Annotated in this window: 46 protein-coding genes (2 of these 46 cut by a window edge); 21 read left to right on the top strand and 25 right to left on the bottom strand. The window is 48.5% G+C overall.

The features are described from left to right. A protein-coding gene (locus GWG06_RS04435) for an MFS transporter (RefSeq protein ID WP_160711583.1) crosses the window boundary here: on the bottom strand, positions 1-287 show its beginning. It extends 1,105 nt beyond the left edge of the window; only the first 287 of its 1,392 coding nucleotides appear in the window; it begins with the start codon at positions 285-287; the stop codon falls past the left edge of the window. A gap of 124 nt (positions 288-411) precedes the next feature. On the opposite strand from GWG06_RS04435, the gene GWG06_RS04430 reads away from it, so the two are divergent. The 6 genes from GWG06_RS04430 (at position 412) to GWG06_RS04405 (ending at position 4,794) form a co-directional block, all read left to right on the top strand. Continuing rightward, entirely contained in the window at positions 412-906 is a 495-nt protein-coding gene (locus GWG06_RS04430) for an Lrp/AsnC family transcriptional regulator (RefSeq protein WP_160711581.1), read from the top strand. A 35-nt stretch (positions 907-941) separates the two neighbouring features. Continuing rightward, positions 942-1,532, top strand: a complete 591-nt coding sequence (locus GWG06_RS04425) for a hypothetical protein (RefSeq protein ID WP_160711579.1) — start codon at positions 942-944, stop codon at positions 1,530-1,532. 184 nt (positions 1,533-1,716) lie between these two features. Next, positions 1,717-2,301 (top strand): porin family protein, encoded by a 585-nt coding sequence (locus GWG06_RS04420; protein WP_160711577.1) that lies wholly within the window; start codon positions 1,717-1,719, stop codon positions 2,299-2,301. 94 nt (positions 2,302-2,395) lie between these two features. Next, the gene (locus GWG06_RS04415; RefSeq protein WP_160711575.1) at positions 2,396-3,253 is read left to right on the top strand and encodes a helix-turn-helix domain-containing protein; all 858 of its coding nucleotides are present in this window, start codon (positions 2,396-2,398) and stop codon (positions 3,251-3,253) included. Positions 3,254-3,316: 63 nt separating this feature from the next. Continuing rightward, entirely contained in the window at positions 3,317-3,718 is a 402-nt protein-coding gene (locus GWG06_RS04410; RefSeq protein WP_160711573.1) for an ester cyclase, read from the top strand. 38 nt (positions 3,719-3,756) lie between these two features. After that, complete coding sequence (locus GWG06_RS04405) at positions 3,757-4,794, top strand: S66 peptidase family protein (RefSeq protein WP_127035131.1); 1,038 nt, start codon at positions 3,757-3,759, stop codon at positions 4,792-4,794. Here the strand turns inward: GWG06_RS04405 and GWG06_RS04400 are convergent, their stop codons facing one another. Then, positions 4,795-6,117: an NCS2 family permease gene (locus tag GWG06_RS04400; RefSeq protein WP_160711571.1), complete on the bottom strand. Its 1,323-nt coding sequence runs from the start codon at positions 6,115-6,117 to the stop codon at positions 4,795-4,797. 51 nt (positions 6,118-6,168) lie between these two features. On the opposite strand from GWG06_RS04400, the gene GWG06_RS04395 reads away from it, so the two are divergent. From GWG06_RS04395 to GWG06_RS04385, 3 genes are all read left to right on the top strand, one after another. Beyond that, a complete protein-coding gene (locus GWG06_RS04395) occupies positions 6,169-8,634 on the top strand; it encodes a ligase-associated DNA damage response DEXH box helicase (protein ID WP_160711569.1) in 2,466 nt (821 codons plus the stop codon). A 155-nt stretch (positions 8,635-8,789) separates the two neighbouring features. After that, positions 8,790-9,434 carry a ligase-associated DNA damage response endonuclease PdeM gene (gene pdeM, locus GWG06_RS04390; RefSeq protein WP_158631331.1) on the top strand — a complete coding sequence of 215 codons (645 nt, stop codon included), beginning with the start codon at positions 8,790-8,792 and terminating at the stop codon, positions 9,432-9,434. A 3-nt stretch (positions 9,435-9,437) separates the two neighbouring features. Beyond that, positions 9,438-10,343 (top strand): histone deacetylase family protein, encoded by a 906-nt coding sequence (locus GWG06_RS04385; protein ID WP_160711567.1) that lies wholly within the window; start codon positions 9,438-9,440, stop codon positions 10,341-10,343. A gap of 136 nt (positions 10,344-10,479) precedes the next feature. Here GWG06_RS04385 and GWG06_RS04380 read toward each other — a convergent pair whose 3' ends face one another. Then, entirely contained in the window at positions 10,480-11,082 is a 603-nt protein-coding gene (locus GWG06_RS04380) for an ABC transporter ATP-binding protein (protein WP_235938139.1), read from the bottom strand. Between the two features lie 149 nt (positions 11,083-11,231). Between GWG06_RS04380 and GWG06_RS04375 the strand changes: the two genes are divergently transcribed. Next, complete coding sequence (locus GWG06_RS04375; RefSeq protein ID WP_012794455.1) at positions 11,232-11,453, top strand: DUF2795 domain-containing protein; 222 nt, start codon at positions 11,232-11,234, stop codon at positions 11,451-11,453. A gap of 200 nt (positions 11,454-11,653) precedes the next feature. Here the strand turns inward: GWG06_RS04375 and GWG06_RS04370 are convergent, their stop codons facing one another. From GWG06_RS04370 to GWG06_RS04350, 5 genes are all read right to left on the bottom strand, one after another. After that, complete coding sequence (locus tag GWG06_RS04370; RefSeq protein WP_160711565.1) at positions 11,654-12,466, bottom strand: enoyl-ACP reductase FabI; 813 nt, start codon at positions 12,464-12,466, stop codon at positions 11,654-11,656. 54 nt (positions 12,467-12,520) lie between these two features. Next, positions 12,521-14,170, bottom strand: a complete 1,650-nt coding sequence (gene recN, locus GWG06_RS04365; RefSeq protein WP_160711563.1) for a DNA repair protein RecN — start codon at positions 14,168-14,170, stop codon at positions 12,521-12,523. 30 nt (positions 14,171-14,200) lie between these two features. Further along, positions 14,201-15,688 (bottom strand): tetratricopeptide repeat protein, encoded by a 1,488-nt coding sequence (locus GWG06_RS04360; protein ID WP_160711561.1) that lies wholly within the window; start codon positions 15,686-15,688, stop codon positions 14,201-14,203. Between the two features lie 282 nt (positions 15,689-15,970). Continuing rightward, on the bottom strand, positions 15,971-16,723 hold the full coding sequence (locus GWG06_RS04355; protein WP_127035113.1) for a zinc ribbon domain-containing protein: 753 nt from the start codon (positions 16,721-16,723) through the stop codon (positions 15,971-15,973). A gap of 3 nt (positions 16,724-16,726) precedes the next feature. After that, positions 16,727-17,821: a Nif3-like dinuclear metal center hexameric protein gene (locus tag GWG06_RS04350; RefSeq protein ID WP_160711559.1), complete on the bottom strand. Its 1,095-nt coding sequence runs from the start codon at positions 17,819-17,821 to the stop codon at positions 16,727-16,729. 57 nt (positions 17,822-17,878) lie between these two features. Between GWG06_RS04350 and GWG06_RS04345 the strand changes: the two genes are divergently transcribed. Continuing rightward, positions 17,879-19,381 (top strand): carboxypeptidase M32, encoded by a 1,503-nt coding sequence (locus GWG06_RS04345; RefSeq protein ID WP_160711557.1) that lies wholly within the window; start codon positions 17,879-17,881, stop codon positions 19,379-19,381. A gap of 131 nt (positions 19,382-19,512) precedes the next feature. Here GWG06_RS04345 and GWG06_RS04340 read toward each other — a convergent pair whose 3' ends face one another. Beyond that, a complete protein-coding gene (locus GWG06_RS04340) occupies positions 19,513-20,190 on the bottom strand; it encodes a rhodanese-like domain-containing protein (RefSeq protein ID WP_160711555.1) in 678 nt (225 codons plus the stop codon). A 5-nt stretch (positions 20,191-20,195) separates the two neighbouring features. Continuing rightward, the gene (locus GWG06_RS04335) at positions 20,196-20,777 is read right to left on the bottom strand and encodes a methyltransferase domain-containing protein (RefSeq protein WP_160711553.1); all 582 of its coding nucleotides are present in this window, start codon (positions 20,775-20,777) and stop codon (positions 20,196-20,198) included. Between the two features lie 126 nt (positions 20,778-20,903). Between GWG06_RS04335 and GWG06_RS04330 the strand changes: the two genes are divergently transcribed. The 4 genes from GWG06_RS04330 to GWG06_RS04315 all read left to right on the top strand — a co-directional run bounded on the left by GWG06_RS04330 (position 20,904) and on the right by GWG06_RS04315 (position 30,319). Next, entirely contained in the window at positions 20,904-25,796 is a 4,893-nt protein-coding gene (locus GWG06_RS04330) for a PKD domain-containing protein (RefSeq protein WP_160711551.1), read from the top strand. An 87-nt stretch (positions 25,797-25,883) separates the two neighbouring features. Beyond that, positions 25,884-28,727 (top strand): PKD domain-containing protein, encoded by a 2,844-nt coding sequence (locus GWG06_RS04325; protein WP_160711549.1) that lies wholly within the window; start codon positions 25,884-25,886, stop codon positions 28,725-28,727. Positions 28,728-28,745: 18 nt separating this feature from the next. Continuing rightward, positions 28,746-29,777 carry a PorP/SprF family type IX secretion system membrane protein gene (locus GWG06_RS04320; RefSeq protein WP_127035099.1) on the top strand — a complete coding sequence of 344 codons (1,032 nt, stop codon included), beginning with the start codon at positions 28,746-28,748 and terminating at the stop codon, positions 29,775-29,777. A 188-nt stretch (positions 29,778-29,965) separates the two neighbouring features. Further along, on the top strand, positions 29,966-30,319 hold the full coding sequence (locus GWG06_RS04315) for a T9SS type A sorting domain-containing protein (RefSeq protein ID WP_127035097.1): 354 nt from the start codon (positions 29,966-29,968) through the stop codon (positions 30,317-30,319). A 43-nt stretch (positions 30,320-30,362) separates the two neighbouring features. On the opposite strand, the gene GWG06_RS04310 is transcribed toward GWG06_RS04315, so the two are convergent. Beyond that, a complete protein-coding gene (locus GWG06_RS04310) occupies positions 30,363-31,535 on the bottom strand; it encodes a class I SAM-dependent rRNA methyltransferase (protein WP_127035095.1) in 1,173 nt (390 codons plus the stop codon). A gap of 427 nt (positions 31,536-31,962) precedes the next feature. On the opposite strand from GWG06_RS04310, the gene GWG06_RS04305 reads away from it, so the two are divergent. From GWG06_RS04305 to GWG06_RS04295, 3 genes are all read left to right on the top strand, one after another. Further along, a complete protein-coding gene (locus GWG06_RS04305; protein WP_235938138.1) occupies positions 31,963-32,487 on the top strand; it encodes a nucleotide exchange factor GrpE in 525 nt (174 codons plus the stop codon). Positions 32,488-32,599: 112 nt separating this feature from the next. Beyond that, positions 32,600-33,766, top strand: coding sequence for a molecular chaperone DnaJ (gene dnaJ / locus GWG06_RS04300; protein ID WP_127044608.1), 1,167 nt, complete (start codon positions 32,600-32,602; stop codon positions 33,764-33,766). Positions 33,767-33,892: 126 nt separating this feature from the next. Continuing rightward, positions 33,893-34,834 carry a class I SAM-dependent methyltransferase gene (locus tag GWG06_RS04295; RefSeq protein ID WP_235938136.1) on the top strand — a complete coding sequence of 314 codons (942 nt, stop codon included), beginning with the start codon at positions 33,893-33,895 and terminating at the stop codon, positions 34,832-34,834. A 3-nt stretch (positions 34,835-34,837) separates the two neighbouring features. On the opposite strand, the gene GWG06_RS04290 is transcribed toward GWG06_RS04295, so the two are convergent. From GWG06_RS04290 to tgt, 14 genes are all read right to left on the bottom strand, one after another. Further along, the gene (locus tag GWG06_RS04290; protein WP_160711547.1) at positions 34,838-36,583 is read right to left on the bottom strand and encodes a YfbK domain-containing protein; all 1,746 of its coding nucleotides are present in this window, start codon (positions 36,581-36,583) and stop codon (positions 34,838-34,840) included. 193 nt (positions 36,584-36,776) lie between these two features. After that, positions 36,777-37,313, bottom strand: coding sequence for a hypoxanthine phosphoribosyltransferase (hpt, locus tag GWG06_RS04285; protein WP_127044023.1), 537 nt, complete (start codon positions 37,311-37,313; stop codon positions 36,777-36,779). Positions 37,314-37,362: 49 nt separating this feature from the next. Continuing rightward, on the bottom strand, positions 37,363-38,829 hold the full coding sequence (locus tag GWG06_RS04280) for a glucosaminidase domain-containing protein (RefSeq protein WP_160711545.1): 1,467 nt from the start codon (positions 38,827-38,829) through the stop codon (positions 37,363-37,365). A gap of 38 nt (positions 38,830-38,867) precedes the next feature. Beyond that, positions 38,868-39,509, bottom strand: a complete 642-nt coding sequence (locus GWG06_RS04275; RefSeq protein ID WP_127044025.1) for an O-methyltransferase — start codon at positions 39,507-39,509, stop codon at positions 38,868-38,870. 172 nt (positions 39,510-39,681) lie between these two features. Then, the gene (locus GWG06_RS04270; protein ID WP_127044026.1) at positions 39,682-40,380 is read right to left on the bottom strand and encodes an LOG family protein; all 699 of its coding nucleotides are present in this window, start codon (positions 40,378-40,380) and stop codon (positions 39,682-39,684) included. A gap of 509 nt (positions 40,381-40,889) precedes the next feature. Continuing rightward, the gene (locus GWG06_RS04265; RefSeq protein WP_160711543.1) at positions 40,890-42,020 is read right to left on the bottom strand and encodes a TIGR03364 family FAD-dependent oxidoreductase; all 1,131 of its coding nucleotides are present in this window, start codon (positions 42,018-42,020) and stop codon (positions 40,890-40,892) included. Between the two features lie 18 nt (positions 42,021-42,038). Then, entirely contained in the window at positions 42,039-42,716 is a 678-nt protein-coding gene (locus GWG06_RS04260) for a phosphonatase-like hydrolase (RefSeq protein WP_160711541.1), read from the bottom strand. Between the two features lie 219 nt (positions 42,717-42,935). After that, on the bottom strand, positions 42,936-43,514 hold the full coding sequence (locus tag GWG06_RS04255; RefSeq protein WP_127042361.1) for a hypothetical protein: 579 nt from the start codon (positions 43,512-43,514) through the stop codon (positions 42,936-42,938). 100 nt (positions 43,515-43,614) lie between these two features. After that, complete coding sequence (locus tag GWG06_RS04250; protein WP_160711539.1) at positions 43,615-44,640, bottom strand: PorP/SprF family type IX secretion system membrane protein; 1,026 nt, start codon at positions 44,638-44,640, stop codon at positions 43,615-43,617. A gap of 6 nt (positions 44,641-44,646) precedes the next feature. Next, a complete protein-coding gene (locus GWG06_RS04245; protein ID WP_160711537.1) occupies positions 44,647-48,321 on the bottom strand; it encodes a DUF7948 domain-containing protein in 3,675 nt (1,224 codons plus the stop codon). Between the two features lie 161 nt (positions 48,322-48,482). Further along, positions 48,483-50,576 (bottom strand): ATP-dependent DNA helicase RecG, encoded by a 2,094-nt coding sequence (gene recG / locus GWG06_RS04240; protein WP_202182957.1) that lies wholly within the window; start codon positions 50,574-50,576, stop codon positions 48,483-48,485. A gap of 199 nt (positions 50,577-50,775) precedes the next feature. Then, the gene (locus GWG06_RS04235) at positions 50,776-52,101 is read right to left on the bottom strand and encodes a citrate (Si)-synthase, eukaryotic (protein ID WP_127042369.1); all 1,326 of its coding nucleotides are present in this window, start codon (positions 52,099-52,101) and stop codon (positions 50,776-50,778) included. A gap of 434 nt (positions 52,102-52,535) precedes the next feature. Next, the gene (locus GWG06_RS04230; RefSeq protein WP_127042371.1) at positions 52,536-53,615 is read right to left on the bottom strand and encodes an LptF/LptG family permease; all 1,080 of its coding nucleotides are present in this window, start codon (positions 53,613-53,615) and stop codon (positions 52,536-52,538) included. Positions 53,616-53,769: 154 nt separating this feature from the next. After that, positions 53,770-54,900 (bottom strand): tRNA guanosine(34) transglycosylase Tgt, encoded by a 1,131-nt coding sequence (gene tgt, locus GWG06_RS04225; RefSeq protein ID WP_160711535.1) that lies wholly within the window; start codon positions 54,898-54,900, stop codon positions 53,770-53,772. A gap of 464 nt (positions 54,901-55,364) precedes the next feature. Between tgt and GWG06_RS04220 the strand changes: the two genes are divergently transcribed. From GWG06_RS04220 to GWG06_RS04210, 3 genes are all read left to right on the top strand, one after another. Continuing rightward, complete coding sequence (locus GWG06_RS04220; RefSeq protein ID WP_235938134.1) at positions 55,365-56,429, top strand: glycosyltransferase; 1,065 nt, start codon at positions 55,365-55,367, stop codon at positions 56,427-56,429. Between the two features lie 26 nt (positions 56,430-56,455). Then, entirely contained in the window at positions 56,456-57,085 is a 630-nt protein-coding gene (gene rsmG, locus GWG06_RS04215) for a 16S rRNA (guanine(527)-N(7))-methyltransferase RsmG (RefSeq protein WP_160711533.1), read from the top strand. A 124-nt stretch (positions 57,086-57,209) separates the two neighbouring features. After that, positions 57,210-57,671, top strand: partial view of an RNA polymerase sigma factor gene (locus GWG06_RS04210; protein ID WP_160711531.1) — the 5' portion only. Its footprint extends 96 nt past the window's final position; the window shows 462 of its 558 coding nt (coding positions 1-462); its start codon is at positions 57,210-57,212; the stop codon falls past the right edge of the window.

Raw genomic sequence — 57,671 nt, 5'->3', positions numbered from 1 at the left:
AGCCAGCCGAAGGAAAGGGAAAATCCCGCACAAAGGGAAGACAATAAAAAGAGTGCAGCTCCCGTCATAAATATTTTCTTCCTGCCGGCAGTGTCGGACAAACGGCCGCCCAGCAGCACAAATCCCGCATACATCAGTACATACACCGTCTGCACCCATTGAATAGCGTCAGGCCCGAAATGAAAGTATTGCTCCATGGCCGGTAATGCCATGTTCAGCACGGATACATCCAATGCCTCAAAAAAAATGGCCAGACAAGCCACCGTCAGTATAATTCTATGCCGCATCAGTTGATATTTCTACGCCACAAACCTATAAATTTAGTACGTTTGCTATACAGTTCTGATAATTTTGGAACAAATGATAATTATATTTCTACAAATCAGAACAAAATTCTAAAATCATATTCAAATGAACAGCAAAAAAGAAAATACGCCGGAACTGCAAATATCCCTGGACGAAAAAGATATGGGCATTTTAAAGCTGTTGCAGAAAGATGCCAAGATGACTATCCGGGATATGGCCCGGCAGCTGAACCTCAGCACCACTCCCGTTTATGAACGCATCCGGAAAATGGAACAGGCAGGCGTCATCAAACAATATGCTGCCATCGTTGACCCGAAAAAAATTGACAAGGGACTCACCGTACTGTGCTATATCACCCTCAAGGAACACAACAAAAAATACGGACGGAAATTTATACAGGAAATCATTTCCTTCACGGAAGTAACTGAATGCCTGAACATCTCAGGTGAATTTGATTTCATGATTAAGGTACAGGTAAAAGATATGGATGAATACCGCGAATTTTATGTGAATAAACTCGGTGAACTGGATAATTTAAGTCATACACAGAGTATTTTTGTTATCTCTGTTATTAAAGCAACACATCAGGTTGTATATTAGTGCCGTATACTTATCTCTAAACCTATTAAATATCTATGTTCCGACTTTACCTGTGGTGTCTGGTATGTTCTGTATCAGTGGCTTTGTCAGCTGTAGCACAACCTAAAAGGTTTTCGCATGCGATAGGTGTTGGATTGTATAATTCACCTGCACATTTTGCCGGCGGCCTGGTATATGCTCCCCGTTTCCATGCCATCCGGTTTTCAGCGCGCGCTGCATTATCGCTGGGCACACAACTCGGACTGGGAGCGAGTTTTCACAACAACTACAACAGCGGCGGTGGCACACCCACCAGCATTTTCATGATGGACATGCCTTTACTGGTAACTTATAACTATGGCCATGCCGCTATGATGAACTCTTCTGCAGGCTGGGGCTTTTTTACAGGAGCCGGCTATGCTTTCCATCATGCCAACCGGAATACTAATGCAGAAGAGGAAGAAGAAACCGACACCAGGATACTGATATCAGGAGCGGTACTGACAGCCGGGTGCAGGTTTGCCATCGCCGGCGCATCGCTGGGGCTGCATATCTCCTGGCTTTTCAATAACAATCATTACAATACGGACATCCCCGGAATAGCCAGTGCCGGACTCTCCTGCAACATCATTCCACGCAGAAAGTAATTATAACGTTATCGCATACACGAATACCCTTCATTCATATCAACTTATCAATGACGTTAAAGAAAATTAAAAACAAGAATGTAAAGATTTCTTTAACACTTAGGCGGTTACTTTTACAACCGTAATGCATTACCATAATTATCTGTAGAAACATCATCTTTCAACTCTAATACACTGCACAATAATGAAGAAAATTCTATTGGCACTGCTGCTGGCTATCGCAGCGGTAACGGGAACTTTTGCTCAGAAAAGCGTACAATTCGGTGTAAAAGCCGGTGCTAACGTTTCCACCTTTAAGGAATATGGCGCTAAAATGAGACCGGGCTTCTATGCCGGCGGATACGCTGATTTCCGCATCAATAAAAGCCTGCACCTGCAACCGGAATTGTTGTATTCCACCTATGGTCAGACCAGATCTATTCCCTACGCTTTCTACAACAACACGAAGGTGCAATCACATTTTGTACACCTGCCTGTAATGATAAAATACTATCCGGTTGCCAGGTTATACCTGGAAGCTGGTCCCCAGTTCGGTTATAACTTCACCACTACCGTAAAGGATGAACCAACAGGTAAACGTAACCTCACACCTGCGGATAAATTCCATCTTGGCGTAAACGTTGGCGTAGGTTACTATCTCGGCAATGGCTTTAGCGCCACGCTGCGGCATACCTGGGGCATTGTTCCTTCCCGCGGATTTTATACCGGTGGCAGTATGAACAATGTGGTGCAGGCTGGTATCAGCTATTCCTTTTCCTCTCCTAAATAAGCACCGGCTTACATCCATTGCCATTCTATCAGCCAGCCACCGTGGAATAGTTCTATGGTGGCTGCGTTGTTAAATAATATATTAATTTTGGCTCATGCTACTGAAATTCCCAAAAGACCAGGACGATCAGCAAATCCTTAAAGCAGGCGCCACTCACTTTGCCATGCTGAAACAACGCAACCGGGTCAGCAATCGTACCGTATTTCTGAAAGAAAATACCCTCATCTTCGTTATTCACGGATATAAGCTGCTGCACTTTGATGACACTACCGTAAAAGTAGAAGCCGGCTCCCTGCTGATGCTGAAACGCGGATTTTATGTAATGTCAGATAATGTGCCCGATGGCCTGCAATTCAGAAGCCTGCTGTTGTATTTTTCAGATGAACAACTGCGCCGATTTCTGCATAAATCCGGCTATACCGAACCCGCGCAGGCGGCAGCCGGCCATCACCTGACAGTACCGCTTACGCCGCTGCTCGAAAGTTTCCGTAATCAATACACGGATTACTTTGCGCATATGCAGCAGCTGCCACCTGAAGTGCTGGCACTGAAATTATACGAACTGTTTCTGCTGCTCACAGCCACTCCGCAAAAGCAACAGGTACTGGCCTTTCTGCAGAGTATTGTACGGGCGCAGCCGGCAGATATCGCCTATATAGTCAGGGCCCATTTATTCCAACCGCTCTCTCTCGCTGAACTGGCCAAACTTTCCGGCCGCAGCCTCGCCTCTTTTAAACGTGATTTCCAGCAGTTGTTTCAGACATCTCCCAAAAAATGGATCAACGAACAACGGCTCGCCCACGCACATACCTTACTCCGCACCACTCCTGCACAGGTGGCTGAAATAGCAATGGAATGCGGCTTTGAGAACGTACCACATTTCATACACATCTTCAGACAACGTTACGGCATAACCCCCAACTCGATCCGGACCAAAAACGCAATTATCTGAGCCAATTCCGTTACCACCTCCCCTGCTGCCGGATGTACCTTTGCTGTTATAAAACATTTTATTATGCAGACAGTAGAGGAATTAAACAAATCAGTGGTACGCAGATTCAATGAAGCATTTATCATTAACGGCGATCTGCAGGCCTTTGAAGAAATAGTAGCACCGGATTTCATCAATGCCACCGCTCCTCCGGGATGGCCGGCTGACAAGGAAAGCACCAGAGATTTTATTCTCCTGGGCCTTCGCAAAGCCTTTGCGGATCTTACCCTGGAGATATTTGACATGGTGGCGGAAGACGATAAGGTATTCACACATAAGGCATTTACCGGCATACATGTAGAAGAGCTGCTGGGCGTTGCTCCCACCGGTAAAAAAACAACGCTGCGCATTATGGATCTCATCCAGCTGAAAGACGGGCAATACGTAAAACACTGGTCTGTCCGTGAGCTGAAAACTACCGTATAACCTCCCGATGTTTGCTGAATTATGCTTACTTTACGTATATGAACCGCAAACATTTTTTATCATCCCTCGTTACCGCCGGTGTAGGTATGCACTCCCTGAAAACGCTTGCCGCTATTGGCACTCCGGCTGACGTTACTCCCAGGAAGCCTGCAGTTCCTCCCTATCTGAAACCGGGCGATATTATCGGCATAACCTGCCCAGCAGGATATATCAGGAGAGAAGAGATCCAGGCGGCGGTGCGTATTATGGAAAGCTGGGGATTTAATATTCGTATAGGCAAGACCGTTGGCGCGCGTGACTATTCTTTCGGCGGTACCGATGCGGAGCGGCTGCAGGACCTGCAGGCGATGATGAATGATAAAAGTATCAAAGCGGTTATGTGCGGGCGGGGTGGTTATGGCACCGCGCGTATCATTGACCAGCTGGACTTTTCCAGGTTCCGGGAAAACCCGAAATGGATTATTGGCTTCAGTGATATTACAGCTTTACATTGTCATATCTCCCGTCATCTGGGAATAGCATCCCTGCATTCCAAAATGTGCAACAGCTTCCCGGATGATTTCAGCAAATCAGATCCGGTAGTACAGGATACGATTATGTCTATCTACCAGGCGCTGACCGGCAAAAGAATGCACTACAGCGCCTCACCTGACAGCAGTAACCGTAAAGGCGCCGCCAGAGGTATACTCACCGGGGGGAACCTCTCTGTTATACAAAGCCTTTCCGGTACGGATTCTGAAATCGATACCAACGGTAAAATCCTGTTTCTGGAAGAAGTAGGGGAATACCTGTATAGCCTTGACCGTATGCTGGGAACACTGCAGCGTTCCCACAAGCTGGATAACCTCGCCGGGCTTATCATCGGCGGGTTTAACAGAATCAAACCGGATGATCCCGGAGAAGAATTCGGAAGAACGGTATATGATATGGTCCGTGAAAGAGTAAAGGACTTTAGCTACCCGGTATGCTTTAATTTCCCGGTAGGGCACCAGCGGAATAACTATGCCCTCAAATGCGGCGTGATGCATTCCTTCAGCGTAACAGAGGAAGGCGTTACGCTGAAGGAAGAACAGTAATTATTTTACCAGGAAGGTAACGATAAACAATCCTGCCAGCAGATACATCACCGGGCTGATCTGTTTATATTGCCCGGTCAGTACTTTCAGTAATACATAGGATAACATGCCGAATACAATACCCTCAGCAATGCTGTATGTATAAGGCATCATAACAATTGCCAGAAACGCCGGGATGGCTTCTGTCACATCATTGAAATCTATCTTTGTTACCGCGCCCATCATCAGCATGCCTACTATTATCAACGCCGGTGCGGTAGCAGCCTGCGGGATCATGGCGAATATCGGTGCAAAGAAGAGTGACAGTAAAAACATGATGGCTACCGTGAAGGCTGTCAGTCCTGTTTTACCCCCCGCTGCAATACCGCTGGCACTTTCCACGTATGCCGTCACTACGCTGGTACCTAACAGGCCGGCGGCGGTAGTGCCTACTGCATCCGCCATCAGCGCCTGTTTGGCACGGGGCAGCTTACCGCTTTCGTCCATCAGTCCGGCTTTGTTTATCAGTCCTATCAGCGTACCTACGGTATCAAACAGGTTTACCATCAGCAGGGTGAATAATATCACCACCATGTCCAGTGTGAATATTTTGTCGAATTCCAGCTTGAAGGCAATGGGTGCGAGCGAAGGCGGCAGACTTATTAAATGTCCTTCCGGCAGATGTGTGATACCCAGCGGGATACCCACTACGGTAGCTGCCAGGATGCCTATCAGCAGGGCTGCGTTCACTTTACGGTACATCAGTACGGCGCTGACAATCAGTCCTATCAAAGCAATGAGCGGTCCTATGCTGGTGACGTTCCCCATTTTGAGAATAACGCCGTCCAGCTTACCTTCTCCCACATGCCGCATCCCTGTTTCGATAATACCGGCGTTAGCCATACCTATGAGCGCTATCAGCAGGCCGATACCCACGGAGATAGCATGTTTCAGGTTCTCCGGGATGCTGTCAATAATTGCTTCCCGTATCCGGAACAGGGATAGAAAAATAAAGATAATCCCTTCCAGGAAAACGGCCGTCAGCGCAAACTGCCAGCTATAGCCCATCGCAGACACGATCGTATACGCGAAGAATGCGTTCAGGCCCATACCTGGTGCAACTCCGATGGGCAGCCTGGCATATAAGGCCATCACCAGCGTGCCGATGGCGGCAGCCAGCGCAGTAGCGGTAATCAGTGCATGAAAGTCCATACCGGTTTTGGACAGGATACTGGGATTTACCGCCAGGATATATGCCATCGTTGAAAACGTTGTCAGTCCTGCCAGTACCTCCTTTTTTACAGTAGTGTTGTGTTCGGGAAGCCGGAAAAATTTTGCGAGCATGCTGCAAAAATAAGCGTTTCAGGATTTATCATTTTGTTCTAATTTCATTGCATGCAACAACAATCGCGTGGATGGGAAGTGATTACCGGGTGGCTGGCCGATAAGGAGCTGAAGCCTTTCAGATTCCAGGAAGATGCCTGGAAAGCCTATCAGCAGGGACATTCAGGGATCGTGAATGCACCTACCGGCTTTGGTAAAACTTTCTCCTTATTTCTGGGCGCGCTCATTGCCTGGATAGATGCACATCCTAAAGATTATCAGCGAAAACAAAAAAACGGACTACAGCTGCTGTGGGTAACGCCTTTGCGCGCCCTTGCCAAAGACCTGGGGCGCGCCATGGAAGAGGTGATCCTGGAGCTGGGTATCTCCTGGCAGGTAGGCATCCGCAGCGGAGATACGCCGCTGGCCGCCCGTGCAGCGCAAAAGAAACAGATGCCTGAAGTACTCATCATCACCCCGGAAAGCCTGCACCTGCTGCTCGCACAAAAGGAATATCCACAGGTTTTCAAGCACCTGCAGGCGGTGGTAGTTGATGAATGGCATGAGCTGATAGGCAGCAAACGCGGCGTCATGGTGGAACTGGCGCTGAGCCGCCTGCGTGGGTTGCTGACACAGGAAGGCCGCCCTCCGTTAAAGACATGGGGTATATCGGCTACTATCGGCAATCTCGACGAAGCCCTGGAAGTCTTGCTGGGACCATATCACAGCAATGGCATCATCATCCGTACCAACCTGAAAAAAAATATCCAGCTGCAAAGCGTGATCCCGCACGAAATGGAAAACTATCCGTGGGCGGGCCATCTGGGCACCAAAATGCTGCCGCAGGCATTACCGATTATAGAAGACAGCCAGACAACGCTCATCTTCACCAATACCCGCTCACAATCTGAAATATGGTACCAGTCGTTGCTCAGGGAAGAGCCCATGCTGGCAGGGGCGCTGGCGCTGCACCATGGTTCTATAGACATGGAGCTGAGGATCTGGGTGGAAGAAGCCTTGCACAACGGGATCCTGAAAGCGGTAGTATGTACGGCCAGCCTGGATCTGGGGGTAGACTTCAGACCGGTGAACAGCGTTATCCAGGTAGGGAGTCCCAAAGGCGTGGCCAGGCTTCTGCAGCGGGCCGGCCGTAGCGGCCATCAGCCGGGTGCTGTCAGCAAAATATTTTTTCTGCCTACCCACGCGCTCGAACTCGTGGAGGCCGCCGCCCTGAAAACCGCTATGGAAGAGGAAGTCATCGAAAGCCGGATGCCCGTACTCCTCGCCTACGATGTGTTGCTGCAATACCTGATGACACTGGCCGTATCAGACGGATTCCATGCGCCGCAGATATTTGAAGAAGTACGCCAGACTTACTGCTATCAGCATCTTACAGAAGAGGAATGGAAATGGATACTCTCCTTCCTGACTACCGGCGGCGATGCGCTGGCGGTATACGATGAATTTAAAAAACTGGAACGGCAGGGCGATTATTACTACTGCAAAAGCCGGATGCTGGCCATGCGCCACCGCCTGCACATAGGCACCATCGTGAGCGACGCCATGCTGAAAGTGAAATTTATGAGCGGCGGATACATCGGCGTAATTGAAGAAGGATTTATCTCCCGGCTGCAACCCGGCGACAGCTTTACACTTGCCGGCCGTAACCTGGAATTTGTACTGATAAAAGATATGACGGTACTGGTCCGGAAATCCAACGCCAAACGTACCATCGTACCCAGTTACCAGGGAGGCCGCATCCCGCTGTCTGCCAACCTGGGCCGCATGTTACGCCGCAAATTCAATGAAGCGCTTTCCCGTAAAACCAAAGATCCGGAACTGCTCGCATTACAGCCGCTGTTCCGCCTGCAGGAAGAATTATCGCACATACCGAAAGATGATGAACTGCTGATAGAAAAAATTGACACTAAAGATGGCTATCATCTTTTCGTATATCCGTTCGAAGGCCGGTTGGTACACCAGGTCATGGCCGCGCTGCTGGCCTACCGCCTCAGCCGGATACAGCCCATCACCTTCTCCATCGCTATGAATGACTATGGCTTTGAGCTGTTGTCAGATCAGCCGGTTCCGCTCACCACGGAAAATGCCAAAACACTTTTCTCTGCCGATAACCTGCTGACAGAGCTGCAAACCAGCGTGAATGCGACGGAGACTGCCCGCCGCAAATTCCGCGACATTGCCGTCATCGCAGGGCTCATCTTCCAGGGTTATCCCGGCAAACACAAGGCCAACCGGCACCTCCAGTCATCGTCTTCCCTGCTCTTCAATGTCTTCAGTGACTATGATCCGCAAAACCTGCTGCTGAAACAAGCCTTCAACGAAGCCTTCTTTTATGAGATGGAAGAAGTACGCCTGCGGGAAACCCTGGAACGTATTGCCCGTAGCAGCATCGTCATCACCCACCCGCAAAAGCTCACCCCCTTCTGCTTCCCGATAAAGGTAGACAGCCTGCGCGACACCATGACCAGCGAAAAACTCGAAGACAGGATAAGGAAACTGATCGCTGTCAATAGTTAGTTATTTTGTTATTTGATTATTTGAGATTTGGTATCCGATCATGGTACTCTCCTGAACCTGGCAGTGCAAAAGAATACCATGATCGGATACAAAATCTCAAATAACCAAATAACAAAATGTCACGTACTTTGCACATTATTTAAAAATGGATTACTGTGTCTGAGGTTTTTTATTTCCAGGAACAGCACTGGCATCTGTTGCCTGACCGGGCAATATTTTGGGAAGAGGAGCGGGCGCTGATCCTTTCTGATCTTCATCTGGGTAAGGCTACGCACTTCCGTAAGGCGGGTATTGCCGTGCCGGCGGGTATTACATCGGAAGATCTTTTCAGGCTGCAGCAGCTGATAACGCGTTATATGCCGGTGCGTATCATTATTGTGGGCGATATGTTTCATAGCCGCGAAAACAATGAAGTACAATATTTCAGGATCTGGCGCAACCAGTTCAGTCATATCAGCTTTGACCTGGTTAAGGGTAATCACGATATTATGCCGGAAGAGGTGTACGGGCAGCTGCAGATCAGCACGTGGCCATCGCTGACCATCAGGGGAATTCATTTTATCCATGAGCCCTGTGAAGAACACAACGGCTATCAGTATACGTTTTCTGGTCATCTGCACCCGGCTGTCATCATGGCGGGGCCTGCCAGACAACGGCTGCGTCTACCCTGTTTTTATTTTGGCCTGCATTGCGGCATTTTACCCGCTTTCGGGCACTTTACCGGTTCAGCCACCCTGGACCCCTCTCCGGACGAACCAGTGTTTGTAATCGCCGGAAAATCGATTATCCGAACCCAGTAACTTATGAAGATTGCCTACCACGACATATACACCCATCCCTTGCCGGCGGATCACCGTTTCCCGATGGTGAAATATGAGTTGATCCCTGCGCAGCTGCTGCGGGAAGGTGTTGTTACACCGCAGCACCTGTTTGAACCGGAGCCGGCAGCGGAAAAGGTCATCCTGCTCACGCATGAACAGGCATACTGGGAGCGGCTGCGCGATCAGCAGTTATCTCCGCGGGAACAGCGGCAGATCGGATTTCCGCAATCGCCGGCCCTCACCATGCGGGAAATCGTCATAGCACAGGGCACCATCGATATAGCGCTGCATGCGCTGGATCATGGCCTGGGGTTCAATGTTGCCGGAGGTACTCACCACGCCTTTGCCGCGCGGGGCGAAGGCTTCTGCTTGCTCAACGACTTCGGCATCGCCGCCGGCTATCTGCTGCAACAGAAAAAGGTTAAACAGATACTCATTATAGACCTCGATGTACATCAGGGCAACGGTACCGCCGCCCTGTTTGAAAATAAGCCGCAGGTCTTTACTTTCAGTATGCACGGCGCGCATAACTATCCCTTTCATAAGGAGTCCTCAGATGTAGACATTCCCCTGCCGGACGGCATGACTACCGGGCCCTACCTGCAGTTGCTGGAAGATACCCTGCCACGGCTGATTAACACGGTCAAACCTGATATCGCCTTCTATCTCTCCGGTGTAGATATTCTCGAAACGGATAAATTCGGTAAGCTGAAAGTCACTGCTGCAGGCTGCCGACAGCGGGATGAGATGGTTTTCCACGAATTATACAAACACAACATCCCCTGCGCCGTCGCCATGGGCGGCGGATATTCCCCCCACATCCGCGACATCGTCAACGCCCATTGCGAAACCTTTAAAGCGGGCCTCCAGATTTACGGCGACAACTAATAGATGTGATTATTTGATTATTTGAGATTTGGTTATTTAAAATGCAGCGGAGATGTGCGCGAATATTTTTGCAACGATCTCCGCTGCACTTTAAATAACCAAATCTCAAATAACCAAATAACCAAATAGCCACATCTCAAATAATTTTCCCGTCTTTCATGACGAGCTGACGGTTGCTGAGGGGGGCCAGTTCTTCGTTGTGGGTGACGATGATGAAGGTTTGCTGAAATTTATCGCGGAGTTCCAGGAAGAGGTTGTGGAGTTCTCTGGCGTTGCGGGAGTCCAGGTTACCGGTGGGCTCGTCTGCCATAACCACGTCAGGATTATTGATGAGGGCGCGGGCAACGGCCACCCGCTGCTGTTCGCCACCGGAGAGGGCGTTGGGCTTATGCTCGAGGCGGTCTTTCAGGCCAAGTGTTTCCAGGAGGAAAATGGCTTTTTCTTTCACCTGGCTCTTTTTTGTGCCGGCTATATAACCAGGAATGCATACATTTTCCAGGGCGCTGAACTCTGGCAGCAGGTGATGGAACTGGAAGATAAAGCCAATATGACGGTTCCTGAAATCAGCGAGGGCGTTGCCGCTCAAACCGGTCAGATTGACATTATTGAGCCAGACTTCCCCTGTGGTAGGCACATCCAGCGTTCCGAGTATATGCAGCAAAGTACTTTTACCGGCTCCTGAGGAACCGACAATGGTTACAATTTCACCTTTACTGACAGTAATGTCAACCCCCTTCAAGATGGGTAAGTTGGAATAATTTTTGGTAACATTGCGAGCGGTTAGCATAACTCAAAGAAAAGTAATTAACCAATAAAATAGTAAAAGTTGTTTATTTCAAATTAAATAATACTTTTGCGGAAAATTAAAAAAGTAAAAATTTTAATAAGATGTACTGGACATTAGAATTAGCTTCATACCTGGAGGACGCTCCATGGCCAGCTACTAAAGACGAACTTATTGATTACGCCATTCGTTCCGGTGCACCGATCGAAGTAATCGAGAACTTACAGGAGCTGGAAGATGAGGGAGAAATTTATGAAGGGATTGAGGACATCTGGTCTGATTACCCGTCACAAGACGACTTCTTCTTCAACGAAGACGAATATTAGACCGATCCTGTTATGATCGTACTGCCAGGCATCCTATGCCTGATAAAAAATTTAAGCCGTTACCTGCAAAGGCAACGGCTTTTCTATTTCTTTATTTGGTTATTTGAGATTTGACTATTTAAAATACAGCGAATGTATACGGGTATATCTCTGCTGTATTTTAAATAATCAAATCTCAAATAACCAAATCTCAAATAAACCTATTTCTCCATCTGGTCGATTACGCCCTGGGATACGCCCATGGAAGAGAAGCCGCCATCGTGGTAGAGGTTCTGCATGGTAACCATTTTGGTCAGGTCGGAGAACAGTGCAACTGCGTAGTTCGCACATTCGTCTGCAGTAGCATTACCCAGAGGGCTCATGCTTTCAGCGTATCCGATGAAGCCATCGAAGCCTTTCACACCGGCGCCGGCAGTAGTTCTTACAGGAGACTGAGAGATAGTGTTCACGCGGATTTTCTTGTGGATACCGTAGTGGTAACCAAAGCTGCGTGCAATAGACTCCAGCAGGGCTTTTGCGTCAGCCATTTCGCCGTAGTCAGGGAATACCCGCTGTGCTGCAATGTAAGACAGTGCAATCACTGATGCCCACTCGTTCAGTGCATCCAGCTTGTAGGCTGTCTGCAGCACACGGTGCAGGGACATAGCGGAGATATCAAAGGTTTTGTGATTGAAGTCGTAATCCAGGTCGGTGTACTTTCTGCCTTTACGGATGTTCATACCCATTGCCACAGAGTGCAGCACGAAGTCGATTTTACCGCCAAAATGCTCCATGGATTTGTTAAACAGGTTAGCCAGATCATCCATGTTGGTTACATCAGCTGGGATCACCGGCGCATTGCAGGTTTCCGCCAGTTTGTTGATTTCACCCATACGTAAGGCGATTGGTGCGTTGGTCAGCACAATCTCTGCGCCTTCCTCCACACAACGCAGTGCAGTTCTCCATGCAATAGACTTTTCATCCAGTGCGCCAAAGATGATACCTTTCTTCCCTTTTAATAAGTTATGAGCCATGTGGTCAAAATTAATTTCGGCAAAAATAGTCGTTATAGTTGAAAAAAAAAGCTATTATCTTACCATTTCTCGTGCATTCTCTAATGCGGCAGCAGTAGGCTTTTCACCGCTCAGCATCTGTGCTATTTTGTTAATCCGCTCTTCTTCAGACAGCAAACGTACACTGGTGGTAACTTTATCTGCCTTGGCATCTTTATATACAAAATAGTGGGCATCTGCCTTCCCGGCTATCTGCGGCTGGTGCGTGATACAGATAATCTGATGCGCCATAGCCAGGTTCTTCAGTATAACGCCGACCTGACGGGCCGCTTCCCCGGAGATACCGGTGTCGATCTCATCAAATATCAGGGTCGGCAGCGCCACCGACTGTGCCACCAGCGATTTGATACACAACATCAGGCGGCTTAGCTCACCACCGGAAGCCACTTTGCCCACCGGTGCAAACTGGTTGCTCTTGTTCGCATCAAACAGGAACTCGATATTATCCTGTCCGTACGGATTCAGTTCGCCGGGCACGATCTCTACCTTCAGGCGGGCATTGGGCATACCCACCTGTGCCAGCAGGGTATTCACTTTTTTCTCAAAGGGAGATGCCTGTTCCTGGCGGGCAGCTGTAATAACAGTGGCGGCCTTCAGCAGCTTATCATGCAGCTGCTGTTGTTCCTGTTCCAGTGCTGCCAGCTCTTCATCCAGATTCAGCACACTTTCCACTTTCACTGTCAGCGCATTTTTTATAGTCAGCAGTTCATCCGTGGTTTGCACCGCATGCTTTTTAAACAGGCGGTAACCCAGCGCGATGCGGTCATTCACCGTTTCTATCCGCTGTGCATCGTACTGTACCTGGTCATTGATGCTCTCCACTTCTGAGGCAATATCCTGCAGTTCCACGTAGGCAGACAACAGGCGTTCGGAGAGCGCAGGCACATCTTTATGGAAAGAAGATAAAGACTGCAGGGAAGATTGTAGCTGCTTCAGCTGTTGCAGGATGGGCTGTTCATCTTCCTTCAGCTGAAAGAAAATGCGGTTCAGCGTATTCTTGATTTCTTCCGCGTGTGTGAGCAACTGTAGTTCATTATCCAGCTCTTCTATTTCGTTCGGGCTGAAATCCGCTTCCAGCAATTCATCCAGCAGGAACTTGTTATAGTCGAGTTCCTTGTTGGCATGATCGCGGTTGTCCTGCAGCTGTTTATATTTTCGTTGTACCTGCTGGTATTGCAGGAACATGGTATGATATTGCTGTAAGGTGGCGGGGTAGTTTACCAGTGCGTCAATCACCTGCCGCTGAAAGTCGGAGTTGCCGAGTTCCAGTGTATCGAACTGCTGGTGCAGATCTACGAGGTAGCTGCTGAGTTCTGACAGCTGGGAGATATTCACAGGGGTATCGTTGACAAAAGCGCGGGACTTGCCGGCAGCGCTGATTTCACGACGGATGATGAGCAGGTCTTCGAGATCCAGTTCATGTTGCTGGAAGAAGACCGCCACCTGCGACTTCTTTACTTTGAAGACGCCTTCTATCACGCACTTTCCTGTTTTATCGAAAAGTACGCCGGGATCAGCCCTTTCGCCCAGTATCAGCGAGAGCGCGCCCAGGAGGATAGATTTACCGGCACCTGTTTCACCGGTAATAACATTGAGATTACCTGAGAAATCCACTTCCAGGTGATCAATGATAGCGTAATTCTTAATGATTAGTCGCTGTAACATAAGTCAGGAAATAACTTTTGAACACTCCTCTCAGCTGCCGTTCACACGTTGAATACCGGCTTTAGCCCGCTGGTCGAGGGAATTTTTATAATCGTGGCCTTTCATATCCAGGCATTGCTGGTAACATTGAATGGCTTTGTTTTTATCTTTTCTTTTCTCATAAATATAGCCCATTTGCAGGGAAGACCTGGCCGCATAATATTCCGGCCGGTTAGCGCCTACCTTAATGGTTACCTCATACATGGCGATGGCTTTATCATCCTGGCCGGTTTCATCATAGATACGACCGAGGCGGTAAGCGTATTCCAGTTTATCACTCATATCCGGAAAATCGGCGGCCTTTTTGGTGAGCAGCAGTTTCAACGCTTCGCTGAAGTAGCCGCCATCGCTCTGCAACCGTGCTTTCAGCAGGAAAGGATTGGGCCATTTGCCGCCTTCTGCTTCTTTCAGCGCCTGTTTATCCGCATCTGTTTCCACACCTCCCCTGGTCAGGATCATGTTGCGGTATTTATTGGCCGCCGCCTGATTACCTTCCAGGTAATAGAACCAGCTTAATCTTTGCAGGCATTCCTTTACATAAAACTTGCCTTTGAAGTTATTCACAAACCTTTCCAGGTACACATGCGCGTCGCTGTCCAGGCGGGTCAGTTTGAGCAATCCGAGTACATAATTATAATACTGAATATCGGCATACACGGAACTGTCGTGTTTTTCTTCCAGCACTCTCAGGCCCGTAGCAGCTTTCTGGTTGTTCAGGGACAGATTAGCCACCATCAGGGCAAAGAGATAATTATTCTTTGTGTCCAACTGTTTACGCTGCAGGAATTCCCAGGTATCTTCCGGTTTATTCACAATAAACAGCATCAGATAGCAATAGTAGTAATAGGACTCCTCCCTGAACAATTTCGCTTCGGGCGAATTACTTTCAATGAACGCATTTACATTCTCCATGCCTTGTCTGATACTTCCTTTCAGGCCCAGGATATTGGTAATCCATTTGTAGCCTTCCGGAATAGTGCCGAATACTGTTTGCATGGCGCCCAGCAATAGTCTGTTAGGCACAAAATCCGGAAACCGGCGCTGGTTTTCCTTCAGCAGCATGTAAGCTTTCCTGATCTCCCAGGTAGCATCCCACTTTTCATTGAACTTGATTTTAATCATAGCCCATTGAAATTTGATGGCCGCCTGTGTATAAAGATAAAAGGGAGAATCCGGAGAACCTTCAGCCATTTTATCCAATCTTACCGTACGCATGCTTCTTTTACGGGAGTATTCTGCCGGGTCTTCATTAAAGAAAAGCGGAAAGAAATCCACATAATTATCGAGGAAATACGGTACCAGGTTCTCGGGATTTTCTTTTTTTTCTGTTTCCAGTAATGCCTTACCGGTGTTTAGTTTCAGCTGCATGATGGCTTCATAGGCCTGTTCACACCGGCTGTTGAAGTCATACACTTTCTGTCTCGCATTCGTAGTCAATCCTATACCCAGCAGAAGGACCAGAGAAAAAATAATACGCATAAGGGCAAAGTTCCTGGAATAAAGCTCAAATCTCACATATCCGTTTCACAAATCCCAAATTAACAATTCACAATTTTTAAAGTTGCAAAGCTTCATCCAAATTCCTGCCACAAATTAAAAGAACTGCTGCGCAAACAACCTGCGTAAAGGCGTGCACAGCAAAGCTAATATATTTAGTAAAACAAAACTAAATATGTTAGTATATTTTTTCTCACGGACAGGCATAAACGAAAAAAGGACATCCGCAGATGTCCTTTTACGTAATTTTTATCTTGCTGTTACTTAGATTGTCACAGTAGCTTCGAGGTCGTTATCCACCAGGATACGGCCGCAATGTTCGCACACGATGATTTTCTTGTGCTGACGGATTTCCGCCTGACGCTGAGGAGGGATAGCATTGTAGCAACCGCCGCAGGAATCACGCTCTACAGTTACCACAGCCAGACCGTTACGGTAGTTCTTACGGATTTTTTCGTAAGCAGCCAGTAAACGTGGATCCACTTTAGCTTTGGCGTCTTCGCTTTCCTTGCGGAAGGCTTTTTCTTCCTTATCCGTTTCAGCAACGATTTTTTCCAGTTCGCCTTTTTTGTGCTTCAGGTTAGCTTCTTTATCAGAAACCGCCTTTTTAGCCACTTCCAGGGTACGGGTTTTGTCTTTTATTTCTTCGTTAGCATCCTTAATGTGCTTTTCAGCCAGCTTGATCTCCAGGGTCTGCATCTCCATCTCCTTGGTGATAGCTTCAAACTCACGGTTGTTTTTCACATTATCCTGCTGCTTCTCATACTTCTTGATCAGCGCTTCTGCATCCTTGATAGCAGTTTTCTTGCTGGCAACGAAGTCCTGGATACCTTTGATCTCATTCTCGATGTGAGACTGACGGGTGTTTAACCCTTCGATCTCATCTTCCAGGTCCTTTACTTCAATCGGCAACTCCCCTTTCAACACCTGGATTCCATCCAATTTGGAATCAATCTTCTGCAGCTTCAGTACAGACGCTAATTTTTCTTCAACGGAGTATTCTTTTACGGTAGCCATGTATTATAAATAATTTACCGGGTTTGTTTTAATCGTAGATTTAAGAGGCGCAAAATTACGGAATTTTTCAGTCAATATATGATAAAATAATTCCACTGTAAACTGCTCGCTCTCAAAATGTCCAATATCTGCTATAACTATTTGATTATCAGCATCAAAAAATTCATGGTATTTAAAATCAGCAGAAATGTAGGCATCCGCCCCGGCACTGATGGCCCGCTTTAGCAGGAAACTTCCCGAACCGCCGCATAAGGCCACTTTCTTCACCTGACGCCCCCGTAAAGGGGTATATCGCACGCATCCCGCCCGGAACTGCTCCTTCACAAACCGCAGAAAATCCATCTCGTCCATCATCTCCGGTAACAACCCTATCAGCCCTGAACCTACTTCCTGGTAAGCATTGTCCAGCGTTACCACATCAAAGGCGACTTCCTCATACGGATGGCTGTTACGCAAAGCCTGCAAAATACCGGATTCCAAATATACCGGAAAAATCACTTCCAACTTTATTTCTGCCTCAAAATGTCTTTCACCGGGTTTGCCCACATAGGGATGGGTATCTGCCCCTCCCCTGAAAGTGCCCTGTCCGGCGGCATTGAAGCTGCATTCGCTATACCGGCCGATATCCCCGGCTCCTGCTGCAAACAGGGCTGCCCTCACCTTTTCGGCATCTGCCTCCGGCACAAATGTGTATAACTTCTTCAGCAACCCGGTCTTGGGCTGCAATACCCTGCAGTCTGTCAATCCCAGCCTGGAAGCCATCTCAGCGCACACCCCGTTGCGTACATTATCCAGGTTGGTATGCGCGGCATACACAGCTATATCATGCCTGATAGCCTTGATAGCTACCCGCTCTACATATGTCTTCCCGGTAATTTTCTTCAGTCCGCCGAAAACAATAGGATGATGCGCTACCACCAGGTTACATCCCCTGGCTATTGCCTCATCGATCACTTCTTCTGTGGCGTCCAGCGTCAGCAGTACATTTGTCACCTCCCGGCCGGCATCGCCGAAGATAAGACCTGCATTGTCATAGCCTTCCTGGTACTGCAACGGCGCATATGCTTCGAGCGCCTGTATAATCTCTTTAATTTTCATATCGGAGAAGTTAATGGTTCAACCGGGTCTTACTTACATTTGCAAAAAAACAACCTTATGTCAGGAAGCAAATCTACAGCAGAACTATATACCGGTTACCAGTCAAAGATGCAAAAAATTGCGGATGTGAGAAACGCGATGGCTGTTTTAGGCTGGGATCAGGAAACCTACCTCCCCGCCAAAGGCGCCGCTTTCAGAGGACAGCAGCTGACGACCCTCAGCACCATTGCGCATGAACTGTTCACGGAAAAAGAACTGGGGGACCTGCTCGGCCAGCTGCGCCGGCACCCTGAACTGGATGCGGTACAGCAGAAAAACATCTCGCTGTCACTGGAAGATTACGAAAAGAATAAAAAATATCCGGCTGAATTTGTCGCGAAAATGTCGCAGACCACCAATGAGTGCTACCACGCCTGGATCAAAGCCCGCAAAGCCAACGACTTCCGCATCTTCGAACCGGTACTGGCCCGCATGGTTGACCTGAAAAAACAGGAAACCGACATCCTGGGATACGAAGGGCATCCCTATAACGCTCTCCTGAACGAATATGAGAAAGGCGCCACCACCACCATGCTTGATACCATCTTCCGGGATGTAAAACAGGCATTGTCCCCGCTGCTGGCACAAATTGAACAACAGCCGCCCGTAAACAAAGACTTCCTGCACCTCCACTATGACCGGAACAAGCAATGGGCACTGGGCATAGACCTCCTGAAACAAATGGGATACGACCTGGAAGCCGGCCGCCAGGATATTTCAGAGCACCCCTTCACCACCAGCTTCAACCCGCAGGACGTACGCGTAACCACCCGCATCGATGAAAATGATTTCGGCAACATGACCTGGAGCTGCATCCATGAAGGCGGCCATGCCCTCTACGAACAAGGTCTGCCTGCAGAACAATATGGGCTGCCCTGCGGCGAAGCCACCAGCCTGGGTATTCATGAATCGCAATCCCGGCTCTGGGAAAACAACGTCGGCCGCAGCCTGAACTTCTGGCAATATCATTACCCGCAGCTGCAGCAACGCTTCCCGGAAAACCTCGGTAACGTAAGTCTGCAGGACTTCTACCACGCCATCAACCTGGTAAAGCCCTCTCTCATCCGCACGGAAGCTGATGAGCTGACTTATCATTTCCACATCATGATCCGCTACGAAATTGAAAAAGGACTGATGGAAGGAACAATACAGACCAAAGACCTCCGCGAAGTATGGAATCACTACTATCAACAATACCTGCACGTTACGGTTCCTGACGATGTTCAGGGCGTATTGCAGGACATACACTGGTCGCACGGCAGCTTCGGCTACTTCCCCACCTATTCTCTGGGAAGCTTTTATGCCGCACAGTTCTTCACCGCCGCTCAGCAACAGGTTCCCGGCCTCGATGCCGCCATCATCGCCGGCAACTACCAGCCGCTCCTGGAATGGCTGCGCACCAGCATCCACCCATTCGGAAGATTCTACACTTCCAATGAACTCTGCAAAAAGGTAACCGGTAAGGAGCTTGAATTCAGCGCCTTCCTGCAGTATGCGAAGCAGAAATTCATGGTGGACTAAGATTAGTATGATAATTACGAATTACGAATTGCGAATTACGAATGAGGAGCGGAGACATCAGCGAAGAAGTAAATTCTTTATCCGCTGATGTCTCCGCTCCTCATTCGTAATTCGCAATTCGTAATTCGTAATTAACGTAAAGCCTTTTCCAATTCAGCTTCCGTTGCACCCCCCTGCTTCCGCCATACTTCTTTTCCGTCTTTATAGAGGATGAGCGTGGGGAGTCCTTTGGCGGAAATGGCTTTCATTACATTGGTGTCGTTGCCTCCGTCTACTTTTACGAGGGTAATGTTTTTACGGGCTGCCAGGAATTTTTCCAGGATCGGCTCCTGCTGCCGGCAGGGAGGGCACCAGGCAGCGCCTACGTCCGTAAGTACCCATCCTTTGGCAATGGAGGCCTGATAGGTATCTATCATCATTTGCGGACGGGGAGCGCCACCGCCGGTAAGTGGCTGGCCGGCATTCTTCCAGGCATTGATCCCCCCATCCAGTTCTACTACTTCCCGGAAACCATTGTCACGCATCCATTTGGCGGCAGCGTTGCTGCGGCCGCCGCTGAGACAGTAGATATAAACCGGACGTTGCCTGTCCAGGTACTTCACCCGTTCATTAAATTCTTCCTTCTTTGTATAATCCGCCTGCAGGGCGTTTGTAAGATGTCCGGTATTGAATTCCGCTGGTGTGCGTACGTCAAATACCTGTACACCGGGTTGTTGTATACCTTTGGAGAAAGTGGCTGGATCTACCGCCTGTGCCATGGCTGCGTTACCTGCGAGCAGCAGTGCTAAAGCCCAAATAAGTCTGCGCATAGTTTTTATATCGGAATAAAGTTAATAAACAGTTCTGTGCCCTGCCTTGCCGGATGTGAATTGTAGCATCTTTCCAGCGTTTTAAATGTAAACAGGGGAGCAAACAATTGCTCATATTCTTCTTTGCTGCCACCAAACGGAGGCCCTTCCTGCGTAAAGGTGCGGTCAAACAAAACACCCGCCAGGCGCCCGCCGGGCCTTATCAGCGTATGCATATGCCTCACGTAGGCTTCCCGCTGCGATGGCGGAATGGCGCAGAAGAAAGTCTGCTCCAGCACCAGGTCGTAAGTACCGGCATGCGTAAAAAAGTCCGCCTCCAGTACCTGTACGGCTGTACCGGCAAAGGTTTGCCGCAGCTGCGCTATCAGCGACGGTGCAATATCTATCACCGTTACATGGCGGAAACCCTGTTCCTGCAACCAGGCAGCTTCATAGCTGTTGCCGGCTCCGGGAATGAGTATACGTAAATTCCTGTCTTCCACCTGATCTATATATGCCTGCAACGGCGGCGATACCCGGCCCATGTCCCAGCCGGTGTCTCCTGTCAGATAGCGGTTATCCCAGTATGTAAGGTCTGTATTTTCCATTTGTTATCAGCTAAGTTACGGCGGCTCAATCACATAGATAAAAGCGGGCCTTTTACAAACATAATCACTATTTTTATACTTTGAATATACCTATGAACCAAACCCGAAAGGGTTATCCCATGCCAAATGAAAAGCCGTAACTTTTACACCAGGATTGTCCGCTGCATGCTGTTTACCTGCAGTCTGCTGCTCATGATATGCTGTACTTTCCTTGCACAGGCGCAGAAAGTATCCTTCACTGCGGATCAGACCAAAGGCTGTCCGCCTTTTACCGTCAACTTTAATGCCACGCTTGACCCGGGATATTCCAGCTATGAATGGAGTTTCGGTGTAGGCGCCAACGTTAGTAACAACCCGGCGCCGTCCAGGATATTCAATACGCCGAATACCTACCCGGTAACCCTCACCGCCGATTATGGCGGCCGTAAGGTTTCACATACCATGGATATTACCGTATTCCGCCTGCCGGTGGTAAACTTCACGGTAAGTAATACCCAGGGCTGCGCTCCGCTGAAGGTGGATTTCACGGACCGCTCCACACCAGGCGATGGCAGCATTGAAAGTATTACCTGGTCCTTCGGCGATGGCGGTGGTACTACTATTAAACCACCTGCCACCGGCGCTTCATATGAATTCGCCGGCGGCGGCGCTTTCAACGTTACCAGTATCGTCTACAACACACAAGGCTGTAAAACCACCAGCGACCCCATTACAATCAAAGTGCAGGAAGCTCCGCTGCCTTCATTTACAGCTGATAAAACGCAAAGCTGTACTACGCCGTTTACCGTCAACTTTTTCAACACTACGGTGAATAACTCTCCCGATCCGGTGACCTATGTCTGGGATTACGGAGATGGTACCACCGGAACGGCTAACACACACGTATATACGAAGGAAGGAAAATACAGCGTTACGCTGAAAGCCGTCACCTCCCTGGGCTGCAGCAAACCGCTGCTGAAGCAGGACTATATTGTGATACAGCAGATAAAACCCGCTTTCACTTTCACCCCCGCCTGCACGGGCGAAGCGGTGACGTTCAAAAATACCACCACCCCCGCACCGGATGCAGTTACCTGGTTTATGCCTAATGGTAGCCTGCAATCCTCCCCGGATGCGACTTATACTTTTAATACACCAGGAGATTACACCATCCGGATGCAGGCATCACTGGGCATCTGTACCCAGGAAGTAAGCCAGACGGTTCATGCGAATGGCGCGCCGGTTATCAACCCGGTGGCCACTCCGCAAACTTCCTGTAAAGCGCCGTTTACTACCACCTTCCAGGCTCAGTCTTCGGATGCTAACAAATGGCTGTGGGAATTCGGTGACGGCCAGACTTCCACCCAGGAAAACCCGGTGCATACCTACAATACACCAGGTATTTATTCCGTAACGCTGACGGCCACTAACGCCAACGGCTGTACTAAAAGGGTAAGGCTGCCGGATTATATACGGATCGTGAGGCCGGTATTAACCATCACCCCTTCTGCTATGATGGGCTGTACTCCTTTGCCGGTGGACTTTACCGCCGCTCTCGATATTACGGAACCGATTGTTTCCTGGAAATGGAATTTCGGCGACGGGGGCACCTCCACAGCAGAAAAACCACATCATGAATTCAAGGTACAGGGCGATTATACAGTTACCTTACAGGTGGTTACCGCCTCCGGATGTACCGCGGATGCTACCATTCCCATTCGCACAGGCAACCCGCCGGTAGTGGATTTCGATGCCAGACCCAAGGAGTCCTGTGCCAACACACCCATACAGTTTATCAATCTTACCCAACCCAAAGATCCCGGCATGACCTGGCAATGGATATGGCCTGACGATAATTTCAGCACCAGCCCGGAAGAAAATCCTAATCATCAGTTCGGGCACATCGGCTATCACGATGTAACGCTGATCGTCATCAACCGTGGCTGCCAGGTACAGCTGACAAAACCGGATTTCGTCAGAATACTGCCGCCTATAGCGGATTTCAACGTTATCATGAATTGCGCTACGCCTTATCACCGGGATTTCAGGGATATGTCTGACTTCGGCCCGCCGCCTGTCAGCCACCGGGAATGGTTCTGGGAATTCGGTGAAAACGGGGCCACATCAACCCTTCAGCACCCATCCTATGATTACAAAACCACCGGCAGTAAAACGGTGAAGCTGACAATTTTCAACGGTGTCTGTAAATCTGAATTCACCCGCACCATCAACATCATCGATGAAAAACCGGAAATGTTCCCGGAAAGCCCCTGGGTGTGCGTAGGCAAAGCCATTCACCTGGCACTCAGCAACATGACACCCGGTAATATCAATGAATATATTTTTGACTGGGGAGATGGCGCCATTGATGATATTCCCGGCTATGCACTGAATCCGCTGAATGGTATTAATCATATCTACCGCAGATCCGGCAGGTATACGGTCAGGTTTTCCATTGTGGATAAAAACGGGTGTACACGGGTAGCGCCGGATGTCATCATTGATGTGCACGGACCTGCTACAGACTTTGATTTCAGCGGACTTACCTGTAAAAATGCCCTTATCACCTTTACAGATAAATCAACCATAGATGCCGGTAATGACATTGTTTCCTGGAAGTGGGATTTCGGCGACGGCAGTACTCCGGTAGAAAAAACCGCCAGACCCGCTGACGCAACCCATACCTATACTAACCCCAACAGCTATACGATCAGCCTGCTGGCGACCGATAAATTCGGCTGCCAGGTAACTGCACAGAAGAATATCAGGTTTGAAGAAGTAAAAGCTGATTTTCTGCTGCCGGCAGTGATCGCCTGTAAGGATGTGGCGTTTACATTCGTGGATCAGTCGACCGGCACTATTGCAGATTATACCTGGGATTTCGGGAACGGTACAACGGGAACGGGCACACGTCCGCAGACTACCTACGACAAACCCGGTAAATATGATATTACGCTAAAGATTACTACCGTCAACGGCTGTACGGATCAGATCACCAAAACCCAGGCGGTGACGGTACCCGACCCGAAAGCCTCCTTTACCTTCCCGGCCAAACTGGAACTGTGCCCGCCGGTGAAAGTGCTGTTCACCAACACTTCCGGTGATTTTCTCACGTCCCGCTGGGATTTCGGGGATAACAGCTCCTCCACCAAAAACGATCCGGATGAACATATCTACGTACGCGCCGGAACATACAATGTAAAACTGACGGTATACTCGGCCGGAGGCTGCAGCAGCGAAACCACGCAGCCGGTAACCATTCAGGGACCTGACGGTACGCTGAACGCTACGCCTACCGAAGGCTGTATTCCTCTGGCAGTCAGCATTACCGCTACGGCAGACAAAGCCGTTACCTTCCAGTGGGATTTTGACGATGGTACAGTGCTGGAAAGCAAAACACCGGTATCTCCCCCGCATACCTATACGAAACCCGGGCTTTATACGCCGCGCGTTTCACTCATAGATGCGCAGGGATGCGCCGTGAAAGCAATCGGAAATGATGTGATTATGGCAGATAATGCAGTAGCAGATTTTACGGTAGACAATGCAGCAGCCTGCGGTGGCGGCATAATCACATTTACCAACAGGAGTAAAACAACCTCCAAAGACCTGCGCAACGAAAACTTCACCAATAGCTGGAACTTTGGCGTAACAGGAAATCCTGCCAATACTTCCACAACCGAAAACGGCTCCTTCAACTATCCCCGGCCCGGCTCCTATGATGTATCTCTGGAGATCACCAGCCGCTATGGCTGTAAGGATAAAAAAATACTGCCCGTAACAGTGCCGCCACAGCCGGAGCCGGTTATTGAACCTATTCCTGCGCTCTGTGTTTCCGGTAAAATTCAGCTCCGTGGCCACGATAATAAGAATTTACCCAATACCAGATGGCAGTGGCTGATTGGTTCCACACAACAGTACGATCAGCAGACACCTCCTGAAATAGAACTCAGGGACCTTGGTACTACGCCGGTTGCCTTAACCATTACTAATGCAGACGGCTCCTGCCCGGCCACCACCAATGCCGCAGCTGTTGTAAATCCGGCGCCGGCGCTGAACCCTACACCGCTGACAGCCAATATCTGCGCCGGTAAAGGATTACAGCTGCAAGCCAATACAGCGCCGGGAGTAACCGTCAGCTGGACTCCCTACAACATCTCTGATGCCACCAGCCCTTCACCAGTGGTTACACCGGCCAGAGATACGGAGTACAAAGTAGTGGCTACTAACAGCTTCGGCTGTACGAAAGAAGCCTCGGTGAAGCTGACAGTAACCCTGCCGTTTAAGATATATGCCCTGGATGCACAGATGTGCGCCGGTAAGAACGCACAGCTGCTGGCCGGAGGAGCACTCCGCTACAAATGGACACCTTCCGCCTGGCTGGACCGCCCGGATATGCCGGATCCAGTGGCTAACCCGGAAGAAAACATCACCTACCAGGTAGTAGGCTATGATGATAAAGGCTGCTTTACCGATACCGCCCGCGCCCGTGTTTTCGTTCATCCTTCACCGGTAGTAAATGCCGGCCCCGATATGGTCATTCCTGTCGGTTCGCCGGTAACTATCCCTGCCATCGGCAGCCCGGATATCATCAAAACCGAATGGACGCCACTGACAGGACTGAGCTGTACGGACTGCCTCACGCCACTGGTAACACCCAAAGCGGATACCCGCTACCGGGTAACTGTGATGAACCAGAATGGCTGTACTGCTACAGATGAAATACTCATTAAAACAGTATGTAATGAAGGCAATGTTTTCATTCCTAACTCCTTCTCTCCCAACGGAGACGGGCAGAACGACATATTCTATATCCGCGGCCGTGGGATGCAGACAGTTCGCGTATTCAGAATTTACAACCGGTGGGGACAACTGATCTTTGAGCGCGGCGGATTTACAGCCGACGACCCTGCATTCGGCTGGGATGGCCGTTTCAAGGGTACGCTGCTCAACCCCGATGTGTTTGTGTATTATACAGAGATCGTGTGCGATAAGGGAGAACCGGTAGTCATGAAAGGAAATATCACCCTCATCAGATAATCAGGGTGTTATCTCCTAAAAATCAAAAGTTAAAAAATCAAAAAAATAATATATATAGATTTTTCGTTAATTTGTGGTATGTATCCTATGAAATACCTACAGGCTAAGTGTCTGAGAGCCCTGGGGCTCCTGATATTCCTGGTGCAGGGCAACCTGCTGCTGGCTCAGAAGGCCGATTTCACCTATACTGCCGAACCAGCCACCATGTGTACTCCTGTTACACTCACTTTCAGAAATACTTCTACCGGTAATCCGGTTTCCTACTCCTGGGATTTCGGAGACGGCAGAACATCGCATGATCCCAATCCGCAGATTACCTATACCGCCTCCGGGCCTAAAAAAGTAACGCTGGAAGCCATTTATGCGAACGGCAGCTCTGCCTATTACCGTACCTTCGAAGTAGGCGCCACTCCCGCTGTAGCTTTCAGCGCTGATGTAGTCAGTAACTGTAAGCCCTATACAGCCAATTTCACTGATGCTACCCCCAACGCGGTCAGCCGCACCTGGGATTTCGGCGACGGCACCGCGCCGGTAGTTACCGGTAATGCCTTCGTTCCGCATAGCTATGGCAAAGCGGGCATATACGACGTAACCCTCACCGTGACTAACAGTAACGGCTGTACGGCCTCGCTGAAGAAAGCTGCCTATATCACCGTATCCCTGCCGGAAATTACGCTCAGCGCACCTGCTTCCGGTTGTGTGCCCTTTACTGCGGCTCTCACCGCCACCTCCGTCAATGGTATCAACGATCCGGTGAAGTCCTGGGACTGGTCATTCGGCGACGGACAGACAGCCGCCAATGCAGGCAGCAACGTCTCCCATGTTTATACACAGACAGGCACCTATCATATAGGCGTTACCGTTACTACCAACAGCGGTTGTCAGGTCGCCAGAACTTTCGATAAACATATACATACCGGCAATCCACCGTCCAACGTAGGATTCACCGTTTCCCCCACCAACGCCTGCGTAGGCGAACCTGTGCGCCTGCTGGCAAATGCCGGGTTCGCAGACAGCTACAGCTGGGACTTCGGCGACGGCGCCAAAGAAGAAGTATATACCAACGATATACGGCACGCCTTCACCGCCAACGGGACGCTGACAATTAACATGAAAGCCGGCAGCAACGGATGTTACACCGCCGCCCCACCCGCTACCATCAACGTTACCGGACCGGTATCAAAGTTTACTGTTACCCGCGACTGTAACAATAAAAACACATTTATCTTCACCAATACATCTGCAGGCACTAACGCCAATTCCACCTACCAGTGGGATTTCGGCGATAACTCACCAGTAGTCACTACAGCGGATGCCACGCATACCTATACAACGCCGGATAATTATACGGTAAGACTTACCGTCGGAGAAACAGGCAATAGCTGCAGCCATAGCAGCTTTCAGACAGTGTATTATTTCAGGGCCGATTTCACTACCGGCGTAAGCGCCATCTGCCGCGGCAGTAAAGCCAATTATCAGGTGCTCAATGTGCCTGTAAACCTGGTGGAAAGCTATACCTGGCAGTTTGGCGATGGCAGCTCTCATACTACCACAGACCAGAGCTACACCAAAACCTGGATGGCAGCTGGTGTGTACGATGACCGCCTGATCATAAAATATAAAGATCCTGCGTATTGCGATGATGTGGTAACTAAAACGGCTAATATCAGGATATTGGCGCCCGTAGCAGATTTCGGGCTGAACAGCGCTACCTGCGCAGGCCAGCCGGTTACGTTCCTCAATACCAGCCAGCCATCTCCCAATATCCCGATTGCCACCTGGCAATGGGACCTCGGCAACGGGCAAAAGTCCGCCGCACAGATACCTGCAGCCACAAAATATACTTCTTCCGGCGGGTATCCGGTGAAGCTGGTGATTACAGACGCCCGCAACTGCCAGGACTCCGTCACCAAAACCATTACCATCAACCCTACGCCATATATACGTGTTTCCTCTCCGCAACCTAAAATCTGCGAAGGCAACAGCATCACACTGCATGCGCAGTCTGACGGTAACGTACAATGGCTGTCCGGCGCCAGCCTCAGCTGCGTTTTCTGTACGGACCCGGTCGCCACTCCGGTAACGAATACACGCTATCTGGCAGAAGCGGCTAACGCTTACGGCTGCACGCTCCGCGACTCTGTAGATATAGCTGTGGTACCTAAAGTAAACCTGACCGTCAGCAATGATACCTTTGCCTGCTACGGCAGTTCCATCAGGCTGAAGGCCACCGGAGCCGCCATCTACGACTGGACACCGGTGACTGGCCTTACCAACAATACCATCGCAGACCCAATTACTACGCCGATAGAAGATATTACCTACCAGGTACGCGGTACCAATGATCCGCTCTGTCCGATGAGTGCGCCGCTGTCTGTAAAAGTTGCAGTGAAGGCAGTGCCCACTATCAATGCCGGCAATGACCAGACCGTCACCGCCGGCGATATAGTAAGGCTCATGGCTAACGGCAGCTCCGATATCGTAAAATGGCAATGGTCGCCTGCCGATTACCTGGATAATCCCGCTTCGCCGTTTACCACTGCCGCCGTGAGAAAATCCATGACGTACAGCATTACGGGCACTAACCAGTACGGATGTACGAAAAGTGACGTTATGTCTGTTGACCTGGTATGCAATACCGATGCGGTGTTCATTCCCAATACCTTCAGCCCCAATGGCGACGGGGTAAACGAGGTGTTTTATCCGCGGGGAAGAGGCGTGGCATTTATCAAATCATTCCGCATTTTCAACCGGCTGGGGCAGGAAGTTTTCCACCGGGAGAAAATCAACATAGACGATATCACTGCCGGCTGGGACGGCAATTTCAACGGGAAGCCACAGGCAGCCGATGTATACATTTATTTCATCGAAGCCTATTGCGACACCAATGACTTTTTCACCCTGAAAGGCAACGTAACATTACTCAGATAAAATTTCAACCTGGCCAGCATGAAAACCAGCAATCATATACTTCTGACTTTCCTCTGCCTGATTACTTGTCAGCAGTTGTTTGCACAGGATATACATCTTTCGCAGTTCTACGAAACGCCTATACTCCGCAATCCTGCGCTGATAGGCATTTTCAACGGAGATGTGCGTTTCCAGGCGGTATACCGCAACCAGTGGAACAGCATTACCGTTCCGTACCAGACAGGAACTGTCAGCGGAGAAATCAAATTTCCGGTAGGTAACAGTAACGACTATATTACAACGGGGCTGCAGCTGACATACGACCGGGCAGGCACCTCCCGGATGCAGTCCACACAAATATTCCCGGCTATCAACTACCACAAGTCACTGAATGAAGACAAGAGCAGTTTTCTGTCTCTCGGTTTTATGGGCGGCGTGGTACAACGGCAGTTTGATCAGAGCAATATGACATTCAACAACCAGTATACGGGGGGCCGTTTCGATCCTACTGCGCCTACCGGTGAAGAGGGCAAGCTGGCACTGAAAGGCTATACCTATCTGGATGCTGGTTTCGGGCTGAGTTACAACAGTGTGATCGGAGAAGATGTGAATTATTTTATCGGGGGCGCCTATTACCATTTCAACCGCGCGAAGATCTCCTTCTACAATGACAAAAACATTGAATTATCCCCCAAACTGTCCTTCAACGCCGGTATTACTATTCCGTTAGAAGAAAGGGTGAAGGTCATTGCGCATTACAATCAGCTGCATCAGGGTAATTATTCTGAATATATCGGGGGGGCACTGATTGGTTACGGGCTGATGAATGAGGGGCTGGAGTCTACGCGCGCCATTTACGGCGGGCTGTTCCTTCGCTGGAATGATGCGGTGATTCCTACGATCAAAATAGATATGGAGCGATATGAGATAGCGATGAGTTATGACACCAATATTTCCAAACTGAGGACTGCCAGTCAGACATTCGGGGGCTTTGAAATCTCCCTGGTGTTCAAAAGTTTCCTTAACAGCCGCAACAGTACGCTGGAAAGGTTGAATTGCCCCAGATTTTAATTAATTGATTTACAATATCTTATGATCCAAATTTAACAAGCGTTAAATTTTACATAAAAAAAACTGTTATGATAACAAAATGGCTTGTAGTTTGTTACTTTTATAAAGAAGATGTTGAGTAAAGTGGGGTTGATATTAACAAACGAAAATTAGAAAATATTTGAATAAATCTTTATCTTTATAATACTATGTGGAGAACCTCTACCCTCATTCTCATCACTATTTTCTGTTTTTTGCCTTTTGCGGGTAAAGCTCAGAGCGATAAAACCCTACCGGCCACGGAGGGGGGTAGCAAATTTGTCAAATTTTATCCCAATCCGGCTACCTCTATCATATACTTTGAAATTCAACAGCATAATAACGACCGCGTATATGACCTTATTGTGTACAATTTTCTCGGTAAGAAAATTGAGCAGATAAAGAATATTGGCGGAAGAACAACGGTTAACCTCGACAACTACTATAACGGCTTGTATATCTTTCAGTTACGCGATCAGCGCGGGAATCTGGTAGAATCCGGGAAGTTTAATGTAGTAAAATAGCTTTTAGCAGTCGTTCCCCAACCGCTAAAAGCCATCTTCTCTATTACGCGATCTCTACGATCAGGAATTTCAGGTAAGTTGTATTCTCAATATTTCTCAGGATCGGATGATCTTTTGCCTGGGTCTGGAAAGTAACCTGGCGCAGGCGTTTTTTGGCGTCTCTGGCAGCAGCGTCAATTGTTTCCAGGAACAGCGAAGGTGATACCAGATTGGTACAGGAAGCTGTTACGAGGAAACCGCCCTGGTTCAGCAGTTTCATGCCACGCAGGTTGATTTCCTTATAGCCTACCACGGCCTTCTGTATGTTTTCACGGCTTTTGGTAAATGCCGGCGGATCCAGTATTACCACATCAAATTTGCGGTCTTCCCGGGTATATTGTTTCAGTTGGTCGAAGGCATTCACTGCCTGGAACTGACAAACATCCTGCAGGTTGTTCAGCGCAGCATTTCTCTGGGCAGTGTGTACCGCATGTTCGGAAATATCCAGTCCCATTACACTTTTTGCGCCATAGTAGCCGGCATGACAGGAGAAGGTGCCGGTGTAGCAGAATGCTTCCAGTACATCCGCTCCCTTCACAATCTGCTGGATTTCCCGGCGATTGTCCTGCTGATCCAGGAAATAACCTGTTTTCTGGCCATTCACGATATCCACATGGAACTTCAGGCCGTTTTCATTGATGATGATATTGGTATCAAAAGGTGCGCTGAGGAAGCCTTTTTGCTGGGTCATTCCTTCCAGTTCCCTTACCGGCACATCATTTCTTTCATAAATTCCTTTGGGTGAAAAAATGCGGTTCAGCGCATCCACAATGGCATCTTTCCATCTTTCCATTCCCAGGGCCAGTGTCTGCAGTACAAAGTAATCGTTGAATTTATCGATCACCAGGGCCGGCATATCATCCGCTTCCCCGAACACCAGGCGGCAATTTTCAATATACCCCAGCTTCTGCCGGTATTCCCAGCATTTCAGCAGGCGGCGGTAGAAAAATTCCGGATTGATTTCCTCATTTTTATCACGTGTCAGCAGGCGCACCAGTATCTGCGACTGGGGATTGATATAACCCCTGCCCAGGAAAAACCCTTTGTGCGTATACACATCCACAATATCACCGGCTTGTACATCCCCCTTGATTTCCCCTACTTCATTCCCGAAAATCCAGGGATGCCCCAGTAATACCCTGTTCTGTATCTGCTTCTTTAAAAAAACTTTTGTCATTTATCGTATTTGGAGCTGCAAAGGTAATGAGAAGTAATTACGAATTACGAATTGCGAATTACGAATGAGGAACCCACACCTATCAGGAGGGAATTATGAATTAAGAATTATGAATTATGAGTTATAAGCGGAGACCTTAGTGATTACATAATATTATATCAACATATACCTAATCCGCTTCTATCTACGCTTTTAACTCATAACTCATAATTCTTAATTCCCTCCTGATAGGTGTGGGTTCCTCATTCGTAATTCGTAATTAGTAATTCGTAATTCAAAGTTCACCTGTCTTTTTGTCGCCAAATTCAGGGTTGGCAAAGTAATTGACAAACATGTTTTGCAGATAATCATTACAATTATGACAGAAAAAGACCAAGACATGCAGACAAACGGACAGGCAAATAATGCTGGAGAAAACGAAAAAAGCATGCCTGATTTGAATGCTGATAATAACATTAGCGATACTCCTCATATGAATAATGAGTTACAGGCAGAAGAAGGGGAAGAATTGCAGAAAAAAGAGCAGCAGCTGGGCGAGATGCGTGACAAGTTTCTTCGTCTGCAGGCGGAGTTTGACAATTTCCGCAAGCGTACTGCCAAAGAACGTATTGAATTGATGCAAACAGCCGGCAAGGAGGTTATCATATCTTTGCTGGATGTGCTGGATGATAGTGAAAGAGCTGCCAAACAGCTGGAAACGGCTACAGATGTGGCAGCTACGAAAGATGGTGTTTTGCTGGTGTTCAACAAACTGAAAAACACCCTCCAGGCTAAAGGGCTGAAGCCTATGGAAAGCTTACATACCACTTTTGACCCGGATCTGCACGACGCCATTACAGAAATTCCTGCTCCGACGCCGGATCTGCAAGGCAAAGTACTGGATGTTTTACAACAGGGCTACTACCTGAATGACAAATTGATCCGTCATGCCAAGGTAATAGTAGGTAAATAAGGTGACGATGTGGCATAATATGCAATCGCCTATGCTAATTGTTGAAGTAAAGCCAATTTTTTTACTGAATCAAATACCAGTGTTTAGTCGCTGGTAATAAGTAATTATTATAATGTCTACCAAGAGAGATTATTACGAAATACTGGTTGTTGCCAAATCCTCCACCCAGGATGAAATCAAAAAGGCGTACCGTAAGGTAGCGATGCAGTTTCACCCTGACCGCAACCCCAACAACAAAGAGGCTGAGGAAAAATTCAAGGAAGCAGCCGAAGCATACGAAGTATTGAGCGATCCTGATAAGAGGGCGCAATACGACCGTTTCGGCCATGCCGGTATGAATGGCAACCGTGGCGGATATGGAGGTGGTGGCATGAATATGGACGACATCTTCTCCAATTTCGGTGACATTTTCGGCAACGACGATATTTTCGGCAGCTTCTTCGGAGGCGGTGGCGGCCGTGGTGGTGGAAACCGCCGTGGACGCGGTACCCGTGGCTCTAACCTGCGTGTAAAAATCCGTCTTACCTATGAAGAAATAGCCAAAGGCGCCAACAAAAAAATCAAGGTCAAAAAATACGTTCCCTGTCAGCATTGCGGCGGCCTCGGTGCAAAAGACAAAAACGCATTCCAGTCCTGCAACACCTGCGGCGGCTCCGGCCAGGTAAGGAAGGTAACACAGACCTTCCTGGGCCAGATGCAGACCGTTACGACCTGCCCTACCTGCCATGGTGAAGGCCAGACCATCACCAGCAAATGCGGCCACTGTAAAGGTGAAGGGCGCATGTATGGCGAGGAAACCGTTAGCATTGACATACCGGCAGGCGTACAGGAAGGCATGCAGCTCAGCATGAGCGGCAAAGGTAACGCCGGCGAAAGAGGCGGCGCTCCCGGAGATCTCCTCATCCTCATCGAGGAAGAACCACATCCTGAACTGCAACGCGATGGCCTCAATGTAGCCTACGACCTTTATATCTCCTTCCCCGACGCGGTATACGGCACTTCCGTTGAAGTACCTACCATCGACGGTAAGGCGAAAATCAAAATACCTGCAGGCACCCAGAGCGGAAAAATCTTCCGACTGAAAGGCAAGGGCTTCCCTTCTGTCAATTCCTACGAAAAAGGCGACCAGCTCATTCACGTGAATGTCTGGACACCACAGCACGTCAGCTCAGAAGAAAAGGAAATGCTCGATAAACTGCAATCTTCCGATAACTTCAAACCCAACCCGGAAAAATCTGAAAAAGGTTTCTTCGAAAAGGTCAGAGACATATTCAGTTAACTATTATTTGATTATTTGGTTATTTGAGATTTGGTTATTTAAAATGCAGCGGAGATCTACACGTAATACATTCGCTGCATTTTAAATAACCAAATCTCAAATAACCAAGTAATCAAATGCTTTTTTATGGATTCCAAATTACAGATGTTCGAGAACCGGCTTACCAAGGTATACCGGCATATTTCCAAACTTGCGCGCCGTCAGCATATCACCTGTTACCGGGTGTATGATGACGATATCCCGGAGTTTCCGTTCAGCATTGAAATATATGAGGATCATGTATACATTGCTGAATATAACCGCCGGCACGGAATGGAGGATGAGGCGCATGAAGCCTGGCTCGACAACTGCCTGGAACTCATCAGCAAAGTGCTGGAAACAGCGCCGGAGAAGATCTGGGTGAAACAACGGCAACGCAAGGAAAACAGGCAGAGCCAGTATGAAAAACTCAGTACCGAAAGCCATGAAATGCAGGTTCAGGAAGGCGGACTGAAATTTAAAGTGAACCTGTCCGACTACCTCGATACGGGCCTTTTCCTGGACCACCGCACTACCCGCGGTATGGTCAGAGCAGAATCCCAGGGTAAAAAAGTGCTGAACCTCTTCTGTTATACCGGCTCCTTTTCCGTTTATGCCGCTGCAGGCGGCGCCAGCGAAGTAACGTCTGTGGACTTGTCAAAGACTTACCTGACCTGGGCGGAAGAGAATATGCATATCAACGGTTTTGATACGGCGCAACATAAATTTGTACACGCAGATGTGCTGCAATACCTCGATACCCTTAAAATAAATACTTACGATATTGTTATCATGGACCCGCCTACCTTCTCCAACAGCAAGCGGATGAAGGACTTCCTCGACATACAGCGGGATCATGTTACACTTCTCAACAAAGTGCTGCTTGCCACCAAAAAAGACGGCGTAGTGTATTTCAGTAACAACTACCGGCGGTTTATACTGGAGGAAGATAAGATAGAAGCGGCTACCATCAAGGATATTACTAATCAGACATTACCTTTCGATTTTCAGCAGAAGATGATACGCAAGTGCTACCGGTTTACGAAGTAGTGCTTAGCGTTGCATTTTCTTCACCATCTTCACCATTTTCAGGAACTCATGGCGGTAACCTTCCCGGTCGCGCCCAAGGGCGTTGCGCGCCAGCTGCAGCACCATATCCGTATTGCCGCAGCCACGGTAAGCGGAGTTACGCAGCACCATACCCAGCAGGGATACCGCGGCAGCAAAACGGTAATCGTCCGGGGCTTCTTCAAATGCGCCCGGAAGAGCCGGCACCGGGCGTTGCAGGGTACGCAGGGAGGTATCCGCAGGCGTCCTGTAGCGGATAGTTACTGCTGCCAGTGAGGTATCTGTTATCGTCTTTCCGGTCTGCGGCACAATTTCATACAGGGCCACCGAGCAATGCCCGCTGCCGATGATACCACCACCCGGTGTATCTTCTCCCGATGTATCTTTCTCAAATACCTTGTTTTCATATCCTATCAGCCGGTACGATTTCACCAGCTCCGGGTTAAACTGCACGATGGTACGCACATCGCGGGCAATGGTGAACAGGGTACTGCCGAATTCGCGGGCGAATATCTTGGTGGCCTCTTCCAGGTCGTCGATATAGGCGAAGTTACCATTGCCTTTGCTGGAGAGAGACTGTAGTTTGGAATCCTTATAATTCTTCATTCCTACTCCCAGGCAGGTAAGCAATACGCCACTCTCTTTCTTTTGCAGGATGAGTTCTTCCATTTCCGCATCGCTGGTTAGCCCTACGTTAAAATCGCCGTCTGTAGCCAGTATAACCCGGTTATTACCCCCCGGTATATAATTTTCGAGGGCGATATCGTAGGCCATTTTGATAGCGGCTTCACCGGCAGTAGCGCCGCCGGCAGAGAGGTTATCGATCGCGTTCAGGATCTTTTCTTTCTGATCGCCGGTGGTAGCGGGCAGCATTACACCGGGTGCGCCGGCATAGGCTACGATCGCTACTTTATCTGCCGGGCGGAGGTTATTGACCAGGATACGGAAGGCTGCCTGCAGCAGTGGCAATTTGTTGGGTGCGCCCATAGAGCCGGAAGCGTCTATCAGGAAAACGAGGTTACCGGGAGGCAGGCTGTCGGTTTCCAGCGCCTGTGCTCTCAGCGCAATCTGCAGCAGATGGTGTGCCGGCTCCCAGGGGCAGCTGGTATAATGGCTATAAAGCGCCATGATACTATCTTTCGGTGGTAAGGGATAACTATAATGAAAGTAGTTGACCATTTCTTCAATGCGGACAGCATCCACGGGCACCGGCTCTTTCAGCCGGAGGAAGCGGCGGATATTGCTGTAGGCGGCACGATCCACATCTACGGCAAAGGCAGATACGGGGTGAGCTGCCGCTCTTGTAAAGCTGTTTTCGTAGGTGGCTCCGTAAGTTTCATTGTAAAAGGTATGAATACCCATTCCCACATTTCCGTAATTGGGATTGGCGCCCTGCCGGGCACGGGCGCTGGCTTTGGCGGCAGCAATGCCGTCTGTTTGTTTACGTATAGGCGACAACGTTATCAACAGTCTGTCATTCGCCTTTACGGTTACCTGTTTTGGTTGATAGCCATTTTGTGTAAGCAGTAATTGCGCGGGACTGCCGGAGATCACTATTTTAAAAAGCCCGAAGGCATTGGTAACTGCCTTTGTTGTATCGCTGATAACGCTCACGGAAACACCGGAAAGCGGCCGGTGTGTAATACTGTCTTCTATTGCCCCGGATACCCATAACGTTTGTGCCTGTACGCCTCCACAAGATAGGGTTAGCCATAAGAGGAAGAGTCGCATAGTTTAAGGTAGCGCTTTTTTGGATAATTACGAATTGCGAATTACGAATTACGAATGTAAAAGCGAAGATGAAAACGAAGATTAAAGAGGATATTAATACTTATCATCTTTAATCTTCGTTTTCATCTTCGTTTTCATCTTCGCTTTTACATTCGTAATTCGCAATTCGCAATTCGTAATTTGCAATTTGCAACTACTCCACCAGCTGGTATATTTCCGGCAAATTCCTTCCCAGTCCGTCATAATCAAGGCCATAGCCTAACAGGAATTTGTTGGGAACGGAGAAGCCGAGGTAATCGATTTTAATGGGGTATACCATGGCTTCCGGTTTGGTCAGCAGGGAGGCTATCAGCAGCTTTTTGGGTTGCTGATGTTCCAGCTGGGGCAGGAACTGGCTCAGGGTTTTACCAGTGTCCACGATGTCTTCCAGAATGACTACGGTACGGCCGTAGAGGTCTTCATCCAGGCCAATCGCCTGCACTACGTTACCGGTAGATTTGGTTCCCTTGTAGGAAGCCAGTTTGATAAATGATATCTCAGCAGGAATGTTGAGATATTTGAATACATCTCCGGCAAACATAAAGGAGCCGTTCAGTATTACAATAAATAAAGGGCGTTCATCTTTCAGATCCCTGTTCATCTCTTCAGCAAGCTCTTTAATACGCTGCTGCAGCTCAATTGCACCAATATAGGGCTGGAATTGCTTGTCATGCACCTGAATCACTGACATAATACTATTTCATTTCCTTTTAACAAATGGCAAATGTAAAGGATTACACTCACTTACTCACCAAGAGACGCTGACCAATTTTAATATCGAAGCCCTCCAGATTATTCCATTCCTGTAACTGGGTCACGGACTTATTATACATTTTAGCAATACCATAGAGCGTTTCCTTGGGCTGCACATCGTGGTAGCGGGTACCTCCCTGCGGCGGATTAACGGGGGCCGGGGCCGGCTGATATACAGGCTGCTGCGTCCTGGGCGGTGGCAGGGTAGCCTTGGGCGCTGTGCCGCCGTTATTTACTTCGCCTACCTTTTTCAGGTCTTCCACCATTTCGGCGGGGATACCACCCTGCTGTGGCCTGGAGGCCGGCACAGAGGCTATTCCGCCCTGGGAAGGATTTTTGGCTATCTCTTCTTTCACCTTCTCTATTTCCTTACGGGGAGAGAAGTCTTCCGGCGGCTCCTGGTCTTCTTCCCGGATGATACGGGTATTTTTTGCCAGTCTGGGGGCTTCGCGGGAGAAGCCGTCCAGCGTAAGCCGCTGTCCTGCTGCAGGCTCTTCGCCCTCATGCAGTTTATTGCGGCGGCGCAGCCACCTCATACGGATACCTTCTGCCTGGGCGATGTCATGCAGGGATTCGCCGTTGGCCACCTGGTGGAACTCCCGGTTGCCGCGTTTTGCCTTCTTTTCCAGGAAGATGAACATATCCTTGCGGAGCGGGCCGTCGTCTTCCAGATCATTATAGCGTACCAGCCTGCTCAGGCGGATATCGCGCTGACTTGCCAGCTGAATGAGCGAGGTACCTGCGCGGGCAAATACTACCTTGCGGCCGTTGATTTCGAAAACGCCCTTAGGATAATTGCCTGCAATAGGTTTGTTATAGTTGTTGTGATTGTTTTTGGAAGATGATGGTCTGGAATCCGGCCTGCTGTTGTTACCGCTGCCGTTGCCGTTGCCGGCATATACCGGCGTATCCATGCCTGTTTCCGGGGCTGCTTTACCCATGGCTATCATCGTGTATGCCTGCAGGTTATTATCTTCAATGATTTTAATCAGCTGCTGCGGGTAGGTTTTATTGGTGGCGTAACCGGCCTGTTTGAGGCCGAAGGCCCATGACTTGTAATCATCGCCATCGAACTGAAAAAGGAAAGAATAACGGGGATTGTTACGCAGGAAATCCGAGTGGTCCCGGTAGGAATCGCGGGCATTATCATATACACGGAAGCATTCCTGAGCGGCATCATCGTCGTACCGGATGGTTTTACCAGTCCAGGTGTTCTTACATTTGATGCCGAAGTGATTATTGGATTGCTGGCAGAGCGAGCCGTTGCCGGACTGTGTTTCCAGGATACCCTGGGCCAGTTTGATTGCTGCTGGTACGCCGCTGCGGCGCATTTCCTCAATGGCTATGCTTTTATAGGTAGCAATGTACTGCTGTGTGGTGATGTTTTGTGCCTTCAGCAGGGGCACGCAGCCAATAAGAAAACTGACTACCAACAAGAATTTTCTTACTTGCATGTATTGTTGAATTTAATGGGCATTGTTGGTGGTGCCGGCTATTTTTTCCGGATCATCAGTACGCCGTCGCGGATGGTAAGTAATACCTGCTCTGCACGGTCATCTGCCAGCACTTTCTCACAAAATCTGACCATTGCTTTCGCCTGGCCCCCCTGTTCACTTTCAGGCTGTAATACCTGACCGTGATACAGTACATTATCGGCAAGGATAATGCCACCGGGCCTCAGTTTCTCCCACACGAGGTCATAATAATGAACGTATCCTGCTTTGTCTGCATCAATAAACACGAGGTCAAATACCTCATCCAGGTTCGTCAGTACCTCTGCTGCCTTTCCGATATGCATTTTTATGCGGTCAGCATATCCGGAGGCTTCAAAGTATTGCGTACAAAGCGTTTCCAGCTCTTCGTTGATATCTATGGTATGCAGCATACCGTCTTTTTCCAGACCTGCAGCCAGACAGATGGCAGCATAACCAGTGAAGGTTCCCAGCTCCAGGATGCGATGCGGCCGTATCATCTGGCTGATCATGCGCAGGAACTGGCCCTGTACATGTCCGCTCAGCATATGCGGCAGCTCCACTTTCAAATGCGTTTCACGGTTCAGTTTATACAATACCGTATCTTCAGGTGTTGTATATTTTTCTGCAAACGCCTCCACAGCTGCTGGTATAAGCTCCATATCAAAAATTTGAGCAAAGCTATGAAAAAAGCAGTTAGCTGCCTGCAATAGCGGCGCAACATATACTTTTTTTTGATAATAAAAAAAGATATGAAGACGCTAACCTATAACCATAAACGTTTTTCTTCCCGGATTTATTCTTCCGGGAAGAAGTACGTTTATCGTATATGCACTAGAAGTTGGGTCTTAATTTATTGGTGGTATAGAATACGCGGAAGTACTCCACTACTTCATCTGCAGTATCGAAAAGCTGCAACAGATCGAGGTCTGCCGGGTTAATATTGCTTTCCTTCTCCATCATAACGGTGCGGATCCATTCCAGCAGGCCACTCCAGTACTCGCGTCCAACGAGCACCATCGGCGTTTCTTCCATTTTTTTTGTCTGAATAAGCGTAGCCACTTCAAAGAATTCGTCCATTGTTCCGAAACCGCCCGGCATCATGACAAACCCCTGTGAATATTTGGTGAACATCACCTTTCTGACAAAAAAGTAATCGAAATTGAGGCGCTTGTCCGCATCGATGAAGTTATTGGGGTATTGTTCGTGCGGCAGCGTAATATTGGCGCCCACAGATTTACCGTTCGCAGACTGCGCTCCTTTATTGGCTGCTTCCATCACGCCCGGGCCTCCGCCGGTGATAATACCAAATCCTTCTTCTGCAAGCCGGTGCGCGATCTCCTGCGCCAGGTCATAATACCGGTTACCCGGCTTTGTACGGGCCGAACCAAAAATGGATATACATGGACCTATCTTTGCCAGTGACTCAAAGCCATCCACAAATTCCGCCATAATTTTGAATATCTGCCAGCTGGAATGCGCTCTCGTTTCGGTCCAGTCTCTTTCTTTAAGATTTTTTAAACTATCATTCATGCGATTGCTGTTTATATGCTATTCAACACGACTGTACTGATTTACAGACGCCCTGTAATTTATGGAATTTTGGCTTACAGCATATAATGCAACAAAGAAATAAAGCAGGTAACTCAAAAGAAACCTGCTTTACATTTAACACGTTATGAACATGCAGCCATGTTGAGTAACCTGGCTGCAGAAACGTTGCTAAAGCTGGATAATACGATTACCGGGAAATAAATACAGGAAAGTATAATCGTTTTGCGGCGATTGTTTTTCATAACGTTTCATCTGCATTTAATTTATTAATTATTTAAGCAAAAACCTAATATCATTTGAGCTTTTTCTAATCAGAATTTATGCTTTGCAATTACGAATTACGAATTGCGAATTACGAATGCAGAAGCGAAGAGCTAAGCAAAGACTGAAGCAGATATTTTATAGTTATCCTCTTCAGTCTTTGCTTAGCTCTTCGCTTCTGCATTCGTAATTCGCAATTCGTAATTCGTAATTCTTTTTTGTAATTCCTATCCAACCAGTTCTTCCGCCAGCCCGAACGACAACGTCATGCCTGCGCCGCTGAGGGCATTTACAATCGTTACGTCCTTTTCAGGGGTGAGGATAAGCTCTGTACCTCCGTTGGTGAGTTTAGGGTAAATGCCATGCCATTGTTCCTGGATGGTGCTGGTAGGCGCCGCCAGGAAGGTGTGCATATATTTCAGAATTAAATCGTTGATGAAGGCTTTATCAAATGGTTCGAAGTCCGGACCATATTCGTGGGAATCGCCGATTGTCAGCTCGCCGGCGCCGTTTTGTGAAATCAGGAGATGAATACCCCATTTTACATATTCCGGCATTTCCTGGCGGAAGCGTTCTTTCAGCGGTACCAGTGTTTCGCAGGTATTGAAAGCCGCATAGTGCGCCAGGGTGAGGCCGGCGCACAGTGCAGGTCCCAGCTGCCAGTTGTCCGGCTGCGGGATGGTGCGCATCATCTGCAGTTTGCATTTAGTCAGCGGTGCTGCTGCATAGGCTGCAGGGTATAATGTTTCGAAATCGGCGCCGCTGCAGACATACACCTGGTCTACCTTCCATTTTTCGTCTTTTGTTTCGATATATGGCAGGCTGATACCGTTAACGGCTGTATTAAAACGCACGGTTACGTTCATTTTCTCTTCCAGATGCCTGGCTATGGCAGCACTGGCCTGACGGGGATTAACCGTCATTTCAGTATTACTCCACAACGCGCCTTTCAGACCATCGGTTTTAATGGCTTTGGTGTAGTTGCCTATTTTATCGGGGGAAATCAGTTCACATGCGTAACCATTGCCGGGTGCGGCCTGCGCGAATTCTTCCAGCACTGCCAGCTCATCCTTTTCATATACCAGATGCAGCGACCCCGTTTCATTGCATTGCAGGCCCGTTTCCGCTGCCAGCTGTTTCCATACGGCGCGGCTGTGCATAGCGCGGTTATACATTTTGCCGGCAGACTGCCCGATAGGCCATACCAGTCCGAAGTTGCGGATAGAAGCGCTGATAGCCCTGCTGTTGCGTTCAAATAAAACTACTTTTTTCCCTTTGCCGGCCAGCTTATACGCCATGGCCAGTCCTACAATACCTGCGCCTATTACAGCTACATCAGCCTGTTGTTGTTGCATCATTAATATGAGATAGACAGATTAGAAAATAGAAAGTATTTCATCCAGAGAAGCCACCAGGTGGGTATGCGGACCTTTCTCCAGCTCTTCGCGGCTGTATGCGCCTGTAGTTACACCTATCACATAACGGCAGCCTGCATTGGTACCTTCTTCCAGGTCGGAAGTGGTATCGCCTATTTTCGCTACCGACTGTATGCTGCGAATTTCCAGCTCCTCCATAATGTTATAGATCATATACGGATAAGGACGGCCGTGCGGCACTTCATCGCTGGTCCATACTGCATCAATCAACCCTGACTTCTGCCAGCCGGTTCTGTCCAGAATAACATCGGTAATACCTCTGTCGAAACCTGTATCCAGCGCTACTTTAATACCTTTCTCCCTCAATGCGGCAAATACGCCGGAAACACCTTCTTTCTCCCTTACCACAGTGCTGGTCTCGTAATGTTCCTTCATACGCGTCACAAACAGCGTATGGAGTTCAGTAATATAATCTGCATCCTCAAAACGCGGATGCTGGTGCTGCTCCAGCAAATACCTGATCGCATAAGGTTTCGCATATCCCATTACCTCATTTACCTCCTCCAGCGTTACCTGCACACCTGCTGCTGCAATAGCCTGCTGCAATACCAGCGCTACATTGGATTCATCATGCAAAGTGGTGCCGGCAATATCAAAAACGGCTAACTTAATTCCCATCGCTTTAAAATTATTTTCTGGGTACAAAGATATAAATCTTGTAAAATAAAGTTTAGCCTTTATAAACTATTTAACACACAGATAACCTTTAGCAATTACGAATGATGAATTAAGAATTATGAGTTGGGGCGAAGATTAAAGCGGGTAAAATATTTATCATCCGCTTTAATCTTCGCCCCAACTCATAACTCATCATTCGTAATTCGTAATTCGTAATTGCTAAAAGCCTAAACCTGCGCCTACGCGGTAAATCACATTATTCCGGTAAGGTGAGCGGTTATCCTGAATGACATCGTACAGGATGGAAATGCCGATTCCTACCCTGCCGCCTACGCTTTGTGTGTAGCCGGCGCCGAGGAGGAGGCTTGGAACGGTGTAACTGGTGCTGAGGGTTTGTTTAGGATTTGTATAAAAAGTTGATTTCTGGGAGATATAATTGTATTCAGGCTGAATGTGGACAAACAGCATGGGTACAGGGTATACCCGCCCCCAGACGCCACCGCCGAAGATGGTGTATTTGTCGCGCTGTGCTACATCGCCATTGTAATTATAGGCTTTGAATTGTCCGTATTGTGCATTTATGTTGATACCTGCTGCGATATAATCATTAAAGCGATAGCCTACGAGGGGGGAAATATCAACATTGGTATAATCGCCGAACACCATACCCAGCGAGCCTCCCAGTATCAGGCGGGAAGGATCGAAGCCTTTGCGTATGCTGGTATCAGTTTTATAATACTGTGCATGCGCCAGCTGAGCGATAACCAGAAAGAAGATGCCTGTCAGTAAACGTTTCATACCTTGTATTTAAATTTTACAGTTGTAAGTGCAGGGGGTATTCCCGAAGCAAATGTGGGTTATTCGCCGCATGCATTCCATTACCGGCACCGGCTGCCCTTTAGAAGGAAGGGCAGATAGTGGATCTTTTAGCATTGTTGAAAGAGCGGTTGGAGTACAGACCGCTGTATACTATACCTATTTCATAAGCGCCCCGGCGGCTGTTGGAAGAAGATAAAGCTGATGTAGTTACATCATAACTGAACATCAGTTTTACATTGCTTAGCTGGTAGCCTACCATGAACACCGCTGCATCGCCCGCTCTGTAGTAGATACCGCCATAAGCCTGCTGCACACCGTCGCCGGAAAGGTTATAGGCAGCATTCAACCCGATCACCGTTTCATGCGATTTGGCCTGCTGCGCATAATAGGCGCTCGGATTGATGATTACCTGATCGCTCAGTTTGATACTCGCATTCAGGAATCCGATGTACCGGCGTGGAACGATGTTATCACCGTCATAAAAGGTTTCCCTCGGCTTGTTGACATGTTGTACAGCAAAGCCGGTATTAACATAAATATTATCCGTAGGAAAGTAAGCGTAGTTCATTCCTACATTCATATCAAAATAATTGACGCTGGACTGTGTAAACGGTTCTGCAGTAGGCATCTGCGAGTCAAAGAATTTACCATTCCACTGGTCGCCGAATGTCAGCTTGGTGATATCCACCCGTTTGTTGGCAGAACCGGCTTCGAAACCCAGCGACAACAGGCTGCTTTCGCCCAGCAGCTGGTGGTAAGCCACAGTAGCGTATCCTTTGGTGGAAGTAAGGTTTCCGCTGCCGGCCACATCGCGCAGAATCACGCCGCCAACGCCTACCCAGCCATATACCAGCTGATCGCGTAATAGCTGGAAGTCCCCGTATACCGACATGGTTTTATAAGGCACCGGTATGGAAGCCCACTGATTGCGGTAGTTGATTCCGATGCGGTAGTTACCGTCAGGAATAAACCCCGTGTTCGCCGGGTTGGTGGTTAACGGTGAATTGAAATACTGGGAGAAGTGCAGGTCCTGCGCAGTTCCGCTTCCGGCAGCACTTATCAGTATCAGTAATACTGTGGTAATTTTAACAATCTGCTTCTTCATGGCTCATCATCTTAACAAGGTTACACTTCCGGACCTGTTTGCTTTGGTGCCGTCTGTAAATTCAAGGTTCACCACATAGGCATATGCATCCATTGGCTGCACCGCCCCTTTGAAACGCCCATCCCATCCTATCCGCTGATCGCTGCTTTCAAATACCAGTTGTCCCCAGCGGTTGAATATTTTAAGATTGAATTTTGTTACGCCGAAGCCTTTCACATAGAAAACATCATTCATCCCGTCATTGTTGGGCGAGAAGGCAGAAGGTACGTCAAATAACGGCACCACGATAGCACTTACCATTTTACATTTGGTTTCCGTACAGCCTTCAGGGTTAGCGGCGGTCAGACATACGTTGTAGGTACCTGATCGCAGATACTGATGCTGCGGATTTACGGCTGAGGTAGTATCACCGTCACCGAAGTTCCAGAGATATTTGGTAGCGCCGATAGATAAATTAGTGAAGGTCAGCGGTGTATTTTCTACAGGCTTGAGCGGTGAGTAATCAAAATCTACCTGCGGCGGTTCTGCTACCAGCACCGTTTTGGTGATGCTGTCCTTTTTATTACAGGTATTCTCATCCAGCGCCAGCAGCTTGATCTTCCATCTGCCGGGCCGGTTGAAGGTATGCAGCGGATAGGGATCTGTGGTAGTGGTATTATCATCTTCAAATGTCCAGACAAAACTTTCTCCACCCAGGGTCGTATTCTCCATCTTCAGGGTGGTACCCACACATACGGTATCCGGCACATCGAACTGCGCAGTAACGTTAACGGCCACACGCAGTGGAACTGTTTCTGTTTGCGGGGCATTGCAGAAGTTGTTATCTACCAGGGTAAGACTTACATTATACACACCCGGCGCAGCAAACTTGTGCGTAATCGGGAACTGAGTTGTACCTACATTTATCGGCGGACTTCCGTCACCGAGGTCAAATATGAACGAATTATCCTTAAACTGTGCTTGGGGTTCTGACTCATTCAAGAAAATATAGGCCAGGTCTTCACAGGGTGGCTGGCGCCTTCCTTCAAATTTGAGTGTGGCCTTGTTATTGCCCAGTTTTACTTTTACATAAGCGGTATCTGAACCATTACAGCTTTTAGCATCAAATTTCACCATACGGATCGTGTATTCACCTACAGCGGTATAGGTGTGCGACATGGTATCTTTACCATTTACCAGTGGTGATCCGTCTCCGAAATCCCATTCCCATCTTTCTGCCGGCAGGCGGGTGGTATCAATGAAAGTAATGGTTTCCGGCACGCAGTAGTTCATGCGCCGGTCCAGGGTTTTCACACCTGCTTTCACGCCGTCCAGGTTGAAGGCTATTTTGAGCGCGCCGAAGTTACATCCCCGCGGAGGCGTGCTGGAATAGGCGCCGGGAGTTGTCGGGTAGCGGGGTTTAATACCGGAGTTGCTGACATTACACCAGGCGCAGATGCCCTGATAGATAACCCCGTTGCGGTCGAAACGGCTGGTACCACCGTCCACATGCTCATACAAACCATTTCCGCCGAAGTAGCTGCCGAAAAGGATACCGGCAGCATCCCGCTGTAATACGAAAAAGTAAAAGTCCATTCCATCGGTTGTTCCCAGCAGCGGGTTCTTCACCGGCATATTAAATGTGCCGGAATTGGGGTACTTCAGTTCCTGGTTAATACCGCCGCCCCATCCGGATACATACACATTCTCGCACCTGTCTACCAGGAACGCGGTGGGTGAAATAGCCGGTGTGCTGGCAATGCTGCGGCGTTTGCCGAACGTGGTGGAATATACGAATTCAGTAAGATTGGGCTTCAGTTTGGAGATGAACTGCAGGGAGTTATCATTGTAGTCGGTAGCAGGGTTGAGTAGTTTGATGGGCCAGGTTCCTTCTGTGGTGCCCATTACATACACAAATCCTTTTCTATCGAGCTGAATACCGTATATCTGGTCAGCCGCGGGATCATTGGCGCCGAGGTAGGTAGCTTCAATAATTCTCTTGCCGTCGTTGGTGATATGTGCAATGAAGCCATCGCATACGCCTCCGCGGAAGTCTTTATACAATGCGCCGGGCGTGGTAGGGAAGTCAATGCTGGCGGTACCACCGGCAACATACAGGGAGTTCAGGCCGTTCAGGGCAATAACATATGCCGCATCTTCCTGTGTGCCACCGATATAGCTGGCCCAGAGAATATCTTTACAGAGGGGATTGATTTTAATGACCACGCCATCCTGTCCTCCCCGGAATGCAGGCTGGAATACACCCTGCGTTGTAGGAAAGTCACTGGAGCGGGTACATCCGGCCACATAAATATATCCGGCATCATCTATTACCACTTCGCTGCGGGCATCGTCGCCGTAGTTGCGTAACAGCACCTGTGCGCCACCGGCGCGGGCTTCTCTGATATTCACGCCATCGTCTGCACTGCCGCCGATAACCAGGCTACCGATGATAGCGGTGCCGGTAGCATTCAGTTTCACAACTGCCATATCCCAGCCGCCGCCGGTGCCGATGCGTTTCAGTTCCGGGAAATCGCCGGAACTGGTTCTGCCTGAAATCACCAGATTACCGGCAGGATCTACAAACAAACTATGTGGCTGGTCCTGTCCGCCGCCGCCCAGATAGGTGGCGTACAGCAGCCGGGTACCGTTGGAAGAAAATTTAGAGATTGCCATATCGAAGTTACCACCGCCAAAAGCGCTGCGGACAGCGCCGGGCGTAACCGGGTAGCCATTGGCAAACACGATGCCGCCGCCGTAAAAACTGCCGGCATCATCGTAGGTGGCGGTAAAGCCCCAGTTATCCGCGCGTGCCCCCGAAACAGTGGAGAACACATACACCGGATCAATAATCAGGGGATAGGCAGGATTGTATTCTCCGGACACACGATATCCCAGGATATTGCCATTCAGCCGGTAACTAACCTTAACGGGCACACGCTGATTACCGATATACTGGTATGCATATGGAAGCTGTTCAATAACATCGCCTACAGAGGTATGTATCAGGAGCTGCCCTTTTTTTAATTCCAGGCCGGCAGCTCCTTCGTAGGACAATTGTATCTTTCCCGGATCGGCACCGGGTTGCAGGATAAGATCATATTTCAGCTGGGAGGCTTCAGAGTAGATATGTGCATCTACGCCGGGGTACAGTTCCCGGTAGGTGATACCCTGAAAAGATTTAACATTGGAGGCCCATTTCTTCGGATCTTTTCCGATGAAATAGTTGGCTATTGCTTCCTGCGGCTTTTCAGGCGCAATTTCTGCATTTTCATTTGCTCCGATAAAAGTAACGTTATAGGCGTGGCCTCTTACATCCGGAATGCGGCTGGGCCGTGGAGGCGGTTTCTCGCCGGCGCGCTGCTGTGCTGTGGCAGCTGCCTGCGGTTGACCGGCGCGCTTGTTCTGTAACTGTGCGCTGTTACGGGAAGTATCTGCCGCATGCGCATGTCCGTGTACATAATCATTCAGTTCAAACAGGTCATCATTATTCAGCACAAGAAAAGTAAAACCTGTTTTCTTCAGGAAAATGGCGGCATTGCCCAATTCCGTTTTATAGAGTACCTCCGGCTCCCACTGCCCTTTATTCTCCGTAAAATTCAATGGCGAAAAATTCACAGGTTGCTGCGCCAGAACAGTTTGTCCGGAAAACAACAGGAGGATAATCATTCCAATAAGGCCGGTCGGGAGGGTAAATTTCAACGGGATCAGATTTATTTTATTCTTAAAAATGAATATACCATTTATAAACGCAGAAGCCTATTAAATTGTTACGGGTGCACACATAAACCACTGCCATCAGGATGCGCTTCAGGGACTATACCATTAAATCAGACTGTATAATTTAATAAACGTTAAAAACGTCAGGAAATTTTACTCCATTGCGATTTCCCGCGCTGTACTGCCAAATATTCCTTTAAGCCCTGATTTTCAGGTAAGAGCAGGTCTGTATCTTCTGTGAGAATTTTTTCGGCGCTGACACGGGCGGCATCCAGGATGGGTTTGTCCTGCAGGATATCCGCCAGTTTGAAATCCAGTACGCCGCTCTGCCGGGTGCCTTCAATATCGCCGGGCCCCCGCAGTTCCATATCTTTCTCTGAAATGATAAATCCGTTATTCGTTTGTACCATTACGTTAATGCGTTCTTTAGACACCTGTCCCAGTTTATTGCCGGTCATGAGGATGCAGAACGACTGCTCGGCGCCGCGTCCTACGCGGCCGCGCAGCTGGTGCAGCTGGGAGAGGCCAAAGCGCTCCGTACTTTCTATTACCATCACAGAGGCATTGGGCACGTTCACACCAACTTCGATCACCGTGGTGGCCACCATGATACTGGTATCTCCGGAAACAAAGCGCTGCATATTGGTTTCGCGCATTTCCGCCGGCTGCCTGCCGTGTACCATGCTGATATAAAACTGTGGTTCCGGAAAAAACGCTTTCACTTCTTCATATCCTTTCATCAGGTTTTCATAATCCATCTTCTCACTGTCTTCAATCAACGGATATACGATGTAGGCCTGTCTTCCCTTCTTCACTTCCTCTTTGATAAAATCCATTACCTGCGGGCGCTGGAATTCCGTACGATGCACGGTGGTAATAGGTTTACGGCCGGGAGGCATTTCATCGATAACAGATACATCCAGGTCGCCGTAAATAGTCATGGCCAGGGTACGCGGTATAGGCGTAGCTGTCATGACCAGTATGTGTGGCGGAATATCATTTTTTTCCCATAGGCGTGCCCGTTGTGCCACACCAAAACGATGCTGTTCATCGGCAATGGCAAGGCCCAGATTTTTGAATACCACTTCTTTTTCCAGGAGGGCATGCGTGCCCACGAGGAAATCGATGGTGCCGTCTGCAATGCCCGCCAGTATCTGCTTACGGGCTTTCCCTTTTATGCTGCCGGTGAGCAGGGCTATTTTTACCTGCATAGGCTGCAGGAGTTCAGCCAGACCTTTAAAATGTTGCTGCGCAAGGATTTCCGTAGGCGCCATGAGGCATGCCTGAAAACCGTTGTCTTTTGCGAGGAGCATGGATAGCAGGGCTACCATGGTTTTCCCGCTGCCTACGTCGCCCTGTAACAGGCGGTTCATCTGCCGACCATGTATGGTATCCATACGTATTTCCTTCAGCACGCGTTTCTGCGCGCCTGTCAGTTCAAACGGCAGATGATGATTATAGAAGTCGTTGAATGAAGCGCCGACTGTGCCAAACACATATCCGTGCGATTGCTTATGCCGCTTGAGTTTCAGCCGGCAGATACGGATCTGGGCGATGAACAGTTCTTCGAATTTGAGACGGCGTTGCGCCTGGTGCGCTTCCTCTTCGCCGCCTGGCAGGTGAATCCTGAAATAAGCCATGGACCTGGGCATCAGGCGGTACTGCTTCAGAACGTCCAACGGAATATTTTCTCTTATTTCGTTGGGAGATAACTGTTCCAGCAGGTTCCTGGTGAGTTTTCCTATAGCCTTTGCCGTTAGTCCGCGCGCTTTTAACTTCTCCGTTGTATAATACACCGGTTCCAGGAACTGCTTGCCTGTGGCTGTTTCTTCGGTGAGCAGATCCATTTCGGGATGCGCCAGCTGCGCCACACCGTTGAATACGGAGATACGCCCAAACACCAGGTAGCTGACATTTTCCCGCAACGATTTCTGCATCCATTGCCAGCCCTGGAACCACACCAGGTCAATGACACCGCTTTCATCCCGGAAGGTAGCTACCAGCCGTTTTCCCCTGTTCTCTCCTACTATTTCCATCCGGATAATCCGCCCGCGTATCTGCACAAAATCTTCATATCCGCTGAGATCGGATATTTTATCAATCCGGGTACGGTCTACATACCGGAAAGGAAAATACTGCAGCAGGTCGCCGAAAGTATGCACATTGATTTCCTTACGGAGCAGTTCACCCTTCTGCGGCCCTACTCCCTTCAGGTATTCTATCGGATTGGATAATATGGCGGTAAATGTAGAAATAAGCTGTTTTTTAAGGCACGAAGATAAAATAATTACGAATTGCGAATTACGAATTACGAATGTAGAAGCGAAGAGCTAAACGGAGATTAAAGGTGATATTTAATACTTATCCCTTTAATCTCCGTTTAGCTCTTCGCTTCTACATTCGTAATTCGCAATTCGTAATTCGTAATTACATTATTTATTCAGTCACCGCTTCTACCTTACCTTCCACAAACTGTTTCATCCATTCGGTAGTAACAGATTTTGGTCTTTCCAGGGAGAGGCCCAGCGCTCTGTCCCAGCAGAGGGAAGCGAGTACGCCCAGTGCACGGGATACACCGAACAGTACAGTGTAGAATTCATATTCTACCATGCCGTAATGTACCAGTAATGCGCCGGAATGTGCGTCCACGTTAGGCCATGGGTTTTTCACCTTGCCCAGGTCCTGCAGGATTGGCGGAACGGTTTCGTATACAGTCCATACAATTTTCACCAGTTCATCATCCGGCAGATGTTTCTTGGCGAATTCCATCTGTGCGGTGAAGCGGGGATCAGTTTTACGCAGCACAGCGTGACCGTAGCCTGGTACTACTTTACCTTCTGATAAGGTTTTACGTACATAGGCTTCAATCTGCTCTTTGGTTGGCGTACCGCCACCCAGTTCTTCGCGCATGCTGAGAATCCATTTGATTACTTCCTGGTTAGCAAGACCGTGCAGGGGGCCTGCCAGGCCGTTCATACCGGCAGCGAAAGAGAGGTAGGCATCACTCAGGGCAGAACCTACCAGGTGCGTCGTGTGTGCGCTCACGTTACCACCTTCATGGTCAGCGTGAATCACCATGTACAGGCGCATCAGTTCTCTGAAACCTTCGTCGGAATAACCGAGCATATGGGCGAAGTTACCTGCCCAGTCCAGCATGCCGTTTGGCTGTATATGCTGGCCGCCTTTATACTTGCGGCGGTAAATGTAGGCAGCTATACGCGGCAGGCGCGCAATGAGGTTCATGGTATCCTCATAGGTATAGCTCCAGTAGTCTTTTTTATTGATACCCTCAGCATAGGCGTGTGCGAAAGAAGATTCTGTCTGCAACGCCATGATGCCTACGGTAAACATCGTCATCGGGTGAGTGGTGATAGGCAGCGCTTCAATAGCATCAAATACGTGGTTGGGTACATGAGAACGACGGCCCCACATGCTGGATAAATACTGTACATCTGCTTCAGTCGGCAATTCACCTATCAGCATCAGGTAAAATAATCCCTCTGGCAGCGGCTCTGCACCTCCAGGCGCTTTCGGCAGATGGTCCCTCAGTTCCGGAATGGAATATCCACGAAAGCGGATCCCCTCATTTGCATCCAGCAGAGACGTTTCAGTCACCAGACCGGTAATACCGCGCATACCTTGGTAAACCTGTGCGACAGTTACGTCCTCAATTTTCTTTGATCCGTGATTTTTTACCAGGTCCTTTACTTCAACGTTAAGATCATCTGCTTTAACCTTGAATTTTTCTTTTATGTACCCCATTTTACTGCTATTGTTTATATAAATGAAACAAAATCGATCAATTGTCAAAAGTAATGATTTGTTAACGAAGTTACCACCCTTTGATGGTATTTAATGTCAATTTAACAACCCCCTGATCAGGGTATCAGTCAGGAAATCATCTGGCAAAAATCATAATATATAATTCTATTTCAAATAATTAAACATTATAAAATAACAATAATTATCAGACGTTAAAGAAATGTAAATTTTTTCAGAATGAATTGAAAATATTGAAAGAAAAAGCCGCAAAATCTATCCGGAAAGCAGTGATACGGTTAAAAAATCAGAAATTCTCAAGGACGATGATGTCTCATAAAACGGATTGAAAAAAAGCGGGTATTTTTTTGGGAAGATGACAAAAAAAGAGACCGGATGACCGGTCTCTTTTTATACAAGATAATTTTAATACAGTGTCATTTGGGTGCCCGGCGGTACAGGTACAGTGCCAGTGCCCCGAACAGAAAATTAGGTATCCATACTGCCAGCAAGGGGTTCAGATCCGCTTTCACACTGAACACGGTGGTAAACTGCATCAGGATGATATAGCTGGCGCTGATAACAATCCCCACAGCCAGGTGAAGCCCGCTTCCGCCGCGTGTTTTCTTGGCGGCTATAATACCCCCGATCAGGGTCAGGATCACCACCGCTGCAGCTGCAGAGGTTCTGCGGTAATATTCTACCCAGTAGGTATTCAGTCCTTCCGAACCGCGGATAGACTCGCGTTTGATATACTTCCGCAGATCCGGCGTGGTCATGGCTTCCTGCAGGTTCTTTACTTCCAGCAGGTCTTTAGGTACCAGCGGAATTTTCAGCATGGAATCCTGGCGGCTGCTCCAGTTTTCCTTCAGGCCATTCATGGTGCGTACGGAAACATAATCCAGGCGCCACGCTTTTGCGGTTGAATCCCAGGTGATACGGTCCGCCTTCAGTTTCATGATAATCTGCTGCCCGTTAACCTTTTCCAGGCTGAAGTTACTGCCACTCTTATAGTTCGGATCGTAGGTACCGAAGGTAACATAGGTGAAGCTGTCTATACGGCTGGTGCGGTCATACTGCGACTGCTGATCGTCCGGGGTGCGGATTCTCGTATTCTCAAAAGTTGTACGGATACGGTTGGCGTTGGGTACCACCCAATAGTTGGCCAGCCAGAGGATCCCTCCGAAAAGAAAGGCGCCTACCCAGTAAGGACGCAGGAACCGGCGGAAGCTCACCCCGGAAGCCAGGATAGCAATAATTTCCGTCCGGTACGCCATCTTCGAGGTGAAGAATATAACAGAAATAAAAATAAACAGCGGAAACAGCAACGCAGCAATATGCGGGATGAAGCCAAAGTAGTAATCCACGATAACGTCGTGCAGGGATATACGATACTTTATGAAATCATCTACCTTCTCTGTGATATCGATCACCACAGAAATGACCAGCAATATCATCAGGGAATAAATAAAAGTTCCAATGAGCTTGCGTAAAATGTACCAATCTATTTTAGTCATATGACTCCAAAGATATTAGTTATAATTCTAATTACGAATTGCGAATTACGAATTACAAATGATGAGCGAAGATGAAAGCGGATAGGGCATTTACTTCTTCGCTTTTATCTTCGCTCATCATTTGTAATTCGTAATTCGCAATTCGTAATTAGAATTATAATCGTGTTTTTAATTGCTTCACCATGCTGGTTTTCCAGGTGGCGAAGGTACCTGCAAGGATTTGTTTGCGGGCTTCCTGGACCAGTTCCAGATAAAAAGCAAGGTTATGGATACTGGCTAATGTCATGCCTAAAATTTCGCCGGCCACGAAGAGGTGGCGCAGGTAGGCGCGGGAATAGTCGCGGGTGGCAAAGCATTCGCTGCTGGCGTCTACAGGGCTGAAATCGGATGCCCATTTTTTGTTGCGGATGTTGATAACTCCGTTCCAGGTGAAGAGCATGCCGTTGCGGCCGTTACGGGTAGGCATAACGCAGTCGAACATATCTACGCCGAGTGCAATGTTTTCAAGTATATTCCAGGGCGTACCCACCCCCATCAGGTAGCGTGGTTTTTCTTTCGGTAAGATATCACATACCAGTCCGCACATTTCGTACATATCTTCTTCCGGCTCGCCTACGCTTAATCCGCCGATAGCGTTGCCGGCGCAGTCCCTGGAGGCAATGAATTCTGCTGAAGCGGCGCGGAGATCCTTATAGGTGCTTCCCTGAACGATGGGGAACAGCGTCTGTTCATGGCCATAGGCAGGCTGGGTATCTTTCAGCCGCTGAATACAGCGGTTCAGCCAGCGGTGCGTCAGCTCCATGGATTTGCGCGCATACCGGTATTCGGAAGGGTATGGCGGGCATTCATCGAATGCCATGATAATATCCGCGCCGATCGTGCGCTGAATATCCATGACGTTCTCCGGTGTGAAAAGATGCTTAGATCCATCTATATGTGACTGAAATACAACGCCTTCCTCCTTAATTTTACGGTTGCCGGCGAGGGAAAATACCTGATAACCGCCACTATCTGTCAGAATAGGCTTATGCCAGCCGTTGAATTTATGCAGGCCGCCGGCGGCAGACAACACTTCCAGGCCCGGCCTCAGATACAGGTGATAGGTATTACCTAAAATAATCTGCGCCTTTACTGCATCACGCAGCTGTTCCTGCGTCACAGCCTTTACGCTGCCCACAGTGCCCACCGGCATGAAAATCGGCGTTTCTATTTCTCCGTGGGCGGTCGTGATCTTACCAGCCCTGGCATTACTGCCGCTATCTGTAGTAATCAGTTCAAAATTCACAGGTCATAATTTCAGCGTGCAAAGATACAGGAATTACGAATTGCGAATTACGAATTACGAATGAGGAACCCAGGCCAATCAAAGAAGGAATTTATTAAGTTAATTATGAATTATGAGTTACAGTGAAGATCTGAGCGGATATTATGTAATTAATTAATTTAATTTGTTCGCTCAGATCTTCACTGTAACTCATAATTCATAATTAACTTAATAAATTCCTTCTTTGATTGGCCTGGGTTCCTCATTCGTAATTCGCAATTCGTAATTCGTAATTAACTTAATAAATTCCTTCTTTGATCGGCCCGGGTTCCTCATTCGTAATTCGCAATTCGTAATTCGTAATTATTTTATTATTTTACAGATAATAAAAATATTATATTTTTGCCAGCATTATGCTTGATCATCTGGGTGAAATTGCCTTATACTTTTTTGCTGCCGTAGCAGGAATTCAGATAATATATTTCTTGTTTATCTTTTCCCGGGTAGCCTTTTATCGTCGGAAATTTGACCTGGATCAGGCTCCATCCGGGCCTTTTTCGGTTATCATATGCGCAAAGGACGAAGAGCTGAACCTGCAGCGGAATCTGCCGGGTATATTACAGCAGCGTTATCATGTGCATCACAAGCCGGAATACGAAGTGATTGTTGTCAATGACAATTCTGAAGACGATACCCGTTATTACCTGCGTTCCATAGAACCGGGCTATCCGCATTACCGCCATATTGAGATCAAGCAGGCGGCCAAATTTATTCCCGGCAAGAAATATCCTTTGTCTATAGGGCTGAAAGGCGCTCAGTTTGAGCATGTATTGCTCACAGACGCCGACTGCAAGCCCGGCAGTACCAACTGGTTATCATTGATGAGCCAGGGTTTTGATACCGAAAAGGAAATTGTACTGGGCTATGGTGCATACCATAAGAAACCGGGCTTCCTCAATAAAGTTATCCGCTACGAAACCTTTTTCAGCGCCCTGCAGCATCTGTCCTTTGCCATGAGCGGCATGCCTTATATGGGCGTGGGCCGTAACCTGGCGTATAAGCGGGAGCTGTTTTTCAGGCACAAGGGTTTTACCAGCCACCAGCATCTGGCCAGCGGAGATGATGACCTGTTTGTCAATGCCGCCGCCAACAGAAAGAATGTAGGCGTGGTGATCGACAAGCAGGCATTTACCTACTCTGAACCCAAAATCAGCTGGAACAGCTGGTTCCGGCAAAAAACTCGGCATATGTCTACCGGCAAGCATTACCGTTTCGGGCATAAGTTCGTACTGGGCCTGTTCTCCCTTACTCATTTTCTCTTCTATCCGGCATTTATACTCGCCCTGTTCTTCCCCCCGCCTATCCTGTGGTATGTGTTGGGCATCTTCGGGCTGAAAGTACTGGTACAATCCATCATCACGTTTGCGGCTATGCGTAAACTGGATGAAAGCGACCTTTTCAAATTCAGCTGGCTGATGGATATTTTCATGGTGCTGTACTATATTCTCTTTACGCCGGCCTTATTATTCCGTTCCAAAAACAGGTGGTAGACAGCGAAAAGCTATATTTTTGCGGCATGGATATTATTTTAAAGTATTTCAGCGACTTCACACCGGAGCAGCTGGAGCAGTTCAAAGCCCTGAAAGGTTTATACCAGGAATGGAATGAAAAGATCAATGTGATCTCCCGCAAGGATATAGATTCCTTATACGAAAAGCACGTATTACATTCGCTGAGCATAGCCGCTATTGCAGATTTCCAGGCGGGCACACAAATCCTGGACCTGGGTACCGGCGGCGGTTTTCCCGGTATTCCGCTGGCTATCTTCTTTCCTGAAGTACAGTTTCACCTGGTGGATTCCATCGGTAAAAAAATAAAGGTAGTGCAGGGTGTCAGCGAGGCGCTGGGCCTGAAAAACGTTACCAGTGCGCATAGCCGCGTGGAAGATATTAAAAACCGTAAATTCGATATCGTGGTTTCCAGGGCAGTAGCGCCGCTGGGCGACCTGTGGCGCTGGAGCAAGCCGGTGCTGAAGAAATCTGCCGTTCCCGGCAAACAATTTGAAAAAGGCCTGATATGCCTCAAAGGCGGCGACCTGGCGGAGGAAATCTCTCAAAGTGGTGTAAAACCCAGGCTGATAGATGTTTATGAGATTTTCCCGGAAGAAAGTTTCAAAGACAAATACATCTTGATGGCTAAAAGCTGATCCGGTGGCTGCCGCCGCGCTTGTTTAACCCCATTCCCATATTTTTTTTCTATCCTTAAAATATCCGCATCGTTGTTTCGTCCTCCTTATTACGATGAAACAATTGCTCCTCACAAACAGCATTATGGCCCAAGAGCAGAACGAGCGTATACAGGCTACCGTTAAGCAGGAACGCAAGCGGTTACTGCACTTCATCAGGCAGCGGGTAAATAATGCATCAGATGCGGAGGATATCTTACAGGACGTACTATATCAGTTTACAGAATACCTGCGGCTGGGCAGCCAGATAGATTCTATCACCGGCTGGCTCTTCGCAGTAACCCGGAACAGGATCACTGACTGGTTCCGGAAGAAAAAAGAAACACCCTTCGCCGAATATGTCCGCGAAGTGGAAGGAGAAGAAGTACTCTTCCTGCCGGAAATCCTTTCTGATGATGCCTTACAGGCCGACACGCCGATGATCAGGAAAATCATGTCAGAAACCATCATGCGCGCTATTGATGATCTGCCACCGGAACAGAAACAGGTTTTTCTGCAGCATGAACTTGAAGGGAAATCATTTAAAGAGATGAGCAAAGAAACGGGC

It is taken from the genome of Chitinophaga solisilvae (assembly GCF_009928525.1).
In the GTDB taxonomy this organism is placed as follows: Bacteria; Bacteroidota; Bacteroidia; order Chitinophagales; family Chitinophagaceae; genus Chitinophaga; species Chitinophaga solisilvae.
The sequence above is the reverse complement of the archived record's forward strand: the minus strand, read 5'-3'. Positions and strand labels throughout refer to the sequence as shown.

Coding starts and splice junctions, on each gene's coding strand:
- GWG06_RS04430 (WP_160711581.1), top strand. CDS start 412: ATGAACAGCAAAAAAGAAAATACGCCGGAACTGCAAATATCCCTGGAC.
- GWG06_RS04425 (WP_160711579.1), top strand. CDS start 942: ATGTTCCGACTTTACCTGTGGTGTCTGGTATGTTCTGTATCAGTGGCT.
- GWG06_RS04420 (WP_160711577.1), top strand. CDS start 1,717: ATGAAGAAAATTCTATTGGCACTGCTGCTGGCTATCGCAGCGGTAACG.
- GWG06_RS04415 (WP_160711575.1), top strand. CDS start 2,396: ATGCTACTGAAATTCCCAAAAGACCAGGACGATCAGCAAATCCTTAAA.
- GWG06_RS04410 (WP_160711573.1), top strand. CDS start 3,317: ATGCAGACAGTAGAGGAATTAAACAAATCAGTGGTACGCAGATTCAAT.
- GWG06_RS04405 (WP_127035131.1), top strand. CDS start 3,757: ATGAACCGCAAACATTTTTTATCATCCCTCGTTACCGCCGGTGTAGGT.
- GWG06_RS04400 (WP_160711571.1), bottom strand. CDS start 6,117: ATGCTCGCAAAATTTTTCCGGCTTCCCGAACACAACACTACTGTAAAA.
- GWG06_RS04395 (WP_160711569.1), top strand. CDS start 6,169: ATGCAACAACAATCGCGTGGATGGGAAGTGATTACCGGGTGGCTGGCC.
- GWG06_RS04385 (WP_160711567.1), top strand. CDS start 9,438: ATGAAGATTGCCTACCACGACATATACACCCATCCCTTGCCGGCGGAT.
- GWG06_RS04375 (WP_012794455.1), top strand. CDS start 11,232: ATGTACTGGACATTAGAATTAGCTTCATACCTGGAGGACGCTCCATGG.
- GWG06_RS04370 (WP_160711565.1), bottom strand. CDS start 12,466: ATGGCTCATAACTTATTAAAAGGGAAGAAAGGTATCATCTTTGGCGCA.
- recN (WP_160711563.1), bottom strand. CDS start 14,170: ATGTTACAGCGACTAATCATTAAGAATTACGCTATCATTGATCACCTG.
- GWG06_RS04360 (WP_160711561.1), bottom strand. CDS start 15,688: ATGCGTATTATTTTTTCTCTGGTCCTTCTGCTGGGTATAGGATTGACT.
- GWG06_RS04355 (WP_127035113.1), bottom strand. CDS start 16,723: ATGGCTACCGTAAAAGAATACTCCGTTGAAGAAAAATTAGCGTCTGTA.
- GWG06_RS04350 (WP_160711559.1), bottom strand. CDS start 17,821: ATGAAAATTAAAGAGATTATACAGGCGCTCGAAGCATATGCGCCGTTG.
- GWG06_RS04345 (WP_160711557.1), top strand. CDS start 17,879: ATGTCAGGAAGCAAATCTACAGCAGAACTATATACCGGTTACCAGTCA.
- GWG06_RS04340 (WP_160711555.1), bottom strand. CDS start 20,190: ATGCGCAGACTTATTTGGGCTTTAGCACTGCTGCTCGCAGGTAACGCA.
- GWG06_RS04335 (WP_160711553.1), bottom strand. CDS start 20,777: ATGGAAAATACAGACCTTACATACTGGGATAACCGCTATCTGACAGGA.
- GWG06_RS04330 (WP_160711551.1), top strand. CDS start 20,904: ATGAAAAGCCGTAACTTTTACACCAGGATTGTCCGCTGCATGCTGTTT.
- GWG06_RS04325 (WP_160711549.1), top strand. CDS start 25,884: ATGAAATACCTACAGGCTAAGTGTCTGAGAGCCCTGGGGCTCCTGATA.
- GWG06_RS04320 (WP_127035099.1), top strand. CDS start 28,746: ATGAAAACCAGCAATCATATACTTCTGACTTTCCTCTGCCTGATTACT.
- GWG06_RS04315 (WP_127035097.1), top strand. CDS start 29,966: ATGTGGAGAACCTCTACCCTCATTCTCATCACTATTTTCTGTTTTTTG.
- GWG06_RS04310 (WP_127035095.1), bottom strand. CDS start 31,535: ATGACAAAAGTTTTTTTAAAGAAGCAGATACAGAACAGGGTATTACTG.
- GWG06_RS04305 (WP_235938138.1), top strand. CDS start 31,963: ATGCCTGATTTGAATGCTGATAATAACATTAGCGATACTCCTCATATG.
- dnaJ (WP_127044608.1), top strand. CDS start 32,600: ATGTCTACCAAGAGAGATTATTACGAAATACTGGTTGTTGCCAAATCC.
- GWG06_RS04295 (WP_235938136.1), top strand. CDS start 33,893: ATGGATTCCAAATTACAGATGTTCGAGAACCGGCTTACCAAGGTATAC.
- GWG06_RS04290 (WP_160711547.1), bottom strand. CDS start 36,583: ATGCGACTCTTCCTCTTATGGCTAACCCTATCTTGTGGAGGCGTACAG.
- hpt (WP_127044023.1), bottom strand. CDS start 37,313: ATGTCAGTGATTCAGGTGCATGACAAGCAATTCCAGCCCTATATTGGT.
- GWG06_RS04280 (WP_160711545.1), bottom strand. CDS start 38,829: ATGCAAGTAAGAAAATTCTTGTTGGTAGTCAGTTTTCTTATTGGCTGC.
- GWG06_RS04275 (WP_127044025.1), bottom strand. CDS start 39,509: ATGGAGCTTATACCAGCAGCTGTGGAGGCGTTTGCAGAAAAATATACA.
- GWG06_RS04270 (WP_127044026.1), bottom strand. CDS start 40,380: ATGAATGATAGTTTAAAAAATCTTAAAGAAAGAGACTGGACCGAAACG.
- GWG06_RS04265 (WP_160711543.1), bottom strand. CDS start 42,020: ATGATGCAACAACAACAGGCTGATGTAGCTGTAATAGGCGCAGGTATT.
- GWG06_RS04260 (WP_160711541.1), bottom strand. CDS start 42,716: ATGGGAATTAAGTTAGCCGTTTTTGATATTGCCGGCACCACTTTGCAT.
- GWG06_RS04255 (WP_127042361.1), bottom strand. CDS start 43,514: ATGAAACGTTTACTGACAGGCATCTTCTTTCTGGTTATCGCTCAGCTG.
- GWG06_RS04250 (WP_160711539.1), bottom strand. CDS start 44,640: ATGAAGAAGCAGATTGTTAAAATTACCACAGTATTACTGATACTGATA.
- GWG06_RS04235 (WP_127042369.1), bottom strand. CDS start 52,101: ATGGGGTACATAAAAGAAAAATTCAAGGTTAAAGCAGATGATCTTAAC.
- GWG06_RS04230 (WP_127042371.1), bottom strand. CDS start 53,615: ATGACTAAAATAGATTGGTACATTTTACGCAAGCTCATTGGAACTTTT.
- rsmG (WP_160711533.1), top strand. CDS start 56,456: ATGGATATTATTTTAAAGTATTTCAGCGACTTCACACCGGAGCAGCTG.